The following is a 57,671-nucleotide window of genomic DNA, read 5'->3' on the forward strand; positions in this document are numbered from 1 at the left end:
CACCCATACTCATGGCCGGTGATTGGTTATGTTGAGGACCTTAACCATGTCGATGTTGGCGATCTCAAGCAATTCTTCCTGCGCTGGTATGGGCCGAATAATGCCACCTTGACCATTGGTGGCGACATTGATGTTCAGACAACCTTAGCGTGGGTGAAAAAATACTTTGGTGATATTCCTCAAGGCCCATCAATACCAGAGGCGAAACCGCAACCGGTCACGCTGGACGGCTCTCGCTTTGTGACATTGGAAGATAAGGTATCGCAACCGGTATTGGTGATGACCTTTCCTACCAGTGTGCCTGAGACGGACACCACGACGCGCCTGGGGGTACTGGCCAATGTATTGGGGCAAGGGCGTGACAGTGTCCTTTATCAATCCCTGGTACAAACGGGGCAGCTGTTAAGTGCAGGCGCATCGCACCAGTGTGGTGAGCTAGCTTGTACGTTTGAGGTCTACGGTGTCGGTCGCCAAGGTCAATCTCTGGCTGAGATCCGTACCTTGTTAGCGCAAACCATGACGCAGTTTGAGGCAAAAGGCGTCAGTGACGAGGATATCAACCAAATCCAATCCATGGTGGAAGCCGATAATATCTTTGCGCTACAAAGTGTCGACGGTAAGGTCTCACAGCTGGCCAGTGATTATACGCTCTACGGTGATGCAAACCGTATGAATCAGCGCCTTTCACGCCTGAATGCGGTGACCCCTGACAAGGTGATGGAAAGCTATCGGCAGTGGATAAAAGATCAGCCCGCAGTAAACACCAGTGTGGTCCCTATTGGACGGACGGACTTGGTCGCTGCGCCCGCGAATTTTATCTATCAACGTCCAGAATATGAACAGGCACAGACGCAAAACCAGCACGACACGTTAGCACGACGTGAACCCCCAGAAAATTTCGATCGCACCCAGATCCCGGCTCCTAATGGGAGTGTCACGGTTAATGTGCCACGCATTTATCGGGCCGACTTGGACAATGGGATGCATCTGGCAGGCACAGTGAGTCGCGAGACACCCACGGTCACCTTGCAGCTTCGTTTACCTGCCGGCACCTTGATGGAGCCTAACGATCAGCGAGGTATCGCTAACTTAACGGCAACCATGGTGACCGAGGGCGCAGCAGGTATGTCGGCCGCTGAGCTCACTCGAGCCCTAGACAAGCTGGGCAGTCAAGTCAATATCGACGCGGACAGTTACCATACACAAATCACGGTAACATCACTGAAAAAGCATCTGGGTGAGACCCTGAAACTCGTGAATAAAACCTTGCGCGCGCCGACCTTTGCAGAAGAAGATTTTGATCGTGTTAAAGCCCAGTTGTTGGAAGGTCTGGCATCTCGCGCCGATGATGCAGGCTGGCTAGCCAGCCAAGCGACAAACCAGCTGTTATATCAAGATGCCACCTTCCGTGCGCCAGAGGGCGGCGTCGCGGAAGATATTGCAGCGATGACACTTGACGATGTTAAACACTTCTATCGCCAGCACTACGTATTGCGAGGCAGCCAACTGATTGTGGTGGGCGACCTTTCTCGTGAACATGCGATCAATCTCGCCAACCGGATCACACCGTGGCAAGCGCAAACGCAGCCTACGGCTCAGGTGGCGCGTGCTGTCCCGAAAGACTACGACCAGGCACAAATTTGGCTGGTAGATAAACCGCAAGCCCCACAAACCAGTATTCGTATGGTGCGCCATGGTATGCCATACGATGCCACCGGCCCGATGTTTAAAACCCGCTTGGCCAACTTTAATTTAGGGGGCAATTTTAATGCGCGCCTGAATCAAAACTTGCGTCAAGATAAAGGTTATACCTATGGCGCGCACAGTGGTGTTTATGGAGGCCGACAGACAGGCACCATAGAAGTCAGTACCGATGTACGTGCTGATGCGACGCACGATGCGATTAAAGCGCTATGGCAAGAGATGGCGCATGCACAAGAAAATGGCTTTTCGGCACAAGAATTGGCCTATCTGCGTCAATCGAGTGGTCAGCGTGATGCGCTGAGTTATGAAACGCCATGGGAAAAAGCAGGCTTGATAGCACATATTGAAGCCTTTGATTTAGACGACAACTACCGAGAGGCACAAAAAGCCTTATTGCAATCAATCTCATTGCAACAGCTGAATGCCCAGGCGGCACGTTGGTTTGATCCTAACGACTATCAAATTATTGTGGTCGGGGATGCCTCTCGTCTTGGTGATAGCTTACGTCAACTTGGCTTGCCAGTCCGCACGTTAGCGCTCGATTACCGATAAGCCTATTTGGATAAACTTACTCCGCTGCGTGATGGCTTTTGAGTAATAGCTTGTTTATATTGACCGCCACGCAGCTTAAAAAAATAAGAGATACATTTTGACTGACTTTACCCAACGGTTAGCGCGTTTAGCGCAAAACCCAGATGCATTAAAGGGGATTGGCCGCGGATTGGAGCGCGAGGCATTACGCATTACGCCAGCAGGTCATTTAGCGCAAACGGCGCATCCAGAGACACTTGGATCCGCGCTGACACACCGTTGGATCACGACGGATTTTGCTGAATCACTGTTGGAGTTTATTACGCCGGTTAACACGTCGGTGAAAGGGATGCTGGATGAGTTGCAGGATATCCATCGCTTTACCTATCAGCAAATGAGCGACGAACAGTTGTGGCCTATGTCAATGCCGTGCGTGGTGGCATCCGAAGACGATATCACCTTAGCGCAATACGGCAGCTCAAATATTGGGCGGATGAAGACCTTGTATCGCCAAGGGCTCAAGCATCGCTATGGCAGTGTGATGCAAGTGATCTCAGGGGTGCATTTTAACATCTCTTTGCCTGAGACATTTTGGCAGCATCTGTACCACTCAGACACGGTAAGCCAAGCGTCAGTCACCCAAGGTTACTTTGATCTTATTCGTAATTATTATCGCCATGGTTGGATGATCCCTTATCTATTTGGTGCGTCACCTGCGTTATGTGGCTCGTTTATCAAGCATGCGCAAAGCCAGTTGCCCTTTGAGCATATGCCGTCAGGTACGTGTTACTTACCCTATGCGACGTCGCTGCGCTTGAGTGACTTAGGGTATACCAATAATGCACAAGCGGATCTGAAAATTGGTTTTAACACCCTAGAACAATACCTTGAAGGTTTAAGAAGCGCGATTCGTACTCCCTCACAGGCGTTTGCCAAGTTAGGTATTCGTGATGGCGAGACGTATCGTCAGCTCAACACCAATGTGCTGCAAATTGAAAACGAGCTCTATGCGCCTATACGCCCCAAACGGAATGCCGAAAGCGGTGAAAAGCCGACCGAAGCGCTTGAGCGAGGCGGTGTCGAGTACATTGAGGTGCGCTCTTTGGACGTCAACCCATACAGCCCGGTGGGGATTGAAGAGGATCAGATCCATTTTCTTGATCTCTTTGTCTCCTGGTGTGCGTTATCGCCTTCTGAGCCGATGACCGACCCTGAACTCAATTGCTGGCGTGACAATTGGAACAAGATTGTACTCGAAGGCCGCAAACCAGGATTAACCCTAACAACAGGATGTGAGGGCGAGACCCTGACGCAAGCAGAGTGGGGGTTACAAGTGATGGGGGAGCTTAAGCAGTTAGCGAAAGTCATGGATCGCGCGGTCGACGACCATCGCTATGAAACCGTATGTGATAAAATGATCGCCTGTTTTGATAACCCAGAATTCACGCTATCTGGTCGTGTTCTGGCAGACGTGATCGCGCAAGGCGGTATCGGCGGCCTAGGGCTAAGCCTTGCCCGTGACCATAAAGCGGCGCTAGCGGATGTGCCTTACAAGATCCACAGTGATGCCGACTTTTTACAAGAAGCCAAAGAGAGCGTCGCGCGTCAAAAAGCGGTCGAAGAAAGCGATACACAAAGCTTTGAAGCTTTTTTGAATGCTTATTTTAAAGACGTGCCCATGGCCGAAAGCTGGTAATTGGACGGACGACGATGAGCAGGAAGCGCTTTTTCCGTCATATTGGCGCATTCTTCACCGTGGTGATGGTATCAGGATGTGCCACGCCACCACCGGATAATCCCAATAACCTCTGTGAGATATTCGACCAACACCCAGATTGGTTTGAAGCAGCGGTTGAGATGGAAGCGGATTGGGGAACGCCCATCCAAGTGGCCATGGCGTTCGTCAAGCAAGAGAGCGCGTTTGTGCATGATGCCCTGCCACCCCGTGATTATGTGTTAGGCATCTTGCCGTGGGGGCGTGTTAGCAGTGCCTATGGCTATGCGCAGGCGCAAGACCCGGCTTGGTCTGATTATCAAAAAGCCACAGACAATGGCGGCTCCCGCACTGACTTTGCCGATGCGTTGCAGTTTATTGGTTGGTATACCGATGCAACCTACCGCCAACTCGGGGTGTCTAAATGGGATGTGTATCGCCAGTATTTGGCTTACCATGAAGGTAGAGGTGGATTTCAGCGCGGCTCGTTTGAGGGGAAACCCGGGTTAAAACGCGTGGCGCGTAAAGTCGAACAACAAGCAAAGGACTACGGTTGGCAGCTAAAAGGTTGCCGACAACGACTCGAGGATAATCTGAGCTGGTGGCCATTTTAAGGGGCACTGCGAGGAATAAAGGAGGTAAGATGCCACTACTAGATAGTTTTACGGTTGATCATACACGTATGCATGCGCCAGCAGTGCGGATCGCCAAAACGATGCAAACACCCAGCGGTGATACGATTACCGTTTTTGACCTTCGTTTTTGTCGCCCTAACGAAGAGCACTTGACGGAAAAAGGGATCCACACGCTCGAGCACCTGTTTGCCGGCTTTATGCGTAAGCACCTTAACAGCGATAAGGTCGAGATCATTGATATCTCTCCTATGGGGTGTCGTACTGGCTTCTACATGAGCCTGATTGGGGAGCCCCAAGAGCCTGAGGTGGCGAAAGCATGGGAACTGGCGATGGAAGATGTGTTGGTTGTGCCATCGCAAGACAAGATCCCTGAGCTCAACGAGTATCAATGCGGGACGTATGAGATGCACTCACTCAGCGAGGCAAAAGATATCGCTCGTGCCATCATAGATGCAGGGGTGACCGTGAATAAAAACGATGATCTTTCCTTGCCTGAGTCCATGCTACAAACGTTGCGCGTTGACTAGTGTGCCTCTGTCTTGAACGTTAACGGCAGTCCATATTGGGCTGCCGTTTTTCTTGGTATTCATGGCTTTCTCCCTTTTTTGTCTTGATTGCTAGATAAATGCCTGGGAAGTGTAGGCTTTGTTGCATCTTTTTTGCCTCATCAAGCACGCTTCTCGCTTTTCTCGCTGCGTCCGTGCACGGGTTTCGCTAAGCTGACACTGACTTGGAAACAAAAAGGCTGTGGGATAAAAGTGAGTTTACGCACCAGACACCTAAATGACGCGATCCGTTTTTTCCGTTGGTTGACTGGGCTCACCTTGCTGATGGTGATGTCCAGTGCCCACGGATCACTCAATGGCTTTTGGTCTTACGATGAGTACCTTGCCCTGCACCCTGAGCAAAAAAGCTTAACCACCGAATTGGACGCTCAGGTACAAGCAGAGCCGGTGCCTTTTTTAGGTGCCATGGAGCCAATAAAAATCTCTGTGGTGGTGCCAGGCGAGCAAATATCCGATTACTGGCAACGTAACGTACGTGCCTTCGAGCGGCGGCTGAATGCACTTAATATCCCATATGAGCTCCAACAAGTCACGACGCGCCCCAATACCGATATTCGTGAACAAAGCGCCTCGTTGTATGCGGCGCTGCGTGATGGGGCCGATTACCTCATTTTTACCTTGAACAGTGTGCGCCATCGTAAGTTTATTAACCATGTGTTATCCCAGAACAAAACCAAGCTTATTTTGCAAAACATCACCACGCCCGTAAAAGCGTGGCAAGATAATCAACCATTCTTATATGTGGGGTTTGATCACCAACGTGGTAGCCGTGCGTTGGCAACCTATTACCAAGAGCGATATCCTGAAGGCGTGAATTATTCGGTGCTTTATTTTTCGCAAGGTTATGTCAGTGATGCACGGGGAGATACCTTTATTGAGGCCATGAGCTCGCACGCTGATAGCAACTTGCTGTCTGCCTATTACACCAAGGGTGACCGAGAGTCGGGTTACCAGGCGGCCAAAGCGATGCTAAACAATAATCCAACGCTCGACTTTATTTATGCGTGTGCAACCGACGTCGCGTTTGGCGCTGTCCAGGCCCTCGATGAGCTAGGCCGTGACACGGTTGGACTCAATGGCTGGGGAGGTGGCTCAGCAGAGCTTGACGCGATTGCCGCCGGTCAACTTGATGTGACTGTGATGAGAATGAATGATGATACAGGTATCGCCATGGCCGAGGCGATCAAACGTGACATTGAGCATCAACCTGTGCCTGTGGTCTATTCTGGGCGGTTTGAAGTGGTCACTCGCTACGATGATCCCAAGCGAATAGAGGCACTTAAGAAAAAAGCATTTAGGTATTCGGACTAAAAAATGGCCATATCGGGTTCGCCGAAGCTGTCACTGTCTCAATTACTGACCCGTTTGATCGTGGTCTTTTTCCTCTTTGTGACGGCCGGGGTGTATATACAGAGTTATCAGCTTACTTTGGCGGGGATTAATCAAGAAATCACTCGCACGCTGACGCAGACTTCTCGCCTGTTGCAAAATGTGTTTGACAGTCGTCTCACATCACTACAAATCCACCAAAATACCAATGCGGCGAGTGTGACACTGCAGTCAATGGTGGCGAATGAGAACAGCGCGGCGTTGGATGACTATTTTATCGAACAAGAGCAACAAGACGTGGCCAACACCCCCGATTTCCGCTTTATCGCCAAAGACGATCGGGTGCTTTGGCATGATGGCAGCAGCTTGTTTCATGGGATTGATGGTGACGAGCTGGAGCAGTTACGTCTGCAACTCAGAGGCGTTAACCGCTGGACGTTAACCACCATCACCACAGAGGTAGAGCAGAGCTATTTGTTAATGCGGCGAACGCCAATCGTGTTTCAGTCTAGTGGCAAGCTGGGGGGCTACTTATATGTGGTGGTGATGCTTAATGGTAACTTCTCGTTTGTCAAAAGTTTGCAGCGCGCGAGCGGTACGCAAGCGGTGTGGTTGTCTGCAGATAATGTCACTCTCGCCTCGACGCTGAGCAGCAACGATGAGATTGGGCGCGATCTTACGCTGCCCTCGCCAGGAGAGAGCCAGGCGTTTCGCCACTATTTGGTGAGCCAAGCCAAGTTACGCATCGCCGGTGAGCCTTCAAAAATTGCTCTGTTGTCGGCACAGCAAAATGACAATGTGGTGGCACTGCAACGGCAAATGGGGATTAACCTGCTGCTGACCACGATGGTGATTATCGTGGCAGCGATCTGGGTTAACCGATTTGTGCAAACGCGCATCGCGGATTCATTGGAAAAATTGATGCGTTATACCCAAGGCGCGCGCTCGCGACAGCGCACCTTGCCTTTTGCGGGCTCGGATATTGAAGAGTTTAACCATATCGGTAAGACGCTGGAGTCCACATTTGATGCCTTGTATGAAAAAGAGCGCTCCCTACAAGACCTGTTTGACTATGCCTTGTCGCCCATCATCGTTTGGGACACCCACTTTGATATCACACGTATTAACCCCGCGGCCAAACTAAAGCTTAACTATGACGAGCAAATCCATGCCTCTAGTTGGCTCTACGACCAGTTTATGTATGCGATTACCCCTCATCTACAACGTGCATTAAACGGGACGATTTTAAAAGGGGTGAATATCGAGATTGATCGTCGGGTTTACCGTTGGAACTTAGCGCCGTTGATGGTCGACAACCAAGTGAAAGCGGTGATTGGGCAGGGGCAAGAAATCACTTCTTTGATTGAAGCGGAGCAACAAAGCCAACGCGCTAAAGAAGCGGCAGAAGCCTCTGCCCGTGCCAAGTCTGAGTTCTTGGCTAAGATGAGCCATGAAATTCGAACGCCGCTCAATGGTATCTTAGGTATAACCCAGATATTGAGTGATAAGGCGAAAGAAAAAGAGCAAAAAGAGCTGCTAGGGAGTCTCTATCAAAGTGGTGAGCACTTACTTACTGTGTTAAATGATGTGCTTGATCTTTCCAAAATTGAACAAGGAAAGATGACTATCGAGCACGGCGACTTTTATCTGCACGACATGATTCGCACGGTTGAGAATATCTATACCCCGATTTGTGAGAGCAAACAAATTGCATTGACCATTGATGCTCCCGTCGCCGATGACACCATGGTGTGCTCTGATCAATCACGTCTGACTCAGATCCTGTTCAACTTGATGAGCAATGCGGTGAAGTTTACCCATGTTGGCAAGGTGGGGATGACCATCAAATTAGTCGAGTCGGGTGAGCAAACACGCTTACATATAGAGGTTAGTGACACGGGGGTGGGGATGAACCAACAAGCGCTATCATCCTTGTTTGATCCCTTTGTACAAGCCGATTCCAGCGTCACGCGCACATACGGAGGCAGTGGCTTGGGCTTATCTATCGTGAAAAGCTTACTCGACTTGCTCGGGGGAGAGATTGATGTGACCAGTGAGCCGGATAAAGGTAGCCGCTTTATGGTCACTGTGCCTGTGGCTGTGACACACGCTAAACCGGCGCAAACCGTAGAGGCCGACCCCTTTGACCCCGCGTCTTTGGGCATAGAGCGGTTGTTGCTGGTCGAGGATAACAAAATCAATGCCATGGTGGCTCAAGCCTTTTGCAAAAAATACCAGATTGAAGTTGATTGGGTGAAAGATGGGGAGCAGGCCCTCGAGCGTCTCCAACAAGCGCATTATGATCTGGTATTAATGGACAATCATATGCCGAAGCTTGGCGGCATTGATGCGACAAAAGCGATTCGTAAAACGTTGGGCCTCGATGTCCCCATTTATGCGTGCACGGCCGATGCGTACGGTCACGTTCATGAGGCTTTTTATCAAGCAGGTGCCGACTATGTGATTGTGAAACCGATCAAAGAGGCCAGCTTTATTGAGGCATTACGGCATTATACCTGTACGGAAAACAGCTCTTCATGATGGCAGTGGTAACGGGCGATCAAGTGATGACCTAAAAAGGGCAAGCACAAAAAAGGTGGGGAGTGCCCCACCTTTTTTGTGCGTTCATCTCATGGCATGGCTTTTTCAGCGTGCTAGTGCCGTGATATGGCTGATGCGAAGTGACTCAACTAGCTGTTTACACTCGCTTGTGGTTGCTTAGCCGGCAACACCTTCACTTGCTTAATCATATTGTCTGCGACATCGACAATTTCAATATGGTGGCCATCAATCTCCACACTTAAGCGGTTGTTAGGGATATCTTCCAAATGTTCGAGGATGAGCCCATTGAGGGTGCGCGGCCCATCGGTTGGTAAAGCCCAATTAAGGCTCTTATTCAAGTCGCGAATATTGGCGCTGCCCTCGATCAGATACCCACCGTCGGTTAATGGTGTAATTTCTTCTGCCAAGCTCGGTGACAATGATGTTGTAAATTCACCCACGATCTCTTCGAGAATATCTTCCAAGGTCACCAACCCTATCATGTCGCCATATTCGTCAACGACCAAACCAATACGTTGCTTGTTGCGCTGGAACTTCAGCATTTGCACGTTCAGTGGTGTGCCTTCAGGAATAAAGTAAACCTCGTCGGCGGCACGAAGCAGCGTTTCTTTGTTAAATTCGTTTTTCTCAACCATTAAGCGGTACGCTTTACGCACGCGCAGCATGCCAACGACTTCGTCGATGGTGTCGCGATAGAGTACCATCCGTCCATGCGGAGCATGAGTGAATTGGCGCATGATCGACTTCCAGTCATCATTGATATTGATCCCGGTGATTTCATTACGGGGTACCATAATGTCATCCACGGTCACTTCTTCTAGCTCAAGAATCGACAGCAGCATATGCTGGTGACGGCGAGGGATCAGACTCCCTGCCTCATTAACAATCGTGCGCAGCTCCTCGGTGCTTAAGCTGTCTTTGCCATCCGCCTTGGCGCCTAATCCCAGTATCCGTAAAAAGCCATTGGTAATAAAGTTCACCAAGCTGACCAACGGATAGAACACTTTCATCAGAATGGTCAGTACAAAACTGCTGATAAAAGAGACCCGTTCCGGGTAGAGGGCGGCGAGGGTTTTAGGGGTAACCTCAGCGAAGACCAAAATCACCATCGTCAGTACCCCGGTGGCGATCGCAATACCGGCATCGCCATAAAGACGCAATCCCAATACGGTCGCGATTGACGAGGCAAGAATATTTACCAGGTTATTGCCGATCAGGATAAGCCCAATCAATCGGTCTGGCCGAGTGAGCAGTTTTTCGACCCGCTTAGCGCCGCTATGGCCTGATTTAGAAAGGTGGCGTAACCGGTAGCGGTTAAGGGCCATCATGCCTGTCTCAGACCCGGAAAAATAACCGGAAATGACGATAAGCAATACCAAAAGGGAAATTAAAATTCCCGTCGATATGTCGTCCAACGAACTGTTCCTTACGTTTGTTTTAAAATCAGAGCCTATGCTCGAGTGTATACTACCGCCACGCGCAGGGGCCGGTTGCCCTCTGTGATGCGCGCGCTGCCTTAACCCGCGATCAGAATCTCACGGACAAAACGGCTGCCAAAATAGGCTAAAGTGAGTAGAAAGGCGCCCACAATACTAAACCAGACCACCCGGCGTCCACGCCAGCCTGATTGATAATGCCCCCAAAGGAGAACGCCATACACGACCCAAGCGGCCATAGAAAGGAAGGCTTTGTGCGCTTTCCCTTGCGCGAACATATCATCGACAAAAATAAATCCTGTCATTAGAGTGAAGGTTAATAGTACCTGACCCACCAAAATGATGTTGAAAAGCTGTCGTTCCACCATCATTAAAGGAGGGACATTGTGATTAATGACCTGGCGTTTTTTATGTTTGAGTTGATAATCCAACCAGGCCAACTGCAGCGCATAGAGCGTAGCGATCATCAAGGTTGAATAGGCGAACAGCGCCAGAGAAATGTGCAATAGCACCTCTGGGTGCGATTCGAGATGGGTAATAAAGGCACCGGGCAGCAGGGTCGCGCTCGCCAAGTTTAGCCCAGCGAAGGCATAAACCACCGGGAGCAAGAACCACAGCCGCAATCGAAAAATTAGCCCTGTGGTCATCATCGCAATGATAAAACTCACCAAGGAGGCGACGTTGAGCATGCTAAGATTCTGTCCTGTGCCGGATAAAATCAGGTCTTTTAACAAATAAGCATGCAGCGCCAGCGCAGCCGCGGCGGTGAAAAAGACCGGCTTCGCACTAATTTGATTGTTGCTGGACAAGCCGGGGATGATCTGCAAAATGGCGGCCAGATAAAGCATTGATGCGAATAAGGCTGTCAGAATTTCCATCGTCACCGATCAGTCAGTTAATCAATAAGAATGAAGGTGTGAGTATACCTTGCCTCAATCTTCGTCGCTATCGATACATGCAAGCGATGGGGGGATTGCGGTATAATCTCAGTAATTTCGCGACAGCGATTGCACCCAGATGAAAAATCATGGGCCAATAGGACGAGTGGGCGAGTAACGCATGTTTGAAAACTTATCAGAACGTTTATCCCGGACGCTCAAAAATGTGAGCGGCCGTGGTCGGTTAACGGAAGACAATATCAAAGAGACCCTACGCGAAGTGCGTATGGCGCTGCTGGAAGCCGATGTCGCGCTCCCTGTGGTTCGTGATTTTGTCAAACGCGTCAAAGAACGCGCCGTTGGCATTGAAGTGTCTAAAAGCCTGACCCCAGGGCAGGAATTTATCAAGATTGTCCAAGCCGAGTTGGAAGCGGTGATGGGCGATGCCAATGAAAAATTGGATCTCGCGGCCCAACCGCCCGCAGTGATTTTGATGGCAGGCTTGCAAGGGGCGGGTAAAACCACCAGTGTGGGCAAGCTGGGTAAGATGCTTACCGAGCAAGAAAAAAAGAAAGTCTTGGTGGTGTCCGCGGACGTGTATCGCCCTGCGGCGATTAAACAGCTGGAAACCTTGGCGGGTGAAGTTGGGGTGGATTTCTTCCCCTCGAGTGCTGACCAAAATCCCGTTGATATTGCCAAAGCGGCGGTTGATCACGGCAAGCTGAAGTTCTACGACGTGGTGATTGTCGATACCGCGGGTCGCTTGCACGTTGACGACGCCATGATGGACGAGATCAAGGACGTTCATAGTGCGGTCAACCCAGTAGAGACCTTGTTCGTGGTTGACGCGATGACAGGTCAAGATGCAGCAAATACCGCCAAAGCCTTTAATGATGCGTTGGCGTTAACGGGTGTGGTATTGACCAAAGTCGATGGTGATGCCCGTGGCGGTGCGGCATTATCGGTGCGCCATATCACTGGCAAGCCGATCAAATTCCTGGGTGTGGGTGAAAAAACCGACGCACTGGAGCCTTTCCATCCTGACCGGGTGGCATCCCGTATCTTAGGGATGGGCGATGTCTTGTCGCTTATCGAAGATCTCGAGCGTAATGTTGATAAAGACAAAGCCGAGAAAATGGCCAAGAAGTTTAAGCAGAAAAAAGGCTTCGACTTGGCCGATTTTCGCGACCAGCTTGAGCAGATGAAGGGCATGGGTGGCATGATGGGCATGATGGATAAGTTGCCTGGGATGTCGAATGTGCCCGACAACGTGAAAGATAACGTTGATGATAAAATGTTCTTGCAGATGGAAGCGATCATCAACTCGATGACACCCCGTGAGCGCCAGCGTCCAGAAATCATCAAAGGGTCGCGTAAAAAGCGGATTGCTGCGGGTTCAGGTACCCAAGTACAGGACGTGAACCGTCTTCTTAAGCAGTTTACCCAAATGCAGAAAATGATGAAGAAGATGCAAAAAGGTGGCATGCGCAACATGATGCGCCAAATGAAAGGCATGATGCCACCGGGTGGTGGCCCAGGTGGGCCTGGCGGATTCATGGGCTAATCAGATAGCGGACTTGCCTGTCAGCCCAGTGCTGGCAGGCAGATCGACTCGCTGTGAGGCTTGGGACAACTGGTGGAAATTTGACTAAACCAGTTGCATTCACAGCAATAAAGAGTAAAATTCCCGAGCTTTATTTTGGCACGAGGCCCCGCATTGCTTACGCGAAACGGGGCCAATTTTATTAAGTAATGCAAATGAGGACGATATGGTAACCATTCGTTTGGCACGTCATGGCGCGAAAAAACGCCCATTTTATCAAATCGTTGTAGCTGACAGCCGCCAGGCGCGCGACGGTCGCTTCATCGAGAAAATCGGTTTCTTTAACCCTGTAGCTCAAGGCCAGGAAGAGAAACTACGCCTTGACCTGGATCGCGTAAACCACTGGGTTAGCGAAGGCGCAACGGTTTCTGACCGTGTGGCTAAGCTAGTTAAAGACGCCGCGAAAGCAGCGTAAGTCTCCAGTGTCAGGGTTAAAAGAAGAAATGAGTGAGCAAGATACTATCGTGGTTGGCAAGCTAGGCGCGTCATACGGTATTCGTGGCTGGCTCAAGATTTTTTCTTACACTGAAGAAGCTGAGAGCATTTTTGCCTACTCACCTTGGTATATCCAGGTGCGCGGGCAGTGGCAACGTTTCGAGTTAGAAGACTGGAAACGCCACAACAAGGGGTATGTTGCCAAGCTCAAAGGGCTGGATCAGCGCGAAGACGCGCAGATGCTGACCAATGCTGAGATTGCAGTAGGGACTGAGTCGCTGCCTGCTTTATCAGATGAAGAGTTTTATTGGCGTGAGCTGTTTGGCATGGACGTGGTGAATGCGAAAGGCTACCACCTCGGTACGGTGACTGACATGCTCGAAACCGGCTCTAACGACGTACTTGTCGTCAAAGCCAACCTCAAAGATGCTTTTGGCAAAAAGGAACGCTTAATTCCGTTCCTTGAAGAGCAGGTTATCAAGTCAATTGATCGCACTGCTCAACGGATCGAAGTTGACTGGGATCCTGGTTTTTAAACTCCAACGGTAAGCGAGCGGAAATATGTGGGTTGGCATTATTAGCCTGTTTCCTGAAATGTTCCGAGCGGTCACTGATTTTGGAGTCACGGGCCAAGCGGTAAAAAAAGGGCTGTTAAACGTCGAAACGTGGAATCCGCGTGATTTCACCCACGACAGACACCGTACGGTTGATGATCGACCCTACGGCGGTGGCCCCGGTATGTTGATGATGGTTGAGCCGTTGCGCGATGCTATTCACGCTGCCAAACATGCCGCAGGCGATAAAGCGAAAGTGGTTTACCTCTCTCCGCAAGGGCGCAAGCTCGACCAAGCGGGGGTTGAATCACTGGCTAGCAATGACAAACTTATTTTGATTTGCGGCCGGTATGAAGGGGTAGATGAGCGCATTATTCAAACCCATGTAGACGAAGAATGGTCGGTGGGAGATTTTGTGCTCAGTGGGGGCGAGCTGCCCGCAATGACGCTGGTGGACGCGGTTGCTCGGTTTGTACCGGGTGTACTCGGCGACATGGCGTCAGCAGAGGAAGACTCCTTTGCTAACGGGTTGTTAGACTGTCCACACTACACACGTCCAGAAGTGTTAGACGGGTTGGGGGTACCAGAGGTACTAAAATCCGGCAATCACAAGGACATTCGTCGCTGGCGATTAAAGCAATCGCTAGGTCGCACTTGGCTACGACGACCAGAGCTCCTGGAAAACCTAGCTCTGACTGACGAACAGGAATCACTACTTGCCGAGTTCATAAAAGAACACCGTGCAAGTGCCGAATCAAATTGAGTTTCAGTTTATTCTAGGGTTATAAACAATGAGTAACATCATCAAGCAGCTCGAAGAAGAGCAAATGAAAAAAGACCTGCCTGAGTTTCAAGCAGGTGACACTGTCCTGGTACAGCTTAAAGTAAAAGAAGGTAACCGTGAGCGTCTGCAGCCATATGAAGGTGTGGTTATCGCTAAGCGCAACCGTGGTCTACACACTGCATTTACCGTACGTAAAGTATCAAGCGGTGAAGGTGTAGAGCGTACTTTCCAAATCCATTCGCCAGTTATCGACAGCATTACTGTTAAACGTCGCGGTGCAGTACGTCGTGCCAAACTGTACTACCTGCGTGAGCGTTCTGGTAAGTCAGCTCGAATCAAAGAGCGTCTTAACAAGAAGTAATCGCCCTCGGCGTTTATTGCTCAAAAAGCCCGTCCACTTGGACGGGCTTTTTTATTGTCCTCAACTAACCGCTCAACCGCTCTTACAACCGTTTACTCGGCCATGCGACCACTCACCGACAAAGCAGATGAATGTGGCGGCTATGTAGGCAAAATGGCATCTGTACCCTACTAAAAGATTGACAGCTTAGCTGCTAACGACACGGAGAACAGCGATGTCCTGGTTTTTATTATGCGTGGTGACCTTGATTGTGGGCTATTTCACTTACGGCACCTTCATTACCAAAATCTTTGGGCCTAAGCCGCAGAAAGCGACACCGGCCATGAGCATGAACGATGGCGTGGATTATGTGCCGCTGTCGGACAAAAAAGTCTACCTGATTCAGCTTTTGAATATTGCTGGGTTAGGTCCCATCTTTGGCCCGATTCTCGGTGCCTTGTACGGTCCTGTAGCCATGTTGTGGATTGTGTTTGGCTGCATTTTTGCGGGGGCTGTCCATGACTATTTCTCAGGCATGCTGAGTGTCCGCGCAAATGGCGCTTCTGTGCCTTCTGTGGTCGGCGAGCATCTGGGTAACTTCGCTAAACACTTTATGAACTTCTTTGCGGTGTTGCTCTTGATGTTGGTCGGCGTGGTATTTGTGCTCGGTCCCGCCAAGTTGTTGGGTAGCCTGTCAGAAATGAGCGTGGCGATGTGGGTGGGGATTATCTTTGCCTATTATGTGCTGGCGACAGTGGTACCCATTGATAAAATCATCGGCCGTTTTTATCCCGTGTTTGGTGCCTTGCTTGTCTTTATGTCGGTCGGCTTGATTATCGGCTTGGCCGTGAGCGATCACAGCTTCTACAGCCAAGGGCTAGACTTTGCGACTAACTTCCACCCAACCGATCTACCACTGTGGCCATTGCTGTTTATTACTATCGCTTGTGGAGCAGTATCCGGCTTCCACGCCACCCAGTCGCCATTGATGGCGCGCTGCATGCAAAATGAAAAATCAGGGCGCTTTATCTTCTATGGCGCGATGATCGGTGAAGGTGTGATTGCACTTATCTGGTGTAGCCTGGGCTTGAGCTTCTATGAGTCGAGTGAGGCGCTTAATCAAACGCTGGCTAACGGTGGCCCGGCTGCGGTGGTGCATGAGGTTTCTACCTCGCTACTTGGCACCGTGGGAGGCATTATGGCGGTCTTAGGCGTGATAGTGCTGCCGATTACCTCGGGTGATACCGCTTTCCGCTCTGCGCGTCTGATTATTGCCGACTTTCTGAAAATTCAGCAAAAACCAATGGTGAAGCGCCTGATGATTGCAATCCCCATGTTTGTGGTGGGCTTTTTGATCACCAAAGCGGAGTTTGGCGTGATTTGGCGTTACTTCGGCTGGGCCAACCAAACCACCGCGATGATCATGCTATGGGCCGCGGCGGCTTACCTGATTAAACGTGATAAATTGCACTGGGTGTGCACGATTCCGGCGATGTTTATGACCGCAGTGACTGTTACCTACTTAGCTAACGCTGAAATCGGGTTTAGCCTACCGATGAATATCGCTACCATCATCGGCGTGGGGGCGACAATTGCTGCCACTATCGCTTTCTTTGTCGGCTACAAACCGAATCCACAGTTGATCGCGGATGAGAAATAATGGTCATGTCATCAGCGTGACTAGCGTGTATGCCCATGGATTGATTTTTATCTAAATGATTGGTCTTACGGCAATATCTGCGCAAATACGCTAAGATCTAAGCCTCAGCTTCTGCTGGGGCTTTTTTATGTAGGGGAAGGGTTTAGCATGATAAAAACGTTTTTTGCACTATGGGGTGTCGTACTGTTGGTCGGATGCGCCGCATCGACTACCCAAGGCTTGGTTGATGAGCAGAACTGGTATGGACTTGGCGAGCAAGATGGACAGCGCGGGTTGCCACAGCGCTCGTTAAGCGATTTGCGGACGTTAGCCTCTGAGGCTGGCGAGACCATCAATGCCAACTATCTCGATTACGAGCAAGGCTATATTCATGGTATTGACGCCTATTGCGATCCCAAGCATGCCTACCAACTGGGATTAGATGGCAACCCCTATATGGGCGTGTGTGAAAGTCGCCCTGGCTCTCAGCGTTTTAGAATGGAGTGGCAGCGCGGCTACAACGACTTTCAAAGCCAAGCAAATGGGCTTTTCTACTAACGCGCGGTGAGAGTTACTGGCACAAGCCCAGCTTGTCTTTCAGTGTTTTGAGATAGCGGCGGCTCACAGGTACCACATAGGCAGATTGAGTGATCACTTCGGCAAGGCCGTTGTCGAGTAACTGGATTTCGCGGATAGTGGCCGGATGCACTAAGTATTGGCGATGACAGCGTATTAAGGGGGTTTTGTCTTCCAAAACCTTGAGTGAAAGGTGCGTGGTAGACTCGCCTTTTGCTGTGAGTAGCGCGACCCCACTTAGCGCGGTACGTGCGACCTCCACCTCTTGGTGAGGGATCAACGTAATTCGATTGTGTCCGGCGCAAGGGAGCAAATCCAACGCGGGCGTGATCACTTGGTAGTCGTGTTTCTGGCTCAGCTCACGGGTGAGTTTTTCCAGTGATTTCTTTAATCGTCCAGTTTCGACGGGTTTGAGTAAATAGTCGAATGCATTTTCCTCAAACGCTTGTACGGCGAATTCATCATAGGCGGTCACGAACACCACCTTGGGCATGGTGGCGGGGTCGAGCATCGCGAGTAGCTCTAAACCGGTCACGCGAGGCATCTGAATATCTAAAAACACCACATCGGGGCGGGTTTGATTGATGGCTTTCAGCGCGTCGATGGCATTGTTGCACTGTCCAACCACCTCAACGCCACCGAGTGCCAGTAACTCATCTTCCAAGGCTTCACGTGCATGAAGCTCATCATCAACAATCAATGCCTTGATCATCCCTGTCTCTCCTTGTTGGGGGCTTGATAGGTTAAGGGAAGAGTGACGGTTGCCCGCGTCCACACATCGGGCTGACAGGTCATTTTCAGCGCGTATTGGCTACCAAACAACCCGCGCACGCGCTTATCGACAATACGCATTCCTAGTCCTGAGTGTTGTGCTGCCGGTTGATAAAGCCCGGCATTATCTTCCACTTGTAAATACAGGCATTCGCCTTCTTGCCAGCCACGGATCACAATTTTACCGCCTGCCATCAATTGACTGATCCCATGCTTCACGGCGTTTTCAACCAAAGGTTGTAAGGTAAAGCTTGGGATCACCGCGTGTAAGATAGCCGGGTCAATCTGTTTTTCAACACTCATACGATCGGCAAAGCGGGCATGTTCTAGCTCTAAGTACGCATCAAGATGACTCAGCTCTTGCTCAAGCGACACCGTTTCGCGGTTTTGCTTGAGGTTGCTGCGAAAGAAGGTTGATAAGTGCTGGATTAATTGGCGAGCACGTTCCGGCTCACGCCTGACCACCGCACTAATGGTATTTAAGGCATTGAACAAAAAGTGCGGGTTCACTTGGGCGCGCAACAAGTTTAACTCGGCTTGGGTGAGCAAGCTTTGTTGGCGCTGATAACGCCCGGTCAAAATCTGGTTGGAGAGGAGTCGCGCGATCCCCTCACCCATGGTGACATTGATCGCCGAGAAGAGTTTCCGTTTAGGCTCATAAAGCTTCACCGTGCCTAGCACATAACCATCACCGCCGCGCAATGGGATCACCAGCACGGAACCGAGTTTGCAGTAAGGTGATAACGAACAGCAGTAGGGCGTATCGGCGCCATCGATATAAATTAATTGATCATCGGCAATCGCGCGACGGGTGTAATCTGAGGCAATAGGCGTACCGGGCAGGTGGTGATCATCGCCAATCCCGGTAAAGGCGAGGATCTTTTCGCGATCGGTAATTGCGACGGCCCCGACCCCTGTCTCTTGCTGAATAATGGCAGCCACTTGTTCACTGCTTTGCTGATTAAAGCCGCTACTTAAAATACCGACCGATCGTTCAGCAATTTTTAGCGCCTTACTGGAAAACGCCGCTGAATAGCGTTCGAACAGGGTTTTTCGGTCGACAATAATACTCATAAACATCGCGGCACCGACTGAGTTAGCGATCACCATGGGGGCAGCAATCGCGCTGACTAACTCGTATGCACGGCTAAAGGGCTCAGCCACCGCGAGAATAATTGCCATTTGCACCAGCTCGGCGACAAACGTCACCCCTAACACTACGGTAGGGGAAAATAAACGGCTGGTTTGGTTGCGGGACACTAAGTAGCGGTGCATTAAACCACCAATTAACCCTTCGGCGGTCGTCGAGATAGCGCAGGCGAGATCGGTAAAACCGCCTAAACTGTAACGGTGCAGCCCGCCTGTCAGCCCAACCAAAAACCCCACGACCGGCCCGCCCAGTAATCCCCCCATCACCGCGCCAATTGCGCGAGTATTGGCAATCGCATCTTGGATACTTAAACCAAAGTAGGTGCCGAGAATACAAAAGCCTGAGAAGAGGAAATAACAAACGACTTTATGCGACAGCCGTCCTGAGATACTCAGTAGTGGCATAAACGCCGGCGTTTTACTCAGCAAATAGGCGATCACTAGATAAACGCTCATTTGCTGCAAGAGGGAAAGAACCAGGGCCATAACCACCCACACAAAAATGACGGATAGGTTATAGTAACGATTGACGGTTTAAGACTCTATCTTAAATTCGAGTGTAAACTTTAATTTACTAAGTAAATTAAATGATACACTCACTATTGCTTTTAGAATAGAGCCTGGTATTGTCGTGTAAAACCTAATGAACAAATCAAGGCAAGGCTATGCAGCAAGACTCGGTAACCAATATCCACATTCGTGACGAGCAGGTGCTTCTCACACCAGAGCAGCTCCGTGCCCAGTTCCCGATTGAAAAAAGTACTCGTGCGGCGATCAGCCAAGCGCGACAAACCGTGGCGGATATTATTCACAAACGCGATCACCGCTTGTTAGTGGTGTGTGGCCCTTGCTCCATTCATGATGTTGAGGCGGCCAAAGATTACGCGCGTCGTCTCAAAGCCTTGTCGGATGAGCTGAGTGATCATTTGTTTATTGTGATGCGGGTTTACTTTGAAAAACCACGCACCACCACTGGCTGGAAAGGCTTAATCAACGATCCGCATCTGGATGGCAGCTTTGATGTGGAGTCAGGCTTAAAGCAAGCGCGTGGTTTGCTCACGGATTTAGCGCAAATGGGGATCCCGCTGGCCACCGAAGCACTGGATCCGATCAGCCCTCAATACATAGGCGATCTGTTTAGCTGGGCGGCGATTGGTGCGCGCACCACCGAGTCGCAAACCCATCGTGAAATGGCCAGTGGACTGTCGATGCCAATCGGCTTTAAAAATGGCACGGATGGCAATCTGGCCACCGCCACCAATGCGATGAAAGCCGCTGCGTCTGGGCACCGGTTTATGGGGATCAACCAAGCCGGCCAAGTAGCGTTATTGAATACCCAAGGTAACCCAAACGGCCATGTGATCCTGCGTGGCGGCAAGCAAACCAACTACGACTCAGTGTCTGTCGCTGAATGTGAACAGCAAATGGAAGCGGCGGGACTAAATCCGTCTCTCATGGTGGATTGTAGCCACGCTAACTCACGTAAAGATTATCGTCGCCAACCGCTGGTGGCGGAAGATGTGATCCATCAAATTAAACAAGGTAACCGCTCTGTGATTGGCTTGATGATCGAAAGTCACCTCAATGCTGGCAATCAATCAGCGGATCTGCCGAAAGATGAGATGGCGTACGGTGTGTCGATCACCGATGCGTGCATTGATTGGGCGTCTACCGAACAATTGCTGCGTCATGCTCACCAAGAGCTGGCAACCTCTCTTCAACAACGTATTCAACAGGGCTAAATCATGGTGGCAGAACTGAGCCGATTGCGCGATCAAATCGATGATGTCGACAAGCAAATGGTGAGCTTGCTCGCGCGCCGTTTAGAACTGGTCGCAGAAGTGGGAGAGGTAAAAAGCCAACATGGCTTGCCCATTTATGCGCCGGACCGTGAAGCAGCGATGCTCGCTTCGCGTCGTCAAGAAGCACAGTCGCAAGGCGTGCCACCAGACTTAATTGAAGATGTGCTGCGTCGTACTATGCGTGAATCGTACAGCAGCGAAAACGACTCTGGCTTTAAGTGTCTAAACCCGGATTTACGCCAGGTCGTAGTCATTGGCGGTAAAGGGCAGCTAGGGGGGTTGTTCGCGCGCTTGTTTGCGCTTTCTGGCTATCAGGTCACTGTGCTGGATAAAGACGATTGGGTGCATGCGGATACCTTGCTGGCTGACGCGGGTATGGTGGTGGTGTCGGTACCCATTGACGTTACGGAAGCGGTCATTAATCAATTGACCCAACTGCCAGATGACTGCTTATTAGTGGATCTCACCTCCATCAAATCAGGTCCGCTACAAGCGATGTTAGCCGCGCATTCAGGCCCAGTGGTCGGTCTACACCCGATGTTTGGCCCCGATGTGGCCAGTCTTGCCAAGCAGGTGATTGTTTATTGCGACGGCCGACATCCTGAGGCATACCAATGGTTGCTCGAGCAATTTCGGATTTGGGGCGCTGGGCTACATCGGATAAGCGCCATCGAGCATGATGAAGGCATGACGCTGATCCAAGCGCTGCGCCACTTTACGTCGTTTGTTTACGGCGTGCATCTGGCAGAAGAAAACCCCCACTTAGATCAGCTTACCGCGCTAAGCTCACCGATTTATCGCTTAGAGCTTGCCATGGTGGGGCGCTTGTTCGCCCAAGATGCGGGTCTGTATGCGGATATTATTATGTCCTCGCCGCAAAACCTGGCGATGATCAAACGCTTTTATCAGCGTTTTGGGGAAGCGATTGATTTGCTCGAGCAACATGATAAGTCCACGTTTGTCGATGCCTTCGCGCAAGTGGAAAACTGGTTTGGCGACTATGCCCCACGCTTTTTACAAGAAAGCCAAGGCCTGTTGCGACAAGCCAACGACGCCACCCATCGCACTGCGACCTAGTCAAGGCTCACCTTTTCAAGGGGCAGGAGGGTAGAGAGCCACACAGATAAAGTGAGATAGCGTGTATATCGATATGAGGGACTAAGAACTGGATCGCATGGATAAAGTGATAGGGTATTTATAATCAGGCTCGCACGTAGAAAAGTGAGTCTTTGTAGTAGGCTAAGCGGATTCAAAAGTATTATTTCGTCGCTATGAGATGTACGGTTATTGCGTGTTTGAGGCTACAGCAAGCGGTCGAAAGCGTATTAGAACTATCGTTGCAGAGTCTGTGATTTAGGGATATAGTTATTGAGCGGTTGGAAACAATCTATGGTGTGCTGCCTTGTTGTAGTGCGCTGAGCTCGTAGCTCTTTCCGCCGCCTTCTTTCCCCCATTTCCTTTCGTAGCGACTCTCTATTATCTTAGGGGTTCGTATATGTTTTTGTTGTACGCAGATGAATCCGGCACGCCTGGTGGCGCAGACCAAGAGCATTTTGTTCTCGCTGGCTTTAGTGTGTTCGAGCGCTCTGCACATTGGCTTTCTCTTGAGTTAGATAAAATCGCGGCAATCTTCAATCCACAAGACCCCCACGCTGTTGAACTCCACGGCGCCCCCATGCTTGCGGGGCGAGGCTTTTGGCGGAAGTTTGATAAAGAGTTGCGCCTAGAAGCCATCAAACAGGCTCTTAGCTTAATTGATGGGCGTAAATTTAGAATATTTGCATCAGTTGTAAGAAAAGGTGCCATCTCTCCAAATGATCCGGTTCATTATACCTTTCAACAAATTGTAACCCGCTTCGATCATTTCTTAGCCAGACAACATGTTCACTTCAATAATACCCAAAGAGGTCTGATTCTTTTTGACAAGAGCAGCAAAGAAGCACCGATTCAAGCACTCGCTAAAGCGTTTAAACTCGATGGTCATGACTGGGGGCGGCTGAGGAATATGGCAGAAGTCCCTGCCTTTATCGATTCTGAAGCAACAAGATTGATTCAACTCGCGGACCTGATTGCTTACGCGTTGTTTCGTTATTACGAAAAAAAGGACGGTCAGTTTTTCGACCTTATTGAGCGAAAATTTGACTATTTTGGGGGTGTTCAGCATGGACTTCACACGGTGGTTTAAGCGATATGATAATGATTAAAGCGCCAAAAGCCCACATCGTGGGCTTTTGGCGTTAATGGCTACTCGCGATTATTCGTTGCTGTCCGGCAGCGATACTTCGGTGGGGGAAATAGTCTCTGACGGGTAGCAGCCGAGCACTTTTAGATAACGGGTCAAAGTGGTGAGCTCGTCCAGCGCACTTTGCATCAGGTTGCTGGCCATATTGGCTTCAACATCGACGTAAAACATCTCTTCCCATGGGTTGCCGAGTACTGGCCGAGATTCGAGTTTGGTCATATTGATGCCACGCTCGCGCAATACCATTAAACACTCCACCAAGGAACCCGCTTGCTGCGACGTCGACATGATAAAGGTGGTCTTGGCAGGGGTCAGTGACGACACTTTAACCGGCTTGCGGGCCACGACAATAAAACGGGTGTGATTTTGCTGTTGGTTGGCTATCTCGCTCTTAATCGCGGTTAAACCGTAAAACTCACCACTCGCCGCATGACCAATCGCGGCGACGTTGGGCTGGTTTAAATCCGCCACTTGTTGCATGGCTTCAGCGGTGCTGGAGCAATAAATCTTCTTCACTTTACCCAAGGTGTCAATGTATTCGCTGCATTGCTGGTGCGGCTGCGGGTGGGCATACAAGGTATCAATTTGGCTTGGGTCTTGGTCACCGACGGTAAGCAGGCAGTGGTCGATAGGCAGCGTGAGCTCACCGACAATCGATAAACGCGTGTGCTGCAGCTGATCGTACACTTCATTGATTGAGCCAGAACTGGTGTTCTCTACGGGTAAGATGCCGTAATCGGCATGGCCGGTTTCTACCGTTTCTACCACCTTTTTAAAGCTGTCGCAGGCCATTTCCACCAGTTCGGTTTGCTTGCGGCTAAAGTATTGGCGCGCGGCGAGATAGGAATATGAGCCTTGGTTGCCCAGGAAAGAAACCCGTGCCACTGGACGCTGATTGTCTGGGTTGGCTAGGTTTTGCAGATAGCGCTGCTGGATAAGTACCGAGTCTTCGATAATGGTGTGAAACAGACTCAATACATAGTGGGCGTCTAGCTGGTGATCTTGCGCTTTGGTCACCAGTTTTTCTAATAAGGCTTGTTCGCGGGCTTGATCGCGAATCGGTTTTTGCACGGCGACTTTGTTTTTGGCGACATCTAGGCTTAAGCGACGGCGCTCTGCCAATAGTGTCAGCAGCTCTTGATCAAGCTGGCTTATTCGCGTGCGTATCTCATCCAGTGGGCGTGGTGTGTCTGGCATACATTATCCTTGTTCTAATACAAAAAAACCTCCCGGTTGGGAGGTTAGTGCGCCAGGCTGATTTGGCTTAGCACGCTTCCTCCCGCGTTGGCGAGATAAAAAAGAAGCGAAAAAAACGAACGAGAATCAGCATTGGGCGTTGTGTTGTTATGTTTGCGTATGGATTAACCATATGGGGCGCAGGCAGGCGTGTCAAGGATCAAAAAGCCCCGCGAGGGCAGGGCTAACATGTTTAGCGAGTTAGGTGTTGCGCTGAGGGTTAGATTTCCTCATCGGCTGGATTTTCTTCCATCGCAACCGTCGCGGCTGATTTATCGTTACGGCGCGCTTCGCCTTTGTGTTGGACCTTATTCAGTTGCTTCTCGAGTTTTTGGCCCACCTCGTTAATCGCTTTGTACATGTCGTCGCTTTCAGCAGAGGCAACCAGTGTTGAACCTGGTAGCCCAGCTTTCGCTTCCACTTTGAACTGGTGGTTTGGCTCCTTACTGATCACAGCATGAGGATTGATGAGTGCCACCTGCCACTTGGCCAGCTTTTCAAAGCGGCTTTCGATGCGCTCACGGATGGCGGGAGTGATTTCGATGTTTTTGCCTGCAATTTCCACTCTCATACTCTTTCCTCTTTGTTCCCCTGTATTAGGTTCATCTTCAGATTACCGCTTTCCATTATTGATAACGTGACTTAGCTCATGTTTAAAGGGGGGAAGGATATCGATAGAAGGATCTGTGAGCACCTGCGAATCCTGACACCGAAAAGGTCGGAAAAGCCTTGAACTCAATGCCAAAAATGCTACGTTGGGAGAGGTCACGAACGCTGATTTACCCGCCAGTCAGGGCCGCCTCGCGCCTGTTTATTTTCCTAGTTTTCGCTTGTGGTTAAAATGTGCCACAAACCTGCTTGTGCTTTTTGGCGTATTGCGGTGACGCGATAGTGATTCAAGCAAAGTAGACATAAAAAAGGCGACCAAGTTGGCCGCCTCTGAAAAGAACTAAAAGCGGGCTTGATTAGTTATTCGCGTGTAGCTCGTGGTTGAGCTCGACCGCCGTTTTGTTGGTTAAGCATTCAACCGCTCCCGTTTTTGAGTTGCGGCGTAGCAATAGGTCCGACTTACCGGCCAAATCACGTGCTTTGATGCTTTCGACCACATTGCCGTCAGCGTCGAGCATGGTAACTTTGGTGCCTGCGGTGACATACAGTCCTGACTCGATGGTGCAACGATCGCCTAATGGGAAGCCAAGGCCAGCATTGGCACCCAACAGTGAGTTCTCACCAATTGAGATCACAATCTGGCCGCCGCCACTCAGCGTCCCCATAATGGATGCACCGCCGCCAATATCGCTACCTTGACCGACCATCACACCCGCAGAGATACGGCCTTCAATCATGCTCTTGCCTTCGGTGCCGGCATTGAAGTTGATAAAGCCTTCGTGCATCACCGTGGTGCCTTCACCCACATGGGCGCCCAAGCGAACACGGGCGGTATCAGCAATACGCACACCGGCAGGCACCACGTAATCGGTCATTTTCGGGAATTTATCCACGCACTCAACGGTCAATGTTTCGCCTTTCAGACGCGCTTCCATCTGACGCTCAGGCAGTTCCGGCAAGTCGATTGGGCCTTGGTTGGTCCAAGCAATGTTGTGCAGCAGGCCAAAGAGTCCGTCTAGCACCACACCGTGTGGTTTGACTAAGCGGTGCGAGATCAGCTGAAGCTTGAGGAAGCCTTCAGCCACCGATGCGGGTTTGCTGTCGTTTTCTAGAATAACCAGCACCAGTGGCTGTGTGGTTTGTTGAGCCTTGCTCGCAAAGTTAGCTGCCTTTTGGGCGCCAGCGGCGGCGAAGGCTTCACTGATTGCAGCGCAGGTTTCTGATGCAACCTCTAGTACCTGATTACCGGCGCTATAATCGGTTAGCGCGCTTAGGGCACTTACCAGATCATCACTAGGATTAAGCAGGGGCGCTGGGAAATAGGCTTCAATGATTTTACCGTCCTGGTTTTGAGTGGCGGTACCGAGTGCCAGAGCAAAGCTTGCCATTGGGGGGAGTCTCCTTGTGTCGTTGGGCTTAAAACATCAAACACTTCATCTTAAAGACAAGCGGCGGTGGTTGGAAGCGCTTAACGGCTGGCGGAGGCAAAAACCGTTACAGGTCAGCGCACCGATTCATGTTGATGCATAGTCATCAGGAGACAGGCATAAAAAAAGCAAGCCAAATGGGCTTGCTCTTTCGCGGATGTTAAAAGGATCTGCAATTCACAACATTAGGCCGCGTCGGCGTCTTTGTCGTCGCGACTCTCGTCCGCTTTGTTCTCGCTTTTTGCCGGCTTTTTCTTTGCCGCCTTGCGTTTTGCGCCCAGTGCTTCAAGCACCGAGTCTTTGTGTTGAGCAAGGTATAGCGACAAGGCTTCACGCTTTTCTTCGTCGTCTACCAGTTCGCTTTCTCCAATCAGATCGAACATGGCATCCGCCATATCCAACATTTTGTCGTAGGCGTCGGCTTCAGCTTTGGAGGTAAATGTCATCTTTTCTTCTCCCTCGCGTTCGACCACGTACTTGACGATAACGGCCATAATTACCCTCTCTTCGTTGATTTACTGTCTTTTTATACAGTAGGATAAGGGCCATTGTCCACTGACCCGGCCATGATTGTGACATGAGAGAAAAATTTAGCACCATTTATCAACGTGCCGCTGAGCGCAAAGGCGGTCAACGCGAGGTAGAGCGCATGTTGGTGGCGCCGCTTGCGCCTCATGCCTTGTGTGAGATACCGGATGATCGCTGGTTAGCGGCGTTTAGTCAGAAGGTGTTTCAATCGGGCATTAGTTGGCAGGTCGTCCGTAAAAAGTGGCCGGGGTTCGAAGAGGTATTCTGGGGCTTTGATATTGAGAAAATGCTGCTGATGCCGCCGGAAATGTGGGAAGAAAAAGCCACCAACCCAGCGATTATTCGTCACCTTACCAAGGTGATGACGATTCCGCACAACGCGGAAATGATCCACCGCGTGCAGCAATCGCACGGCAGTTTTAGCCAGTTTGTCGCCGATTGGCCCAGCGAGGATATTGTCGGTTTATGGCAGTATTTAAAAAAACACGGTAAGCGTTTAGGCGGTAATACCGGTGCTTATACCTTGCGCCGAATGGGCAAGGACACCTTCTTGTTCACCCGTGATATCGAGCACTACCTGCGCGCGACTAAAATCGTTGATAGCGGTAGAGAGACCAAGCGGGCGATGCAAGCAGCGCAACAGGCATTTAATGAGTGGCAGCAAGAGTCGGGGCGTTCACTGAACCATATCAGCCAGCTGATCGCATTCAGTGTGGGTGACAATCGCGTGTAATCGCTCAGCGATTTGCCGGATTATCACGCGCTTAACAAGTCGTGTGCGAGGTCGCGGTGTGTCGGTAGCGGTTTGCGCTTAGTACGGCAATCGGCCACAATCGATGCCAGTTATCTTTCCCATGTGAGCGCCTTGTGTTTACTGTTTATCACTCTAATCAGCTCGATCTGTTAAAATCGCTGTTGGTCTCCCTGATCCAGCAGCGTCCGCTGTCTGACCCCTTTCAAAAAGAACTTATTCTGGTGCAAAGCCCCGGCATGGCGCAGTGGTTAAAAATGGCACTCGCCAACGAGCAGCAGATTGTCGCTAACGTCGAATTCCCACTTCCCGCTACCTTTATCTGGCAGTTGTTTGTGCGGGTGTTGGATGGCGTGCCTGAGCGCAGTGATTTCAATAAAGAGGCGATGACATGGAAGCTAATGGACATCTTACCCAGCTGTCTGGATGCGCCAGAGTTCGCTGATTTAGCCGCGTATTTGGAAGATAGCCAGGATCAGCAACGCGCTTACCAGCTGGCCGAAAAAGTGGCCGATATTTTCGACCAGTATTTGGTCTATCGCCCCGAGTGGATGCTGGCATGGGAGCAAGAGCAACCGGTACCCGAGCTTGACGATGTGCAGCCTTGGCAGCAAAAACTGTGGCGTCGCTTATACGATCACACATTGGCGCTGGGCCAATCGCCTTACCATCGCGCTAACTTGTATCAAGAGTTTATCGATACCTTAACCAGCCATCAGCACAAGCCTGCGGGGCTGGCTGATATTGAACGGGTGTTTGTATTTGGCATCTCCGCGCTCCCACCACGCTATCTAGATGCGTTGCAAGCACTGGGCGAGCATGTGGAGGTGCATTTTATGTTCACCAACCCATGCCGTTACTATTGGGGCGATATTCGCGACAAGCGCTATCTGGCTAAACGTGCCGCATTGGCGCGGGATAAGATCAGCCGAATTGAAGACATCCCCGCCGAGAGCCAATTGGCACTGGGACTTGATGAGCCCGAGCACGGTGAAGTAGGGAACAGCTTGCTGGCGTCGATGGGAAAACTGGGGCGCGACAACTTACTGCTGCTCTCGGAAATGGCCTGTAATGAGATTGATAGCGGCTTCGTTGAGGTCAACCGCGATAATCTGCTGCATCATCTCCAAGCCGATATTTTGAATTTGAATGAGCCGGGCGATCCCAAGCAGACTGAAACCAGTGCGGCGAAAACAGAAATCGAGCCAGATGATGCTTCCATCGCAATCCATGCCTGTCACAGCCCGATGCGCGAAGTCGAAGTGCTGCACGATCAGCTACTCGCGATGTTTGAGGCCAACCCATCACTGAGCCCCCGCGATGTGATTGTGATGGTGGCGGATATCAATGCCTACAGCCCCGCCATTCAAGCGGTGTTTGGTAATGCGCCGAGTGAGCGTTTTATTCCCTTTTCCATCTCAGATCGCAGCGCCGATCAAGAAAGCCCGGTGTTAACCGCCTTTTTGCGTCTGCTCACCCTGCCTGATAGTCGATGCAGTGCGGCGGAACTATTGGAAATTCTTGAGGTGCCGGCGGTGTCACGCCGTTTTGCCATCGACAGCCAACAGTTTGATCAGATTAAGCAGTGGGTGGAAGAAACCGGCATTCGCTGGGGGCTTGATACCCATACCGCGAGTCAATTTGCCTTGCCCGAGCAGTATCAGAATACGTGGCTATTTGGCCTGAAACGTATGCTACTTGGCTACGCGATGCCGAGTGAGGCCGGCTTGTTTGCAGACACCGTCCCTTATGATGAAGTCCAAGGGCTTAATGCGGAGCTGGCGGGGCGTTTAGGGCTGTTTATCGACACCTTAATTTACTACCAGCAGCAGTTAGCGATTGAGTGCGATGGCAAGGCGTGGGTGGCGCGACTGACCCAAATGCTGGATGACTGCTTCGCCATTGAAGGGGATGAAGAGTTAGCGGTCAAATTAATCCGTACCCAGTTAGACAGTTGGCTGACACAGCTTAGCGATGCTGCCTTTACCCACACGCTAACGTTGCCCGTGGTGCGCGATTACTTTAATGGTCGCCTCAACAACGAGCGAGTCAGCCAGCGCTTTTTGGCCGGTCAGGTCAACTTTTGTACCTTGATGCCGATGCGCTCAATTCCCTTTGATGTGGTGTGTTTGCTTGGGATGAATGATGGCGTGTACCCGCGCACTGTGCCTAGCGTCGGTTTTGATTTAATGGTGGGCCGCACGCGGGCAGGGGATCGCTCGCGCCGCGACGATGATCGTTACCTGTTTTTAGAAGCGCTGCAGTCAGCACAGCAGCGTTTGTATATCAGTTATGTCGGTCGCTCAGTGCAAGACAACAGCTTAAAAGTCCCGTCGGTGCTGGTTACCGAGCTGCTTGAATATTGTACCCAAGGCTACTGTTTGGCCGGTGACCGCGACTTACCCGAAGTCCAGTCACGTCAGCGGCTGGAAGAGAGGCTTATTCAGACTCATCCACTCACTCCCTTTAGCCCAGAGGCGTTTGCTCATGATGGTAGCTACGCGCAAGAGTGGCTACCGGCTGCCAAAGGGCAAGGGACACAACTGCCGGCATTTATGGATGATGCATTAAGCCCTGATCCGGATAGCCATATCGATCCTGTGATTGAATTGGCAGAGTTGCAGCGCTTTTGGCGGTTGCCCGTGCGCTACTTTTTCCAACGCCGCTTGAAAGTCTTCTTTGAGCAGTTAGAAGCGCCGTTAGAAGAATTTGAACCCTTTCGCTTAGATACCTTGCACCGCTTTCAGCTGCGCGATCAGCTATTAGCCCACTTTATTGAAACCGATGACAGCCCCCAAAGTGTGCAGGACTTTATGGCCCGACAGCGAGGACAGGGCAAGTTGCCCTTAGCGTACTTTGGCGAATTGACCTTGGATACGCAAGTTACGGTGATCCGTGACATGTACCAACGCTTGACGCCGTTGCTCGCCGCGCCGCGCCCCGATCTTGAACTCAATCTGACCCTTCCTACTGCCTTGGGTGAGGTACAACTGCAAGGTTGGCTCAATCGGCGTTATCAAGACTGCTTGGTTCGCTTTCATTGTGGCGATCTGACTGTACGTCATCAGCTTGCGGTATGGATTGATCATTTATGCCAATGCGCAATGGGCGAAGCCGTGCCGAGTACGCTGGTGGGAGTGAAAGAAACCATTGAGTTTTCCCCACTCAGCAAAGATGACGCGCGAGCACACCTACAAGCCTTGGTTGAAGACTATCAACAGGGCCTGAATCAGCCACTTACCTATCTGCCAAGCTCAGTCGGGGCGGGGATAAAAGCCCGAGATAGTAAAAAAGGCTTTGATAACAGTGAAACCGGCCAAGACAAAGCGCTGAAATCGATACGCGATGCCTTTGTGGGAGGCTTTAATCCTGGCGAAGGACAAAACCCTTACGTTTACCGTGTTTGGCCGCAATGGCGTGAAAGCCTCGGCCAAGCGCTGTTAGCAACAGGCGATCGCCACTTAATGCCGATGTTAGCGCAGCGACAAAAACACTAGCATGCAGTGAAGTCCGCATCATAGGCGCGATGTGGCCTCTGTCTCTTCCTCTCCACGCTTCCCCCTGTTAGCCAAGTTGATGCTTGGCTTTTTATTGTGCATCGATTGTCTTTAAAAGCATGATTTTTGATGTTCTTGTTGTATTTTTATTCATTATAGTTGAGTAAATATCTAAATGTGCGCGCTAAATATCATTAAAGAGTGAGCAGGAGGTGCGTCAATACGTCGGCGTTTAGTGCGACAATTGTTATCAATTTGTTGGTCAAAGATTGCGCGACTTGCGCCTCGTTAGGGGTCAATCTATTTGGGGTCTAAATATTTTTTAAACGATCATTTGAATAGTGGGTTTCAGAAAAAGTTATCATAATATCAGTATCTTGTGGTTTTTTAAATTGTTAGTGGACGTATTAAATGTGTGGTTTTGTAGGGTTTTTACGATGTTTTTTATTTGAACGTGTAATTAACTTAACGCACAATGTCATCGAAAATTCACATAACAAACCATGAAAAAAAGGAAGTGCCTTCATGCATAAATTCTCAAAAAGCGCAGTGGCAACCTTAGTCTCTGGCCTTTTGTTGGGTGCCTCAGCGCACGCCGACGTCAGCATTACTCAAGGTAAGACTGCAATCCCAGATGGCGAGGCAACGCATGCCCAAGACATCACGGTAAAAAATGAGCATGTCGCGTTCGCATTGGCGGTTGAGTCTGCGCCACCATGGGGCGTGCCACGTGGTACCTTGGTGGACCTCGCGGCGGTGAAAAATGGCAAAATTGATCTAGACCGAGTCGCTTTTGCAGATTTCATCCCTAATAGCTGGTCGGCTTGGCCGAACGATCGTAAGTCGATTGACATTGTGGAAGACAGCGATGAAAAAGCGGTGATCAAAGTGAGCCGTAACTTCGACAAGGTCGACATTACCACTTGGTACACCTTGGAAGCGGGCTCTGATTCGATTGGACTCAAAACCGTGATGAGCAACCAAGGCGAAGACGACCTTGAGCTAGAATCAGGCCACACGATTTGGCCGGATACGGGCTATCAGTTCGCGGTACCAGGTCTTGAAGGCAATGAAGAAGCGATGGCCGATAATGCCCTAGCCGATCGCATGGTGGCGTATGACCGTGATTGGGCGTTCGCACTGCATGCGCCTTATTTTGATCGCATCAAATATAACGGCCGCGATATGTATTTGGGTCACACGCTTAAAGCGGGCGAGACCCGTACCTTTGACTCTAAGCTCCAGGTTGTTCCCAACGGCGATATGGCACCGATTGTCAAAGCGGAAGCTGAGCGTCATGGCGAAGCGACGGGCACCATTAGCGGCCAATTGCGCGCTGACAACGGTAACGTGCCAGCCGATGCGATTGTGATGATTGAAAAAGACGGTCACCCTTACGCGTGGACCCTTGCCAAAGAGGGTCAATACAACATGGCATTGCCAGAAGGTAAGTACCAAGTGTATGGCACGGCAACAGGACATGCGAATAGCCAACCGCAATCTATTACCGTGAGTGCTGACAGTGAACAAACATTGGACTTCACATCGCTGAAAAGCCCAGCGACGCTTGCACTTAACGTGGAAGAAGCGGCCTCTGGTGTCGCCAAAGACGCGCGTGTGACTATCATTGAAGGCCAAGCGCCACCGGTTGAATTTTTGGGTAAGCGTACCTTCTTCACTGATTTGCTGCCTGCCGGCCATGCCGAGCTAAAACTGGCACCGGGTGAATACAAGTTAGGCATTAACGCCGGTGCGGGCTTTACTGCAGAATCACAAACTTTGGATGTAACGCTCGAGTCGGGCAAAACCAACCAACAAGTGGTGAAAGTGCCTCAGGTGACTTTCCCTAACCGTAACCATTGGTATGGCGCTGACTTGCACCACCACGGCAATGTGCTGGAAGGGGTAACACCTCCAGAAATCGTGGTGCGTGCTCAGTTGGCAACTGACTTGGATCTGACCTTTATCAGTGATCATGACTCCACCATTAATCACAAAGTGTTTGCTGACCTATCAGCAAAACGTGGCGTACCTTTCATTCCATCGATTGAGATCTCGCCATCGTGGGGACACATGAACCCATTCCCCATCGACAATGGCGCCGCGCTGACGGTCGATCCGGGTACTGATGACGTGCACACCTTGATTGATGCTGCGCATGAGATGGGCGCAGAAGTGGTGCCGATGAACCACCCATATAACGATTATGGCTACTTCACCAATATCGCTAAGGATGCGGTGCCGGGTGGTAAGACCGATCGTTTCGACCTGATGGAGCTCAACGCACGTGTCGATAACGAGCCGACCCTTGAAAAAGCGCACAAGCTTTGGGATCAAGGCGAAGCCATGTACCTCACAGCCGGTACCGATACTCATGATGCGTGGAACCAGCTTACCGGTCGTATTCGTATGATGGCCAATGTTGATGGTGAGCTAACGCCTCTTGCCTTTGCCAAAGCGTTGAAAGCAGGTCACGGCTATGCCACTCAGGGGCCCATTCTGTACCCACAAAACATCATGTTTGGTGAAACCGCCAAGGCTGGTGATAAATGGGATATCAATGTAGTCGCCGCTGATGGTCTCAAAGAAGTGCGCTTAATCGGTCAAGGTGGTGAGGTGCTAAACAGCATCACCATTAACCCCGAAGAGAGTACACAGCGCCTTGAGCTATCACTGCCTATTCCTGCGGATGCAGAAGGTTGGATCAACCTAGAAGTGGAAGACAAAGACGGCAGCACGGCATGGACCAACCCAGTTTGGCTTCAGTCGTAAGCGTTACGTCTCAATCAATGAACCAAGGCCAGCCATGCTGGCCTTTTTAATGTTCGCTTTTTAGGGAGTCATCGCTCACCGCCAAGGATCGCCAAGTCGCCTTGGTGATCCTTTCACTGTTAGGGCTTTATCAGTGTGAAAATAGCGAGAGACCTTGCTTTACACGCTGGCTGAGTGACAGTGCTTTATCGGTCAGTTCACGGGTATCATCGCTGGCTTGGGCATTTTGATGAGACACTTCGGTGATAGCTGCTAGGTTCTTGGCCACTTCCTCGGCGGCAGCTGCTTGCTGAGTGGTTGAAGTCGCCACTTGGCCATTCAAAGCGGCGAGCTCTTGAACCTGAGTTTGCAACGCGGCCATATCACGACGCGCCGCTTGTGCGTCATTGACACATGTTTGTGTTTGTTGTTGACCATCCGCCATGCTGCTGACTGCATTGTCGGCCCGAGCTTGCAGCGTGCCGACAATATCACTGATGCGTGTGGTCGACTCTTGCGTGGATTGCGCTAATTGGCGAACCTCATCGGCAACCACTGCAAATCCACGTCCCGCTTCACCCGCTCGTGCTGCCTCAATCGCTGCGTTAAGGGCAAGTAGGTTGGTTTGCTCGGAAATGGTGTTAATGACGGTAGTCACATCACTGATTTGTTGGGTGGAGTCGGCGAGTTCACGTAAGATCTCAGACGTATCGTCGACGCGTTGCTGCACGGTTTCCATCGCGCTGGTAGCGCGTTGCAAACTGCCATCGACATCGTTGATGAGCTGTGTGGCGCTATCGGTTTGAGAAGCATTCGACTCGGTAAGGTATTGCACGTCACGTACGGCGGTAGAAAGCTCTTCGACGGCACTTGCCACAGAGTCGAGAGTGCGATTTTGTTCTTCAACCGCACGAGCGGTGCTGGCAGCCAGGCTTGCGACTTCTTCACTACCTTGATGCTGCTCGCTTACATTGGTACCTACCTGCGAGATCAGCCGCTGCAGCGCATCCAAAGCTTGGTTGGTATGCTGACTCATGCCGCTAATCTCATCGCGACCATACACGGTCGCGCGTTGAGTAAGATCGCCCTCAGCGAGTGAGGATATGACATGGCGCAGCGCCATGAGCGGTGTCAGCATCGCTCGGGAAAGGGCACTGGCAAGTACAATCATCACCGCGCTAATCAGGGCTGTCACTCCTGCTGCGTTGAGCGCTTGCTGCCACGCCTGTGCGCGTAGGTCATCCAAGTAGAACCCTGAACCTACCATCAAATCCCAAGGACCAAAACGCTTCACCACACTGAGCTTTTCTACCGCTTGATGACTACCGGGCTTTTGAAATGTATACCGCGCGATCCCCCCATTAGCTTGATTAGCGGCCTGGGTCAGGGCGGGTAAAATCGATTGGCCATCGGCATCAACAATTTGCCGCGTGTTTTTGCCTACTGCACTTTCGGCACCAGCAATCATCACATTATTGCGATCGACGATAAAAAAGTAGCCGGCTTGGCCATATTTGAGTGCGCTGACAGCATGAAGAACGGATTCGGGGGGCGTGTCTTGGTTGGGGTATTGTCGGTGCATAGCATCAAGATAGTGCCATGCCATATCGACCTTTTTGTGCATCTGGGCGATGCGCTCTTGCTTGATGGCCTCAAAATGGGAAAAAGAAAGGTAAGCGGCCAAACTGACGAGACTTAATACGGCTAAGCCAACTAAAAGTAAGAGCTTATTACGCACCGAGAGTCGGTGGATGAGTGGCATGGTGATACTCCCTGTATGAGTTTTATATGAGTGATAGTTATAAGCAGTCCATTATTAATAGAATTAAAACTAAATATCAAGTAATGATAATGAGTATTAATATCATTTGAGGGGTGTGAGCATGAATAACAGTCAATGAGTCGGGCAGGAAAATCTTAGCGAGCTCAGCACGGTTGTCTCGGCCTGAATATGTTTTCCCCCAAGGGGTTGCTACAATAGCGAGCAGACTAGGCGATGAAATAATGATATGGAACCGCAGATCCTCAATCCGCTCACCTTGCCACTTGATGGCGTCCGATTAATCGAAGCCTCCGCTGGCACCGGCAAGACGTTTACCATTGCTGGCTTGTACCTGCGATTGTTACTTGGGCATGGCCGCGCAGCGCCGTGTCGGGTCGAGCAAATACTGGTGGTGACTTTTACCGAAGCGGCAACCCAAGAGCTGAAAGACCGTATTCGGCGTCGCATTCATGAGGCGCGTTTTGCCTTTATGCGCGGTGAGAGTGGCGATCCTATCATTGGCCCTTTGCTGGCAGAGGTAAGCGATCATAAAACCGCGGCGCAGCGACTGTTAGAGGCCGAGCGTCAGATGGACGAAGCGGCTATCTATACCATTCACGGTTTTTGTCAGCGGATGCTGACCCAAAATGCGTTTGAATCGGGTAGCCTGTTCAGTCATGAATTTGTCACCGATGAGCGACAGATCAAAGCGCGCGCGGCGGCCGATTTTTGGCGTCGTCGTTTTTATCCGCTGCCTAAATCGTTAGCCGGTGTGGTGAGTAGCTACTGGCCCGCACCGGAGGCCTTATTAAAAGAGATTGCGCCCTATTTATCCGGACCGGCTGTCACGGTTAAGGCGCCTGATCTCGGCGAAGATCTCATGGCGGCACACCAAGCGGCGATTGCCAAGATTGATGCGGTGAAGCGCGCATGGCGCGAGGCGGGGGAACAGATCACCGACCAGCTCAGCGCCGCCAAGCTCGATGGCCGCAGTTATCGCAAAGACCATCTGGCGAACTGGCTGAATGCGATGGAACAGTGGGCCAATGCCGAGACGCTTGATTACCAATTGCCCGACAAATTGGAAAAATTCGCCCAACAGACATTAGCGGCTAAGAGTAAAGCTGAGCCACCGAGTCTGGCGCTATTTGATCAAATTCAGGCATTGGTTGATCAGCCGCCGACGTTAAAACCGGGATTGACCGCACTGGCGATTAAAGAAGTGCGGCAGCTGCTCCGCCAAGAAAAACGTCGCCAAGGGTGGCTCTCATTTGACGATCTCCTTTCTCAACTTGCCAGCGCACTTGACCAAGATAGCCAAGGCCAGTTGGCGGCGCGTATTCGCAGCTTATATCCGGTGGCAATGATTGATGAATTCCAAGACACCGACCCGCTGCAATATCAGATTTTTAGCACTGTCTATCAGCCGCCAGTGGCGGACGATGCCCCTGTATTCGCAGACGCCGAGACAGACACAGGGGAAGAGGATGAGCGCACCGGTTTAATGATGATTGGCGACCCTAAGCAGGCGATTTATGCCTTTCGTGGCGCCGATATCTTCACCTATATTCATGCCCGTGCGCAGGTGAGTGATCACTATAACCTTGCCACTAACTGGCGCTCGACAGATGGTATGGTGCGCGGGGTCAATGCCTTGTTCTCACGCGCTAAGGCGCCGTTCGTTTATCAAGACAGCATTCCCTTTTTAGCGGTGGCCTCTTCGCCTAGCGCCAAACAAAAAGCGCTGGTGGTGGAGGGAAACGAGCAGCCCGCGCTCACCTTTTGGCATCACAGCCCGGATGAATTGTGTGGCAAGCAAGATTTTGAACAGACCTTAGCGGTGAGTACCGCACAGCATATAACGCAAGTGCTCAATCAATCGGTGGCGGGCAATAGTTATCTACAAACGCCTTCCGGCCAAGCCGACATTCAGCCGCACAATATCGCTGTGTTGGTGCGCACCGGACGCGAGGCACAGCTGGTCAAGCAAGCGCTGGCCGAAAAAGGCGTGGCGTCTGTGTATCTTTCTAACCGTGATAACGTGTTCGCCAGCCCCGTCGCCAGTGATATTGAACGCATTTTAGTGGCGGTCATGCAGCCTGAAAACGAGCGTAAGTTGCGGGCGGCGCTAGCCAGCCCTTTATTTGGCCTGACTGCCGAGCAGCTGGCGTTACTCAATCAAGACGAAGCCTTGTGGGAGCAAGAGGTGGTGGCCTTTAGCCATTACCGTGACACTTGGCAGCGCCGTGGCGTGATGCCGATGCTTCGCCAAGTCGCCAGTGCCCGCCAAGTGGCAGAAAACTGGTTGGCGATGCCGCAAGGCGAGCGCTGTGTGACCGACTTTTTGCATATCGCGGAGTTGCTGCAAAGTGCCAGCCAGCAATTGGACAACCCACACGCGCTGATCCGCTGGCTACAAGAGCGAATGGCCGAGCCGGCTCAACAATCGGAAGAGCAGCAGGTGCGGTTGGAGTCGGAGCGTGATTTGGTGCAAATCGTCACCATCCATAAATCGAAAGGCTTGGAATACGATCTGGTTTACTTGCCGTTTGCTTGTCAGTATCGCGAAAGCAGCCAACCGTTTTATCACGATGAACAGTATCAGCCAGTGCTGGCGCTGGATAATGTCGATGAAGGCAAAGAGCGGGCTGAAAAAGAGCGGCTGGCTGAAGATATCCGCTTGCTGTACGTGGCGGTGACCCGTGCCGTGTATGGGTGTTTTATCGGCTGTGCACCTCTTAAACAAGGTAACAGTCGTCAAAAAGACTCGGCCTTGCACCTAACGGCCCTCGGTTATTTGCTCCAGCATGGAGAAGCCGGTGATGCTAGCCTGCTGGCCGAGAGTTTGGCTGGATTAGCAAGCGCGAGCGATGCGGTGGCTGTGGTCGCCCCACCTGAGCCGGATGATAGCCGTTATGCCCCTCAAACAGGCTCCCACGAGGCGCTAAGCGCGCGTCAGTTTGGCGGCAAGATTGACCGTCAGTGGCGCTTAACCAGTTACTCAGGGCTGCTAAAACAAAGCCATCACATCAGTGCCTTGCCAACATTGGCCAGTTATGACTTGGACGCGGACGATGATCTCGCTGACGAGGAGACGGCGGATGTGGCGGTGGATCCTTGGTCGGTTTTTGCGTTTCCCAAAGGCGCGCGAGCCGGTACCTTTTTACACACCCTATTTGAAGAAGTGGACTTTACCGCCGATTTGATGAGTGAAGAAATCGCTGAGCTTATTACCCATCATCTTAGCTTGGAAAACTATGACCCACAGTGGTGCCCGATATTGCAGCAGTGGATGACACAAGTATTGAAACACCCGCTCAATGAGCACGGGTTGATGCTCAACCAAATTGATAATGCCAGTCGATTAACGGAGATGGAGTTCGTGATGCCTTTGGCCGCACTGGACTGCCAGCGACTGAACCGACTCGCCGCACGGTATGATGCATTGTCTGCCCGCGCTGGCCAGCTCACCTTTGACACGGCGCGCGGGATGCTAAAAGGCTTTATCGATTTAACCTTCCGCGCCGATGGCAAGTATTACGTGCTGGATTGGAAGTCGAACCATTTGGGGGATAGCGTGGCCGATTACCATCCTGAGGCGCTCAAAGAGGCGATGATCGCGCACCGATACGACTTTCAGTACCAAATCTATACCTTGGCGCTGCACCGCTTTTTGCGCCAGCGGATCCCAGATTATGACTACGACACCCATGTGGGGGGCGTGTTTTATTTCTTTTTACGGGGCGCCAGCGATAGCGGCGAGACCGGCGTATTCGCGCACCGTCCCGATAAGGCACTGATTGACGCCTTGGACAAACTCTTTGCTGGAGAGTCGGTATGAAGCAAGCATTAATGGCACTTTACCAGCGTGGGGAATTGCGGGCGATTGATGTGCAATTTGCTTGTTTGATGGGTGAAGAAGAAACTCAGTTAGACAAGGCCGCTATCACAGTATGGGCGGCACTGTTGAGTCGCGAAGTGGGCAAAGGCCATGTCTGCCTTGACTTGCACCAGTGGCAGCCACCCAGCGATGTCGCGTGGCAGCCCTTGCTGGAACATATTGATAGCCAAGCGCCAAGCGAGCAATTGGCGCAGGCCGCAGTCGTGTCCGATGGGATGCAGTCAACGCCCTTGGTGCTTGCCGGGCATCGATTGTATTTGCATCGCTACTGGCATGCCGAGCAGCAAGTGGCGGGGCATATTCGCCAGCGTCTCACGGCGCTATCGGTACCGGATGAGGCTAGACAAACCCTAGATAGCTTATTTGCCGCCTCACAGGCGGAGATTGATTGGCAAAAAGTGGCGGCAGCCACCGCGTTGACCCAGCCGTTTGCGGTGATTTCGGGAGGGCCGGGCACGGGTAAAACCACCACTGTTGCCCGTTTGTTGGCGGCGCTGGTGGCGTCGCACCACGCTGAACGCGCAACGTCTGCAGCGCTCACCATCAAACTGGTCGCTCCGACCGGTAAAGCCGCTAACCGATTGACTGAATCACTAGGGCGGGCGATTGCCGCTTTGCCTGTTGATCATGACGTAAAAGCGGCGCTGCCGACCCAAGCCAGTACCATTCACCGATTATTAGGGGCGATTCCGCAGCGGGTGGCGTTTCGCCATCATAAAAATAACCCCGTGCATGCGGATGTGTTGATTGTCGATGAAGCCTCGATGGTGGACTTGCCCTTGATGGCACAGCTGTTCGATGCCTTGGCGCCCTCAACACGCATTATTTTGCTGGGGGATAAAGATCAGCTTGCCTCTGTGGAAGCGGGGGCGGTGCTAGGGGATATTTGTCAGTACGCCGAGGCGGGCTATCCAGCGGCGCAGGCGGCGCGTTTAAGCCAGTTAACAGGCTTTGACGTACCCGAAAACCCACATGCGCCAGCGATCGCCAGTGCCCTTTGTCTGCTGCGAAAAAGTTATCGCTTTGATGCCCAATCCGGCATTGGCCAGCTCGCCTTTGCGGTGAACCGAGGAGAAATGGCTGAGGTGGGGGCGGTGTTAAAACGCGGCTATAGCGATATTGCCCACCATGTGTTGAGTGATGACAGCTATCAGGCCCTGATGCAACAAGCGGTGACAGGATATCGCGATTACTTAATCACACTCGATAATGCAACGCTCGAAACCCCGTCATCAATGGCGGACGTGCTGAGTGCCTTTAGCCAATTTCGTTTGTTATGCGCATTGACTGAAGGTCCATTTGGCGTCGCAGGGCTCAACCAAGCCATTGAGCAGCACTTGGCGTCGGCAGGGCTGATCGCCAAAGAGCGTGACACCTGGTATCACGGCCGACCAATCATGATTTTGCAAAACGATCATGCTCTGGGGTTGTATAACGGTGATATTGGGATTGCGGTACAACACGCGGGGATCACCCGGGTGGCATTTGAAACCCACGATGGCGAGGTGCGCTATTTGCTTGCCAGCCGTCTGCCCGCCCATCAAACTGCGTTTGCGATGACGGTGCATAAATCACAGGGTTCGGAGTTTGCGCACACAGTGCTGGTGTGTCCGCCCACTATTTCACCGGTGATCACCCGCGAGCTGATTTACACCGGCATCACGCGGGCGAAGCGCCAGCTTGATCTTTACGCGTCTTGGCCGGTGCTGCGCCACGGTGTGGGCGCACGCACCGCCCGGTATAGTGGTTTGCCGGATGCTTTGATAGCGCCTTGATTGTAGCGAGATACGCTAAAGCGCTAAAGTCAGCACCTTAGAGCGCCGCTGATAGTTGTACAGCTCTTGGCGAGTGTTAGGGAGTGCTGACACATCAGAGAGCAAAAAGCCTTGTTCCAAAAACCAATGCAGACTGTGGGTGGTGAGCACAAAAATGGTTTCGAGCCCTTTGGCTTTGGCGCGTTGTTTGAGGTGATTGAGGAGCATGACGCCGCGGTCGCCATCACGGTAGTCTGGATGAATGGCGACGCACGCCATCTCGCCGGTGCGCGCTTCACTAAATGGGTAGAGGGCAGCGCAGCCTATCACTAATCCATCGCGTTCGATGATGGTAAAGCGGGGGATTTCTTGCTCCAATTGTTCTCGCGAGCGGCGCACTAGGATCCCTTGTTGCTCCAAAGGTCGGATCAAATCCAAGATCCCACCGATATCGTCAATCTGGGCTTGGCGCACTTTTTCGGCACGCTCCATCACGATCTGGGTGCCGATCCCTTCAATCGAGAACAGCTCTTGGATCAAGGCGCCGTCTTTTTTATAGCTGATCAAATGGCTACGCGTAACCCCCGCCCGGCACGCGGCAATCGCGCCTCGTAAAAAGCGACTGGTGCCAGAGCCGGTATCGCCAGCGGCTTCTCTGGCTTCTAAAAGCGGTTGGGCTTGGGTGGGCAGTAACTCAGAAATCACCTCATTGTCTTGGTTTAAGACCCCTTGCTCGGAGCAAAAGCCAATCAACTTATCTGCGCGTAATCGAATCGCGACTTGAGTCGCCACTTCTTCGGAGGTGAGGTTAAAGCATTCCCCCGTCACTGAGCTGGCTACCGGCCCCATTAGCACAATCGCGTTTTGATCGAGCTGGCGCTGAATGCCGTCAATGTCGATGCGGCGAATTTTGCCACTATGGCAGTAATCAATGCCCTCGTCGACGCCCAACGGTTGAGCAATAACAAAATTGCCACTGATCACATTAATTTGAGCGCCCGCCATGGGTGTATTGTTGAGCCCCATGGATAAACGCGCCGTAATGTCGAGCTGCACTTGGCCGGCGGCTTGTTTGACCACTTCAAGCGCGTGGCTGTCGGTGATGCGTATTCCTTTGTGATACGGTGTTTCCAGTCCGTACTGGTTTAAGGTGCGATTGATTTGCGGGCGGGCGCCGAAGACCAATACCAGCTTCATGCCTAGGCTATTGAGTAGAGCGATATCATTGACGATATTTTGAAAGTTCTCATCCGCCATGGCCTCGCCGCCAAGCATGATCACCGCGGTTTTATCTCGGTGAGCATTGACATACGGCGCCGATTGGCGAAATCCTTTAACCAGGGCGGTACTTCTTATTTTCACGCGCTCATCCGTTTAATTATTCACTAATATCGCCTTTTTATTCTTTTTGTTCGGTGCGTGTCAACCCCCAAGCAAGTAGATAATTGCAGAGGAGAGGCAAGGATGTACTCTGCATCGTGATGTTTTTTGCACTACGTTTATCATTATTCGCGCAATGTTTGGGAACTATCTCTCAAGATTCGCAAGTGGTTTATCAATGTGGGTCAGTTAGTTCGTTAAAATCACAATAAAACCAATAAGTGAGGTTGTAGCGTGCGGTTAACCAAACAATTTATCATGCTGGTGATTGTTCTCGTACTGGGCTGGGTGAGTTTTACCGTGGCCACCCGCCCAGAGCTGTTTGCACCACATATGACAGACAAACAGCTTTATGGCGAATGGGTAGAACAAGATGTGGCCCCTTATGCAGCCGACCGATTTGAAATACGTCCTGATGGTGTCTACACCAATGGGAGTCGCGCCACCACTGAGTACCAGTTTGATGGTGATCAGCTTAAATACACGATAGGAACGGAAACCTACCTGTATCGGGTTGAAGACGCAAAGACGCTCGAGCGTATTGAACCTGCTCACTACACATCTTTTTTTGCTAAAGATAAACGCTCATAAGAGGAAGTGTTATCCCCAATGCGACCTGGATCAGTAGTGCTGTGATTCCAACGTGGTGAGCAGCTCGTTGACCGAGCACTGTTTCGTCGCCACCTTTCGCAAGAGATCGGCGGTTTGCGCATCACCACCTAGACAACGCTGAATACTGGCATTAATCACCTGGCGTGTGCAGCCTTCGCTGGCCATCATCCGGATCCATTGGTACTCCACTGCATCACTATCAAGTAGCGTTGAACGCCCAACTTTTAAATCCATCGCTGCTTTACTCCTTTATGTTGCACTTTCTATGCAGTTTTGTTGCAAGGACAGTACATAATAATTATATGACACTTTGATGAATGTCGCCTTGGTAAAGGGAGTAAGCTGAATAGGGTCACAATAAATCTGTATTGGTTTGCAGACAGTTACAAACTTAACGTTGAGAACTGATTGCGAAGCGGGGCGGTTTTTGCGAGCCTTAGCGCTATTAACTCACTGATTGGAATATGGTGTGAAAAAAGCGTTAGTCGTGATGGCGTGTGTGGCGGCACTCGCAGGGTGTATGCGTCCCACTGACCGGGGCCAACAATATGTGGATGGGCGATTTGAATCGATACTCACCCCGGTACCACAAGTGGTCTCTGAAAGCCCGCGAGACTTTAGTTTATTCAATGAGCAATTGGCGGAGGTGACTGCCAACTCACCCTCGTTAGTGGCGGAGCATCAAGCGGTTTATCAGCGTTTGCAAGCCTGGTTGGACGCGGGAGGCGAGATTGAGGCACTTGCGGATTATGGCTTAGGGGTGAACCAAATGGCAGGGGGAGATGATTTTGGTAACGTGATGTTTACCGGTTATTTCTCTCCTGTGATAGAGATGCGTCACCAACCGGATGCCCTGTTCCGCTATCCTGTCTACGCCAAGCCCCCTTGTGGTGAGGACTGTCCAGACCGTGCTGCTATCTATGCTGGGGCGTTGGATGGGAAGGGCTTAGAGCTGGGCTACAGCGCCTCCCTTATCGATAGTTTTATTATGGAAGTACAAGGCAGCGGCTTTGTGCATTTTGGCGATAACGACCAACTGGAGTATTTTGCCTACGGTGGCAAGAATGGTCACCCTTATGTCAGCATTGGAAAAGTACTGATCGAGAGGGGGGAAGTGTCGCGCGAAGAAATGTCGCTGAAAGCGATCCAAGAGTGGGTGGCTGCCCACAGTAAAGATGAAGTGCGTGAATTACTCGAGCAAAATCCCTCTTATGTTTTCTTTACCCCTAAGGCAGCTGATCCTGTCAGTGGTACGGCAGGTATTCCATTGAAAGCCGGGGCGTCAGTGGCGGCGGATAGACGTTATTTACCCATGGGCTCTGTGTTACTGGCTGAAGTGCCTCAGTTGGATGAGCAAGGCAAATGGACGGGCGAGCATGTATTAAAGCTTCTGATGGCATTGGATACTGGTGGCGCGGTGAAAGAGAATCATCTGGACTTGTATCATGGTATGGGCCGTAAAGCAGGCGAGCAAGCCGGGCATTACAAGCACTTTGGTCGGGTTTGGAAACTGGACGCCTTAGCGCCACAAATGGTGAGCCAGCCATAATAACGGGTTAGGTGAGGCCCTTAGAAAATAAAAAAGCGAGCGTCTAACGCTCGCTTTTTGGTAAGCGGGGTTTGATTATTCAATCAACCCGGCTTCACGGTAGTAACGCGCTGCACCTGGGTGAAGTGGTGCAGACAGGCCGTCTTGTACCATTTCTTCTTTCTTCAGGTTAGCGAACGCTGGGTGGAGACGGCGGAAGTCATCAAAGTTTTCAAATACCGCTTTAACCACGTTGTAGATAACGTCTTCTGGGACTTGTGTGGAAGAAACGAACGTCGCACCCACACCAAAGGTGGTGACGTCGTTGTCGTTACCGCGGTACATACCGCCAGGGATAGTGGCTTGGCGGTAATAGTCACGATCTTCAATCAGCTGTTTAGCTGCATCGTTCGCGACTTCAACCAATACGCTGTCACATGCGGTAGTCGCTTCCTGGATAGCACCACTTGGGTGACCCACGGTGTACACCATGGCATCAATTTTGTTATCACACAGCGCTTTGGATTGCTCGGCCGCTTTTAGCTCAGAAATTTGGCCGAACTTGTCCATATCCCAGCCCATTTGATCCATCAATACTTCGATAGTGCCACGTTGGCCCGAGCCAGGGTTACCAATGTTAACGCGCTTGCCTTCCAGATCATCAAAGGTTTTTACGCCTGCATCGGCACGTGCTACCACGGTAAACGGTTCTGGATGAATAGAGAAAACGGCGCGAAGCTCTTTAAATTCGCCCTGATCTTTAAATTTGCTGGTGCCTTTGTAAGCATGGTACTGCCAGTCAGATTGGGCGATACCCATATCGAGCTCGCCAGCACGAATGGTGTTGATGTTGTAGATTGAACCGCCTGTACTCTCTACCGAGCAGCGGATGCCGTGGTCATCTTTGCTTTTATTGACGAGACGGCAAATTGCGCCACCTGTTGGGTAATAAACACCAGTCACACCGCCAGTACCAATGGTCACAAACTGGTTCGCTTGCGCGCTTGCCGCGGTTCCTAGTGCGGCAGAAAAGCCGAGCGCAATCAGGGTAGGTTTCATCGCTTTCATGCTTAAGATTCCTTTTTAAGTTAGAGGTTGCTATCCGGGCGCACCCTCGAAGTTGTATAACACTCAATGACAATATGACAAAAAAGTGTCACCGCGCTATTTTTTCAATCTTTTAACAATATTTGCAAGCAATTGTATTGGGTTAAAACGATTGGGTCATGGTTTGCCTTAGTGCTTGTACAGGTTTAGTACAATATCCCAGCTTTTCCAGTGTGTTGCGTAAATCTGTGATCTGAGCTGCGTTATCTATGGCCTGGCGTTGATCAACGCGTTGGGTGTTGTTTTCAAAGCCGATTCGTATGTCTCCTCCCAGGAGCGCGGCGGTCGTTAGACAGCGGATCTCATGGTGGCCAAATGCACAGGCTGACCATCGCAGGTTGTCATGGTCGGGGAGCGCTTGCCACATGGCGATGATGTCTTCTGGGTGGCCAAATGGGGGGCTTTGATCCCGGCCTGCGACGAACAGTAAATGGTGCCCCTTTGGCGGGATAATGCCGGAGTGACGTAGCTGACGATAGCGCGCCACATCTTGGGGGTGATAGAGAATAAACTGCGTGTAAACAGCATGGTGATGTAGCCACGCAAAAAATGTTCTGGCCTCGGTGGTTTCGGAGGGATCAGGTACCAGCTCTCTGAGCGCAATGGAGACGGCCTCAGGCTTTACGGCTTTCACTAACGCGATTTGCTCTGAGGGGCGATAGCGACCCACGGCTTCGGTCGTGAGTTGGATGACCATGCGATCACCGACCGCATCTTGGACTTGCTGATAAAGCCGACGATTGAGAATGGGATCCAAACTATGCGCGCCAGACTCATCTCGTGCATGAATGTGCGCCATGGCGGCACCGGCGTCAGCGCATGCTTGCAGGCAGTCAATCAGTGATGGCGTATCAATGGGGACGGCATGATGCTGGGAAGGCTGCAGCCGCGCGCCGTTGGGGGCAACCATGATGGTGCGTGTATCGGTCATCTTTTCTCCTTAAGCCTGGGTTGAGAGCAAGACAGACTGCTTAGTGTGGCAAACAGGTGTCTAAGGTTATCCTTAGTTTTTCGGCTATCTCATCAATGTGTGGCTGTTTAATGATGTAGGGAGGCGCCAATAAAATATGGTGCCCTTGTTTGCCATCAATGGTGCCGCCCATGGGATAGCACATCAGGCCGTTTTCCAGCGCAGTTTGTTTGATTTGTTTCGCTAGCGGCAATGTAGACGAAAAAGGCTGCTTTGACGCTTTATCTGCCACCAACTCAAGCGCGAGAAAGAGTCCTCGGCCACGAATGTCGCCGACAAAAGGATGGGAATGAAAATGATGAGTGAGGGTGGCTTTTAACGCCTCTCCCTGCTGGCCGGCGGCGTCTATTAGACTATCTTGCTGGATTGCTTTTAATGTGGCGAGCCCTGCAGCACAGGCAGTAGGGTGTGCCATAAAGGTGTGGCCATGTTGGAAAAAGCCCGAGCCGTTAGCGATCGCGTTGTAGATAGGGTCAGCCACAAGCGTCGCGCCAATAGGCTGATAACCGGCGGCTAGCCCTTTGGCGATAGCCACTATATCTGGAACGATATGTTCATGCTCAAAGGCGAAAAAGCGCCCAGTGCGTCCCGTACCGCACATTACTTCATCAAGGATCAGCAAAATATTGTATTGGTCGCAGATCTCACGAATACGCGTAAAGTAGCCTGCTTCGGCCGTCAATGCGCCAGCTGTCGCGCCAACGACAGGCTCAGCCACAAACCCGATGACATTCTCCGGACCTTTTTCTAACAGCATGGCTTCAAGCTCGTTGGCCACCCGCTGACCATATTCGTAAGCGGTCTCATCGGGACGCTGATCGCGATAGGCGTAACAGGGAGCAATCAGACTGGTATCCATTAATAAAGGTGCAAAGGGCGCGCGACGCCATGCGTTACCTCCCACGGACAGCGCGCCAAGTGTGTTGCCGTGGTAGCTTTGGCGTCGGGCAATAAAGTGTTGGCGCTGCGGCTGGCCAACTTCCACCCAATATTGACGTGCCAGTTTTAATGCCGCTTCCATCGCCTCTGATCCGCCACTGACCAAGTAGGCATGATTGATCGTCGCCGGTGCTAAGTCAGTGAGTATGTCGGCCAGTGCTTCACTGGTCTCGGAGGTAAAAAAGCCAGTATGCGCATAGGGAATAGCCTCGAGTTGGGCGCGAATCGCATCCAATACCGCAGGATGATGATGACCAAGGCAAGATACCGCGGCACCGCCACATGCATCTAGGTAGCGCTTTCCCTGCGTGTCAGTCAGATACATGCCGTGACCGCTCGCGATAGTAGGAAGATCGTGATGACAGTGGCGATGAAATACGTGGCTCATACGATTGCCTCATAGTGACGTTTGCACATGAGTATGAACCGATTGTATTTTGCGCGACAAAGGATATATTTTCACCAGGCATGAAAAAAAGGAATGGGAATGGAAGCGCGTTTGCCATCGATGCGAGCGTTACAAGCGTTTGTAGTGGTCGCCCAGCAAGGCAGCTTTTCGGAAGCGGCTAAGGTATTGCATGTCAGTCAAAGTACTATCAGTAAACAAATCCAACAGCTAGAGCAGTGGATTGGACAACCCTTGTTTGCGCGGACTGCGTATGGGGTGGTGCTCAATGCCATTGGAGAGACTTATCTTCAATCAGTCTCCTCAGGGATCCATGAAATTGCCAACGCGACGGCTTACGCACGTCAACAGAGTGTCCAGCAAGAGTCGGTCAGCTTGCTGGTGCCGCCATCTTTTGCCAGTCTGTGGTTAATCCCGCAACTACAAGACTTTAAAGCTCGTTATCCGTCGGTATCGGTGACGGTCAGCGCGAGTGATTCTATCCCGCAGGGGAAAGAAAAAGAGGTTGATATCCTTATCCGTTGCCAGCCACATCAACAAGCAGGCTCCCAGTCAACCTGTCTGGCTAATGAACACCTATCTTTATTAGCCGCTGCCGCTATTGTCCCTCAGCCTATTGAGCGTGCGGCGCTACTTGCTACGGTGCCGGTGCTTTCTCACCTGACCAGGCCGACACTGTGGGAACATTTTTGGCTGCAATTTGGCTTAACGGATAGCAACCCGCAGTATGGCGCGGGGTTTGAGCACTTTTTTATGGCATTGGAGGGGGTGCAGCAAGGCATGGGGATGGCATTAATTCCTACCTTTATGGCGACAACCAGTCTACGACAAGGAAAAGTCGTGAACCCTTTGGGGCTAGGTATTGATAGCGGCTATGGTTATTACCTCTACAGTGCAAGCTACAAGCAGCGCGCCGCAGGCGTTAGCCAAGTTGTGCATTGGCTTTGTGACCGCTTTGCGCGGGATCCCGCTAGACAATTATCGAGCAAGTCGGTATAACGCCCCTCGGTTTGATGAACAAAGAGACGGGTATGACACGCCAGTTATCAGATGCCTATTGGCAACGTTTTGGAGGCACCGCAAGGCTCTACGGCCAGCGTGCGCTCGAAGTATTTAGTCAAAGCCACATCTGTGTGATTGGCATTGGTGGTGTTGGCTCGTGGGCGGCAGAATCGTTAGCGCGAACCGGTGTGGGGGCAATGACATTAATTGATATGGATGATGTGTGTGTCACCAACACCAATCGACAAATCCATGCTTTGAAAGAGACTATCGGCCAAAGCAAAAGCGAGGTGATGGCCGAGCGTGTCGCGGCGATCAATCCAGAATGCCAAGTGACTGTGATTGATGACTTTATCTCGCCGGATAATATTGCTGAGTACATCGACAAGCGCTTTGATTATGTGCTTGATGCTATCGATAGCATCAAGCCCAAAACGGCTCTATTGGCTCACTGCAAGCGGCACAAAATCAAAGTCATTACCGTGGGTGGTGCGGGTGGACAGATCGACCCCACTCAGATCCAAGTGGCGGATTTGACTAAAACGATTCAAGACCCGCTCGCGGCGAAGCTGCGTAACAACCTTCGTCGTTTTCATGGCTTCACGAAAACCCAGGGACGTAAGTTTGGCATTGATTGCGTGTATTCTACCGAGCAGCTCAAATACCCTCAGCCTGATGGCAGTGTGTGTGAAAGCAAAGTGTCAGCCGAGGGACCCAAACGCATGGACTGTGCCAGTGGTTTTGGGGCGGCAACCATGGTGACCGCGAGTTTTGGTTTTGTCGCTGTCTCGCGCATTTTACAAAAGCTAATCGCTGCTGATCAGCGTCGCGAGCAGGCTGGCTGAGTCTGCTTTACTCTGGGGGAAGGGCGCGTAAGCCAAATTCGCCCATACGAAACGCACTCCATGCTCTTTGGTAATCGCCACTGCTTTTGAGTTGATGAATACCACGGTTTAAGCGTTCTACCCAGCGTGTGCTCTCAGGATGCTGGCGACTCAGTAGAACATGGAGGGGGGTGACACGCAGAGGGGTAGGGTGAAAAGTAATGTGCTGACGCGTGTCATCAGGCATCACAGTGCGTAGGATATCCATCACTACATATTGGTTACCAATAATCACATCGGTTTCGCCAGTGAGTAAGCTGCGCAGCTTCTCGACTTCGTTAGGATAGCGGCGTATCACCACGTCGCCACCTTGCTGATTAAAGTTTGCCAGCATGGCATCTTCTATATAGCTCTCGCTGATCCCGACGCGTAAGCCGTTTAGGCTGGCTAACGACTGCCAATCAAAGTGTCGGTTTTTGAGATGAAAAAACACCACGGTTTCGGTATAAATGGGAGCAGAGTAAACAAAGTCATTTTCACGTTTTGGGGTGTAGCCCCAGCCAACGGTCCCATGAACCGCGCCTTCTTGCGCCTTCATTTTTGCTTGCTGCCAAAGTGTAAACGCGATCTCTATCTCTAGCCCTTGTCGCTTCCCTGCCTCTTTAACGATATAGGCAATCACCCCTTGATGCGCTAAGCGATCTGAGAGGAAAGGGGGGTAATCGCCTGCCAACAATTTTAGCTGAACCTGTGCGGCGGCGATGGAAGGTAAATAAAGGAGCAGGGTCACGAGCAGTATTCGCCGCATAACACCTCCAAGATATAAAACGTCGTTACGGCCAAGGCCTAATGATTGTAGTGGGCTTGGCGAAAATGACTCCAGATCATTTGATACCGCCCATCCGCTTTGAGTCGCCGTAATGCTTTGTTAAAGCGCTCTGCCTGATCATAGCTTTGCTTTGTTTGTCGGCTAAATAAAACGTACAGCGGGGTAATTCTTATTGGTCGCGGATGATGGGCAACGTTTTGTTTTTGGCTGGGGGCCACCTCTTGTGCGATCACCCTTTTGAGTACGTCTATGTTGCCTAACGCCAAGTCGATTTGCTGAGCGAGTAGCGCATCGATTTTTGATTTTTCATCAAGGAATTCTTGGATTTTAACGTCAACGCCTGACTTTTGCAGTTCAGTCAGTGTCTTAACGTCAATAAAGCCTTTGGTCACCCCGATGGCAAAGCCATCTAGATCTTGTGGGGACTGCCAATCAAACTCGCGTTCGGTAAGGTAGAAAAAGCCAACGCTTTCGGTATAAATTGGGTCCGAGTAGATGAAGTTATTTGCACGTTCTTGTGTGTAGGCCCAGCCTATGGTGCCGTCCCATTCGCCGGTTTGAGCGAGATTCATCGACTGATGCCATGGGAAATAACCTAGTGATACCGCGATGTCTGCCTCTTGCGCCGCCTGCATCACGATTTCAGTGATCGGGCCTCCATCAGGCACAGTCTGAGTAATAAAGGGGGCATATTCACCCGATGTCAGGCGCAGTGTTTGAGCCTGTACGCTCATCGAAATGAAAAGAAGAGTGGTTAATAGACAGTACCATGCCCATCTCATATTGACGCTACACCGTTTTGCTTCCATGGCTTTGAGTGTAGTTCAATCATATAAAAAAAGGTGCACCTCAGCGTTTACCACCGAGTGTGCACCACTATTCTCAATATTGAGACGCAGGCTGTGACGTTTGATCAGGCCTGTTCTTCTTCAGGGGTTGGTGTTGCCTGAGCTTGCTGAGCCTCCGCTTCAATAGGCAGAACGTGGCGAACATATTCGCCGGGCGCCGTATCAAGCACAGGATAGGTCTCAGAGCCTATTGAGTATGGCTCCACTTGTTCTTCTGGACTGTAGCTACGTAACCATTTTTCCCAGTGGGTCCACCAAGAGCCAGTGTGATGTGACGCATTATCGAGCCACTCATCGGCACTATCAGGCAAGCTATCGTTGGTCCAAAAACCGTATTTTTTCTTCACGGGGTGGTTCACGATACCGGCAATATGCCCTGACTCGCCCAGTACAAAGGTTTTATTCCCGCCAACATTCAGTGCACCACGATAGGTGCCTTGCCAAAGCGCGATGTGATCTTCTTTGGTTGAAATGAAATAGCTGGGCACTTTGATCTTATTGAGATCAATCCAGACACCTCCAACTTTCACCCCCTTGTCCTGCACCAGTTTGTTTTCAAGGTACAAATCGCGCAGGATAAAGTTATGTGTCTTCGCGGCGACATTGGTGCTGTCACTGTTCCAATACAGCAAATCAAAGTCGACAGGACTGTTACCTTTGAGGTAATTCTCAATATAGTAGTTCCAGTACAAGCTGTTTTCACGAAGTAGGCTGAAGGTGACGCTGAGTGAACGGCCATCCATATAACCACGCGCCGTGTTTTGCGCTTCAATGGCTCGAATCAAGCTGTCATTGATGTAGGCACCAATTTCCCCCGGCTGCGAGAAGTCGAGTAAGGTGGTGAAGAAACTCGCCGATTTAATCCGTGCTTTCATGCGCTTCGCAGCATAGTAGGCGATAGTACAAGCCAGAACGGTACCACCGATACAGTAACCCACACCGTTAATCTGTGATTGGCCGGTAATGTCTTCGATGGCACTGACCGCCTTGACGGTGCCTTGGGTCACGTAGTCTTCGAAACCTATTTCGGCTTGTTCGGCAGAGGGGTTACGCCAGGACATCAAGAATACCGTATGCCCTTGTTCAACCAACCAACGAACCAGTGAGTTTTTCTCGCGTAAGTCGAGAATATAGTATTTGTTGATGAACGGAGGCACGACCAAGATGGGGGTGGTATGCACTTTTTCCGTCATCGGACGATACTGAATGAGTTCGAATAACTCATTTTTATACACCACGTCGCCAGGTGTGTTGGCGACATCATCACCCACGCGAAACGCGTTATTATTGGTCATGCGCACTTTAAGAATATCCGCACTAGACTCCATATCCTGCTTAAGCTGTTCCATGCCGCGCAGTAGATTTTCGCCCTGAGACTCCAATGTCATTTTGAGCAGTTCAGGGTTAGTCGCAATATAATTACTCGGTGCCATGGCGTTAATCGCTTGGCGTGAGAAAAATGAGAGACGTTCACGGGTTTTATCATCAAGGCCTTCAATGGCATCGATGGTTTCCATATAGGTACGCCCAAACAGCAGGTAGGACTGTTTGATAAAGTTGTAAAGGACATCTTCCTGCCAAGCCTTATCCTTAAAACGTTTATCGTCGCTGCCTTCGCTCACTACCTCTCCCGTGTTATCACGCGCGAGCATGGCGTTCTGCCAGATTTGCATCTGTTGTTCCCACCACTGCATTTGCACTTGTAGAAGTGCAGCGGGTTGTTGAGCCGCGCCTTCCAGCAACTGAGCAGTGTCTTGCAGGCTGACTTCCTGCATGGCTTGATTGAACGGTGTATTTACGGCTGCCTTGCCCTGCTCAAGATCCTGCCACCATTGCTGGTTTTGTTCTTGCAGCCTGGCAAGGTAGTCCGAAAAGAAGTGATGAAACATAGTCTTGCCCTCTTGATCGGATAAGCACTACAAAGGCCTGCCGTCAATGACAGCAGGCACTCGTGCAAAAACCCTGCCTTTATGCTGGGGTGCCGGCTTTCATATTCTCAGCCGTGAGTTTGTCGATATCTTCTTTAAACTCTTTGGCGATGTTTTGCAGCTTGGCGCTGTCATCCATCATTTGCTGAGACAGCTTGGTCAAAGCGGCCAGCTGTTGGCTGCTGAATGACGTCATACTTGAGACATCTTTCACTTCGCTGGCTGCTTTCATTTGCTCTAGACCGAGCTCGCTATAGGTGCGCATAGCATTCATTTGTAGCTCAGTCAGCGTCTCAACATTTTTGGCTACCAACTTGTTGAAATTAACATAGGGAGCCAGGGCTTTTTCAGATTGCTCAGAAAACGCTTTAAACATATCTGTGTACATGGTGTATCTCCTGATAGTGTTGTGTATGGGTTTCTAACCCAAGGTCGCAAGTGTCCGTTTATGCTTGTGTACGCTTAACAATTAAAGCTGTACCCATGCCGCCGCCAATACACAAAGAAGCCACCCCGTGGGTTTCGCCTCTTCGCGCGAGCTCGTGTAGCAAGGTCACCACAATCCGGTTACCTGATGCCCCGAGCGGATGACCGAGTGCAATGGCACCGCCGTTGACATTGGCACGCGCCAATATCGCATCAGGTGTTGTTTTGTGGTGCTCCGCCAATTGGTGTATGACCCCCAGTGCTTGTGCTGCAAATGCTTCATTAAGCTCAAATAAATCAATGGTGTCGAGAGTCAGGTTGGCTTTCTCCAATGCCGTATTGACAGCCCCCACTGGGCCTAAGCCCATGATGCTCGGATCGACACCGTGCTGAGCGTAGGCGGCAACTTCTGCGAGTGGTGTCAGCCCGTGTTCTTTGACTGCGGACTCAGACGCGAGGATCACCGCACTCGCGCCATCATTGATACCCGAGGCGTTACCGGCCGTTACTGAGCCTTCTTTATCAAATGCTGGGCGCAGCTTGCTGAGGCCCTCTAGCGTGGCGTCTGCTTTTGGGTACTCATCGGTATCAAAAGTAATGGTTTGCTTGCGCTGCTTAATCTCAATCGGGATGATTTCATCTTTAAACCGACCCGCTTCAATGGCTGAAACGGCTTTTTGTTGGCTGCTAAGCGCAAAGCTATCTTGTTGCTCACGGGTAATCCCGACTTCTTTGGCAACGTTTTCGGCGGTGACTCCCATGTGATATTGGTTGTACACATCGGTAAGTCCGTCATTAATGAGCAAGTCTTTCATGGCGAAGTTGCCCATTTTTTGCCCAGTGCGGAGGTTGCCCGCTGCCGCAAATGGGATTTGTGACATGTTTTCAACCCCAGCCGCGACGACAACCTGTGCATCGCCGGCTCGGATATGGGTGACAGCATCCATGATACTTTTCATGCCGCTACCACAGACCATATTGATTGAATACGCAGGGACATGGGTCGGGATATCCGCGTAAATCGCAGCTTGACGACCGATCCCCATCCCTTGTCCTGCGCTGACCACGTTACCCACGATGACTTCATCAATCGCGGTTGGGGCAAGTGATGTTTCACTTAGCGCGCCTTTAATGGCATAAGCGGCGAGTTGCCCCGTTGGGACGTCTTTGAGCGTGCCTGAGAAGGCACCGATGGCGGTGCGTTTTGCCGCCACAATAAAAATACGTTCCATCAATCTATCCTTGATTTATTGCATGTAGAGGCCGCCGTTTACCGACAGCGTCTCACCCGTAATGTAAGCGCCTGCGTCGCTGGCAAGGTAAGCCACCGATGCCGCAATTTCTTCTGGCTTGGCCAAGCGCTTCATCGGGATCTGGTTGGTGATTGACTCCAACACATCGTCGCGCATGGCGGTAACCATTGGTGTCGCGGTATAGCCTGGCGCCACGACGTTGACAGTGACACCGGCCCGCGCCCCTTCTGCCGCGAGTGACTTACTGAAGCCCATCATGCCGGCTTTGGCGGCGGCATAGTTGGCTTGGCCAAATTGGCCTTTTTGGCCATTGACGGATGAGATATTAATGATGCGTCCTCCTCCTTTTTCGCACATGGCGGCGAACAAGGGCTGAGTGACGTTAAAGAGGCTGTTGAGGTTGGTATTAATGACATCATGCCATTGTGAGGCATTCATTTTCTTGAACACACTGTCGCGGGTAATACCAGCATTGTTTACCAGTACATCCACCGTGCCTTCTTCCTCGAGTAGCTTAGCAATCCGTGAGGCGCATTGTTCGGTATCGGTGACATCAAGCTCAAACAAACGAACTTGGTCGTGGTTAAATTTCTTTTCGTCAAACCACTCTTGGGCGCACTCCGCTCCCCCTGTAAAGTGGGTCGCGATGACGCGGTATCCATCTTCCACCAATTTCTCGGTAATTGCTGATCCTATCCCGCCTTTCGCGCCGGTTACTAATGCCAGTTTTTTCATTTATGACTCCATTCACTACAACAAGCAAACTAAACGAGATGCCTGAAGCCGCATCTGGAACCACTTCAAACCAGAATTACAGTCATCTTTTTCTCACAGCAGCAATAGTTGTGCCAAAAATCAACTAATCATTCTGCCGATATTGTTAGGCAGCCTAACGGATTGGTGTGACCCTTTTATGACTGCCTGCTTCTAAGCTAACGAATCTAGACAAATACGCAAAGTATAAAAACCCCATGTTCTGCATTCGAGATCTTGGTCATACTAATAAGGAAACACTGCAACCAATTGTTAAAATAATGTTTGTCTTGTGTTTGTTTTTGTTGGTTTTAAATCGAATTGCCCACTGCTTGACTAAGTCCATGAAATGGATTGCATTAGTGGTCAGGTTGGTGGCTTTATGTTGAGAGTTGCCTTTTTAAATGGACAGGGTGGTCAGAAAATGATCACTGTTTGTGCGTTGAGTGGAGAGCGGTGGCGACACGCCACCACGTGGATAAAGAACTAACGAGTGACCTGATGAATGTATTCAATGATAGCGTGCAAGCCATTGGTGCGTGACTCACTTAAATGGTGCGCCAGTCCCGCTTGCTGGAAAATGCGGTCTATATCGAGGGTATGAATGGCATTACCGTGTTGACCGTGAACACAGGCAAGCACGATCGCTAATAAGCCTTTAACAATTCTGGCGTTGGAGTCGGCGGCAAAGTAATGGGTGTCCCCCTCTGCCTGATGGAGAAACCAAACCGCGCTCTCACAGCCGTGTACTTGGCTTGCTGTTTGTTTTTGTGCATCAGTAAAGGTTGGTAGCCGTTTTCCCCACAAAATCAATTGTCGGTATTTATCTTCCCAGCTGGTGTGTTGCGCGAGCATCTCGGTGACCGTCGCTTGGTTAAGCTCGGTGCCAAAAGGGTGATGGGGTAACGCCATTGTCTATCCTGCCTTATGATTAAATGTCGAGTAGATACAGGGTCTTATCTAATGCTGCAATAAACTGTGCGATATCCTGGTGTGTATTGTAGGCCGCTAGAGAGACCCTGATGGTGCCATCGACCCCAAGCGCCTTAATAAAAGGATGGGCACAATGATGGCCAGAGCGAACAGCAATACCTTGCTGGGCCAACAATTCAGCTACATCGGCATGATGCTCGTCACGCACGACAAAAGAGACCATAGAACTGGTCGCCTGTGGCGCGATCAAATGAATGCGCGGCCTCGTGCGTAAAGCTTCTATAAGTTGTTGGTAACAGCTTGCTATGTGTGCCTCCACTGCTTGGCTGTCTTGTTGTTGGAGCCAATGAATGGCAGCAGCAAGGCCAATTGCGCCGGCGGTGTTAGGCGTGCCTGCTTCAAAACGAGCGGGAACGGGGGCGAGAGTATGATGGTCAAACGACACGTCTGTGATCATCTTCCCCCCC

At 51.1% G+C, this 57,671-nt stretch carries 47 protein-coding genes (2 of these 47 only partly in view); 25 read left to right on the forward strand and 22 right to left on the reverse strand.

The window, feature by feature from the left end; genetic code table 11:
- The 6 genes from WN56_RS05810 to WN56_RS05835 all read left to right on the forward strand — a co-directional run.
- Positions 1-2,256, forward strand: partial view of a pitrilysin family protein gene (locus tag WN56_RS05810; protein WP_046074114.1) — the 3' portion only. 594 nt of this gene lie to the left of the window's left edge; only the last 2,256 of its 2,850 coding nucleotides appear in the window; its start codon lies off the left edge, out of view; its stop codon occupies positions 2,254-2,256.
- Between the two features lie 97 nt (positions 2,257-2,353).
- Entirely contained in the window at positions 2,354-3,931 is a 1,578-nt protein-coding gene (gshA, locus tag WN56_RS05815; protein WP_046074115.1) for a glutamate--cysteine ligase, read from the forward strand.
- A gap of 14 nt (positions 3,932-3,945) precedes the next feature.
- Positions 3,946-4,563 carry a hypothetical protein gene (locus WN56_RS05820; RefSeq protein ID WP_046074116.1) on the forward strand — a complete coding sequence of 206 codons (618 nt, stop codon included), beginning with the start codon at positions 3,946-3,948 and terminating at the stop codon, positions 4,561-4,563.
- Positions 4,564-4,592: 29 nt separating this feature from the next.
- A complete protein-coding gene (gene luxS, locus WN56_RS05825; protein WP_046074117.1) occupies positions 4,593-5,111 on the forward strand; it encodes an S-ribosylhomocysteine lyase in 519 nt (172 codons plus the stop codon).
- Positions 5,112-5,414: 303 nt separating this feature from the next.
- Positions 5,415-6,461: a substrate-binding domain-containing protein gene (locus WN56_RS05830; protein ID WP_046074218.1), complete on the forward strand. Its 1,047-nt coding sequence runs from the start codon at positions 5,415-5,417 to the stop codon at positions 6,459-6,461.
- 3 nt (positions 6,462-6,464) lie between these two features.
- Entirely contained in the window at positions 6,465-9,020 is a 2,556-nt protein-coding gene (locus WN56_RS05835; RefSeq protein WP_046074118.1) for a LuxQ periplasmic sensor domain-containing protein, read from the forward strand.
- Between the two features lie 149 nt (positions 9,021-9,169).
- Here the strand turns inward: WN56_RS05835 and WN56_RS05840 are convergent, their stop codons facing one another.
- The gene (locus tag WN56_RS05840) at positions 9,170-10,456 is read right to left on the reverse strand and encodes an HlyC/CorC family transporter (RefSeq protein ID WP_046074119.1); all 1,287 of its coding nucleotides are present in this window, start codon (positions 10,454-10,456) and stop codon (positions 9,170-9,172) included.
- 101 nt (positions 10,457-10,557) lie between these two features.
- The gene (locus WN56_RS05845) at positions 10,558-11,355 is read right to left on the reverse strand and encodes an inner membrane protein YpjD (RefSeq protein WP_046074120.1); all 798 of its coding nucleotides are present in this window, start codon (positions 11,353-11,355) and stop codon (positions 10,558-10,560) included.
- Positions 11,356-11,536: 181 nt separating this feature from the next.
- On the opposite strand from WN56_RS05845, the gene ffh reads away from it, so the two are divergent.
- The 7 genes from ffh (at position 11,537) to WN56_RS05880 (ending at position 17,268) form a co-directional block, all read left to right on the forward strand.
- Positions 11,537-12,919: a signal recognition particle protein gene (gene ffh / locus WN56_RS05850; protein ID WP_046074121.1), complete on the forward strand. Its 1,383-nt coding sequence runs from the start codon at positions 11,537-11,539 to the stop codon at positions 12,917-12,919.
- 205 nt (positions 12,920-13,124) lie between these two features.
- Positions 13,125-13,373, forward strand: coding sequence for a 30S ribosomal protein S16 (gene rpsP / locus WN56_RS05855; protein WP_046074122.1), 249 nt, complete (start codon positions 13,125-13,127; stop codon positions 13,371-13,373).
- Between the two features lie 28 nt (positions 13,374-13,401).
- Positions 13,402-13,929: a ribosome maturation factor RimM gene (rimM, locus tag WN56_RS05860; protein WP_046074123.1), complete on the forward strand. Its 528-nt coding sequence runs from the start codon at positions 13,402-13,404 to the stop codon at positions 13,927-13,929.
- Positions 13,930-13,954: 25 nt separating this feature from the next.
- Entirely contained in the window at positions 13,955-14,710 is a 756-nt protein-coding gene (gene trmD, locus WN56_RS05865) for a tRNA (guanosine(37)-N1)-methyltransferase TrmD (protein ID WP_046074124.1), read from the forward strand.
- Between the two features lie 28 nt (positions 14,711-14,738).
- Complete coding sequence (gene rplS / locus WN56_RS05870; protein WP_046074125.1) at positions 14,739-15,092, forward strand: 50S ribosomal protein L19; 354 nt, start codon at positions 14,739-14,741, stop codon at positions 15,090-15,092.
- Positions 15,093-15,306: 214 nt separating this feature from the next.
- Positions 15,307-16,731 carry a carbon starvation protein A gene (locus WN56_RS05875; RefSeq protein WP_046074126.1) on the forward strand — a complete coding sequence of 475 codons (1,425 nt, stop codon included), beginning with the start codon at positions 15,307-15,309 and terminating at the stop codon, positions 16,729-16,731.
- A gap of 150 nt (positions 16,732-16,881) precedes the next feature.
- Positions 16,882-17,268 (forward strand): DUF2799 domain-containing protein, encoded by a 387-nt coding sequence (locus tag WN56_RS05880; RefSeq protein ID WP_077650551.1) that lies wholly within the window; start codon positions 16,882-16,884, stop codon positions 17,266-17,268.
- Between the two features lie 13 nt (positions 17,269-17,281).
- Here WN56_RS05880 and btsR read toward each other — a convergent pair whose 3' ends face one another.
- Together btsR and WN56_RS05890 are read right to left on the reverse strand one after the other, a co-directional pair.
- On the reverse strand, positions 17,282-17,998 hold the full coding sequence (gene btsR, locus WN56_RS05885) for a two-component system response regulator BtsR (protein ID WP_046074128.1): 717 nt from the start codon (positions 17,996-17,998) through the stop codon (positions 17,282-17,284).
- Positions 17,995-19,692 (reverse strand): sensor histidine kinase, encoded by a 1,698-nt coding sequence (locus tag WN56_RS05890; protein ID WP_046074129.1) that lies wholly within the window; start codon positions 19,690-19,692, stop codon positions 17,995-17,997. Before WN56_RS05890 ends, btsR begins: the two co-directional genes overlap by 4 nt.
- Positions 19,693-19,871: 179 nt before the next feature.
- Here WN56_RS05890 and WN56_RS05895 point away from each other — a divergent pair, with 179 nt between their 5' ends.
- The 3 genes from WN56_RS05895 (at position 19,872) to WN56_RS05905 (ending at position 23,193) form a co-directional block, all read left to right on the forward strand.
- On the forward strand, positions 19,872-20,948 hold the full coding sequence (locus WN56_RS05895; protein ID WP_046074130.1) for a 3-deoxy-7-phosphoheptulonate synthase: 1,077 nt from the start codon (positions 19,872-19,874) through the stop codon (positions 20,946-20,948).
- 3 nt (positions 20,949-20,951) lie between these two features.
- A complete protein-coding gene (gene tyrA, locus WN56_RS05900) occupies positions 20,952-22,085 on the forward strand; it encodes a bifunctional chorismate mutase/prephenate dehydrogenase (protein WP_046074131.1) in 1,134 nt (377 codons plus the stop codon).
- A gap of 418 nt (positions 22,086-22,503) precedes the next feature.
- On the forward strand, positions 22,504-23,193 hold the full coding sequence (locus tag WN56_RS05905) for a DUF3800 domain-containing protein (RefSeq protein ID WP_082084423.1): 690 nt from the start codon (positions 22,504-22,506) through the stop codon (positions 23,191-23,193).
- A 69-nt stretch (positions 23,194-23,262) separates the two neighbouring features.
- Here WN56_RS05905 and pheA read toward each other — a convergent pair whose 3' ends face one another.
- From pheA to WN56_RS05925, 4 genes are all read right to left on the reverse strand, one after another.
- On the reverse strand, positions 23,263-24,447 hold the full coding sequence (gene pheA, locus WN56_RS05910) for a prephenate dehydratase (protein ID WP_046074132.1): 1,185 nt from the start codon (positions 24,445-24,447) through the stop codon (positions 23,263-23,265).
- 259 nt (positions 24,448-24,706) lie between these two features.
- Entirely contained in the window at positions 24,707-25,057 is a 351-nt protein-coding gene (gene hpf, locus WN56_RS05915) for a ribosome hibernation-promoting factor, HPF/YfiA family (RefSeq protein ID WP_046074133.1), read from the reverse strand.
- Positions 25,058-25,451: 394 nt separating this feature from the next.
- A complete protein-coding gene (dapD, locus tag WN56_RS05920; RefSeq protein ID WP_046074134.1) occupies positions 25,452-26,483 on the reverse strand; it encodes a 2,3,4,5-tetrahydropyridine-2,6-dicarboxylate N-succinyltransferase in 1,032 nt (343 codons plus the stop codon).
- A 224-nt stretch (positions 26,484-26,707) separates the two neighbouring features.
- A complete protein-coding gene (locus WN56_RS05925; protein ID WP_046074135.1) occupies positions 26,708-27,016 on the reverse strand; it encodes a YebG family protein in 309 nt (102 codons plus the stop codon).
- An 83-nt stretch (positions 27,017-27,099) separates the two neighbouring features.
- On the opposite strand from WN56_RS05925, the gene WN56_RS05930 reads away from it, so the two are divergent.
- The 3 genes from WN56_RS05930 to WN56_RS05940 all read left to right on the forward strand — a co-directional run bounded on the left by WN56_RS05930 (position 27,100) and on the right by WN56_RS05940 (position 34,070).
- On the forward strand, positions 27,100-27,783 hold the full coding sequence (locus WN56_RS05930) for a DNA-3-methyladenine glycosylase I (protein WP_046074136.1): 684 nt from the start codon (positions 27,100-27,102) through the stop codon (positions 27,781-27,783).
- A 134-nt stretch (positions 27,784-27,917) separates the two neighbouring features.
- Positions 27,918-31,298, forward strand: coding sequence for an exodeoxyribonuclease V subunit gamma (recC, locus tag WN56_RS05935; RefSeq protein ID WP_046074137.1), 3,381 nt, complete (start codon positions 27,918-27,920; stop codon positions 31,296-31,298).
- A gap of 525 nt (positions 31,299-31,823) precedes the next feature.
- Positions 31,824-34,070 carry a CehA/McbA family metallohydrolase gene (locus WN56_RS05940; RefSeq protein ID WP_046074138.1) on the forward strand — a complete coding sequence of 749 codons (2,247 nt, stop codon included), beginning with the start codon at positions 31,824-31,826 and terminating at the stop codon, positions 34,068-34,070.
- A gap of 130 nt (positions 34,071-34,200) precedes the next feature.
- Here WN56_RS05940 and WN56_RS05945 read toward each other — a convergent pair whose 3' ends face one another.
- Positions 34,201-35,811, reverse strand: a complete 1,611-nt coding sequence (locus WN56_RS05945) for a methyl-accepting chemotaxis protein (RefSeq protein WP_046074139.1) — start codon at positions 35,809-35,811, stop codon at positions 34,201-34,203.
- Positions 35,812-36,058: 247 nt separating this feature from the next.
- On the opposite strand from WN56_RS05945, the gene recB reads away from it, so the two are divergent.
- Together recB and recD are read left to right on the forward strand one after the other, a co-directional pair.
- Positions 36,059-39,652 carry an exodeoxyribonuclease V subunit beta gene (recB, locus tag WN56_RS05950; protein WP_046074140.1) on the forward strand — a complete coding sequence of 1,198 codons (3,594 nt, stop codon included), beginning with the start codon at positions 36,059-36,061 and terminating at the stop codon, positions 39,650-39,652.
- Positions 39,649-41,487: an exodeoxyribonuclease V subunit alpha gene (gene recD, locus WN56_RS05955; protein WP_046074141.1), complete on the forward strand. Its 1,839-nt coding sequence runs from the start codon at positions 39,649-39,651 to the stop codon at positions 41,485-41,487. The genes recB and recD overlap by 4 nt, the downstream gene beginning before the upstream one ends.
- A 15-nt stretch (positions 41,488-41,502) precedes the next feature.
- Here the strand turns inward: recD and argA are convergent, their stop codons facing one another.
- Positions 41,503-42,828, reverse strand: a complete 1,326-nt coding sequence (argA, locus tag WN56_RS05960) for an amino-acid N-acetyltransferase (protein ID WP_046074142.1) — start codon at positions 42,826-42,828, stop codon at positions 41,503-41,505.
- A 252-nt stretch (positions 42,829-43,080) separates the two neighbouring features.
- Between argA and WN56_RS05965 the strand changes: the two genes are divergently transcribed.
- Positions 43,081-43,437, forward strand: coding sequence for a DUF2850 domain-containing protein (locus tag WN56_RS05965; RefSeq protein WP_046074143.1), 357 nt, complete (start codon positions 43,081-43,083; stop codon positions 43,435-43,437).
- A gap of 30 nt (positions 43,438-43,467) precedes the next feature.
- On the opposite strand, the gene WN56_RS05970 is transcribed toward WN56_RS05965, so the two are convergent.
- Entirely contained in the window at positions 43,468-43,692 is a 225-nt protein-coding gene (locus WN56_RS05970; protein ID WP_046074144.1) for a hypothetical protein, read from the reverse strand.
- A 235-nt stretch (positions 43,693-43,927) separates the two neighbouring features.
- Here WN56_RS05970 and mltA point away from each other — a divergent pair, with 235 nt between their 5' ends.
- Positions 43,928-45,007, forward strand: coding sequence for a murein transglycosylase A (mltA, locus tag WN56_RS05975; RefSeq protein WP_082084424.1), 1,080 nt, complete (start codon positions 43,928-43,930; stop codon positions 45,005-45,007).
- 75 nt (positions 45,008-45,082) lie between these two features.
- Here mltA and WN56_RS05980 read toward each other — a convergent pair whose 3' ends face one another.
- The 3 genes from WN56_RS05980 to WN56_RS05990 all read right to left on the reverse strand — a co-directional run bounded on the left by WN56_RS05980 (position 45,083) and on the right by WN56_RS05990 (position 48,390).
- Positions 45,083-46,054: a TAXI family TRAP transporter solute-binding subunit gene (locus tag WN56_RS05980; protein WP_046074145.1), complete on the reverse strand. Its 972-nt coding sequence runs from the start codon at positions 46,052-46,054 to the stop codon at positions 45,083-45,085.
- 142 nt (positions 46,055-46,196) lie between these two features.
- The gene (locus tag WN56_RS05985) at positions 46,197-47,024 is read right to left on the reverse strand and encodes a 3-keto-5-aminohexanoate cleavage protein (RefSeq protein WP_046074146.1); all 828 of its coding nucleotides are present in this window, start codon (positions 47,022-47,024) and stop codon (positions 46,197-46,199) included.
- A 40-nt stretch (positions 47,025-47,064) separates the two neighbouring features.
- Complete coding sequence (locus WN56_RS05990; protein WP_046074147.1) at positions 47,065-48,390, reverse strand: aspartate aminotransferase family protein; 1,326 nt, start codon at positions 48,388-48,390, stop codon at positions 47,065-47,067.
- Positions 48,391-48,489: 99 nt separating this feature from the next.
- Here WN56_RS05990 and WN56_RS05995 point away from each other — a divergent pair, with 99 nt between their 5' ends.
- Together WN56_RS05995 and tcdA are read left to right on the forward strand one after the other, a co-directional pair.
- Entirely contained in the window at positions 48,490-49,407 is a 918-nt protein-coding gene (locus tag WN56_RS05995) for a LysR substrate-binding domain-containing protein (RefSeq protein ID WP_046074148.1), read from the forward strand.
- Between the two features lie 32 nt (positions 49,408-49,439).
- Positions 49,440-50,255, forward strand: coding sequence for a tRNA cyclic N6-threonylcarbamoyladenosine(37) synthase TcdA (gene tcdA / locus WN56_RS06000; RefSeq protein WP_046074149.1), 816 nt, complete (start codon positions 49,440-49,442; stop codon positions 50,253-50,255).
- 7 nt (positions 50,256-50,262) lie between these two features.
- Here tcdA and WN56_RS06005 read toward each other — a convergent pair whose 3' ends face one another.
- From WN56_RS06005 to WN56_RS06040, 8 genes are all read right to left on the reverse strand, one after another.
- Positions 50,263-51,042, reverse strand: coding sequence for an ABC transporter substrate-binding protein (locus tag WN56_RS06005; protein ID WP_046074150.1), 780 nt, complete (start codon positions 51,040-51,042; stop codon positions 50,263-50,265).
- Between the two features lie 38 nt (positions 51,043-51,080).
- The gene (locus WN56_RS06010) at positions 51,081-51,797 is read right to left on the reverse strand and encodes an ABC transporter substrate-binding protein (RefSeq protein WP_046074151.1); all 717 of its coding nucleotides are present in this window, start codon (positions 51,795-51,797) and stop codon (positions 51,081-51,083) included.
- 179 nt (positions 51,798-51,976) lie between these two features.
- Positions 51,977-53,800 carry a class I poly(R)-hydroxyalkanoic acid synthase gene (gene phaC, locus WN56_RS06015; RefSeq protein ID WP_046074152.1) on the reverse strand — a complete coding sequence of 608 codons (1,824 nt, stop codon included), beginning with the start codon at positions 53,798-53,800 and terminating at the stop codon, positions 51,977-51,979.
- 79 nt (positions 53,801-53,879) lie between these two features.
- Positions 53,880-54,227, reverse strand: a complete 348-nt coding sequence (locus tag WN56_RS06020; protein WP_046074153.1) for a phasin family protein — start codon at positions 54,225-54,227, stop codon at positions 53,880-53,882.
- Positions 54,228-54,285: 58 nt separating this feature from the next.
- Positions 54,286-55,497, reverse strand: coding sequence for an acetyl-CoA C-acetyltransferase (locus WN56_RS06025; RefSeq protein WP_046074154.1), 1,212 nt, complete (start codon positions 55,495-55,497; stop codon positions 54,286-54,288).
- 15 nt (positions 55,498-55,512) lie between these two features.
- Complete coding sequence (locus WN56_RS06030; RefSeq protein ID WP_046074155.1) at positions 55,513-56,253, reverse strand: SDR family oxidoreductase; 741 nt, start codon at positions 56,251-56,253, stop codon at positions 55,513-55,515.
- Positions 56,254-56,757: 504 nt separating this feature from the next.
- Complete coding sequence (gene csdE, locus WN56_RS06035; protein WP_046074156.1) at positions 56,758-57,183, reverse strand: cysteine desulfurase sulfur acceptor subunit CsdE; 426 nt, start codon at positions 57,181-57,183, stop codon at positions 56,758-56,760.
- 19 nt (positions 57,184-57,202) lie between these two features.
- Positions 57,203-57,671 carry the final stretch of an aminotransferase class V-fold PLP-dependent enzyme gene (locus WN56_RS06040; RefSeq protein WP_046074157.1) on the reverse strand. 743 nt of this gene lie beyond the right edge of the window, so 469 of the gene's 1,212 nt are visible here — the last part of the coding sequence; its start codon lies off the right edge, out of view; the stop codon is at positions 57,203-57,205.

This window comes from Salinivibrio sp. KP-1 (assembly GCF_000968645.1).
Classification (GTDB): domain Bacteria; phylum Pseudomonadota; class Gammaproteobacteria; order Enterobacterales; family Vibrionaceae; genus Salinivibrio; species Salinivibrio siamensis.

What these genes read in the sequence shown, in the direction of transcription:
- WN56_RS05905 (WP_082084423.1), top strand. Translation starts at nt 22,504, where the DNA reads ATGTTTTTGTTGTACGCAGATGAATCCGGCACGCCTGGTGGCGCAGAC.
- WN56_RS05930 (WP_046074136.1), top strand. Translation starts at nt 27,100, where the DNA reads ATGAGAGAAAAATTTAGCACCATTTATCAACGTGCCGCTGAGCGCAAA.
- pheA (WP_046074132.1), bottom strand. Translation starts at nt 24,447, where the DNA reads ATGCCAGACACACCACGCCCACTGGATGAGATACGCACGCGAATAAGC.
- dapD (WP_046074134.1), bottom strand. Translation starts at nt 26,483, where the DNA reads ATGGCAAGCTTTGCTCTGGCACTCGGTACCGCCACTCAAAACCAGGAC.
- csdE (WP_046074156.1), bottom strand. Translation starts at nt 57,183, where the DNA reads ATGGCGTTACCCCATCACCCTTTTGGCACCGAGCTTAACCAAGCGACG.
- WN56_RS05890 (WP_046074129.1), bottom strand. Translation starts at nt 19,692, where the DNA reads ATGGCCCTGGTTCTTTCCCTCTTGCAGCAAATGAGCGTTTATCTAGTG.
- tcdA (WP_046074149.1), top strand. Translation starts at nt 49,440, where the DNA reads ATGACACGCCAGTTATCAGATGCCTATTGGCAACGTTTTGGAGGCACC.
- rpsP (WP_046074122.1), top strand. Translation starts at nt 13,125, where the DNA reads ATGGTAACCATTCGTTTGGCACGTCATGGCGCGAAAAAACGCCCATTT.
- WN56_RS06030 (WP_046074155.1), bottom strand. Translation starts at nt 56,253, where the DNA reads ATGAAAAAACTGGCATTAGTAACCGGCGCGAAAGGCGGGATAGGATCA.
- WN56_RS05970 (WP_046074144.1), bottom strand. Translation starts at nt 43,692, where the DNA reads ATGGATTTAAAAGTTGGGCGTTCAACGCTACTTGATAGTGATGCAGTG.
- tyrA (WP_046074131.1), top strand. Translation starts at nt 20,952, where the DNA reads ATGGTGGCAGAACTGAGCCGATTGCGCGATCAAATCGATGATGTCGAC.
- rplS (WP_046074125.1), top strand. Translation starts at nt 14,739, where the DNA reads ATGAGTAACATCATCAAGCAGCTCGAAGAAGAGCAAATGAAAAAAGAC.
- ffh (WP_046074121.1), top strand. Translation starts at nt 11,537, where the DNA reads ATGTTTGAAAACTTATCAGAACGTTTATCCCGGACGCTCAAAAATGTG.
- WN56_RS05830 (WP_046074218.1), top strand. Translation starts at nt 5,415, where the DNA reads ATGGTGATGTCCAGTGCCCACGGATCACTCAATGGCTTTTGGTCTTAC.
- WN56_RS05820 (WP_046074116.1), top strand. Translation starts at nt 3,946, where the DNA reads ATGAGCAGGAAGCGCTTTTTCCGTCATATTGGCGCATTCTTCACCGTG.
- WN56_RS05925 (WP_046074135.1), bottom strand. Translation starts at nt 27,016, where the DNA reads ATGGCCGTTATCGTCAAGTACGTGGTCGAACGCGAGGGAGAAGAAAAG.
- WN56_RS05990 (WP_046074147.1), bottom strand. Translation starts at nt 48,390, where the DNA reads ATGAGCCACGTATTTCATCGCCACTGTCATCACGATCTTCCTACTATC.
- WN56_RS05945 (WP_046074139.1), bottom strand. Translation starts at nt 35,811, where the DNA reads ATGCCACTCATCCACCGACTCTCGGTGCGTAATAAGCTCTTACTTTTA.
- luxS (WP_046074117.1), top strand. Translation starts at nt 4,593, where the DNA reads ATGCCACTACTAGATAGTTTTACGGTTGATCATACACGTATGCATGCG.
- WN56_RS06025 (WP_046074154.1), bottom strand. Translation starts at nt 55,497, where the DNA reads ATGGAACGTATTTTTATTGTGGCGGCAAAACGCACCGCCATCGGTGCC.
- WN56_RS05985 (WP_046074146.1), bottom strand. Translation starts at nt 47,024, where the DNA reads ATGACCGATACACGCACCATCATGGTTGCCCCCAACGGCGCGCGGCTG.
- btsR (WP_046074128.1), bottom strand. Translation starts at nt 17,998, where the DNA reads ATGATCAAGGCATTGATTGTTGATGATGAGCTTCATGCACGTGAAGCC.
- rimM (WP_046074123.1), top strand. Translation starts at nt 13,402, where the DNA reads ATGAGTGAGCAAGATACTATCGTGGTTGGCAAGCTAGGCGCGTCATAC.
- recB (WP_046074140.1), top strand. Translation starts at nt 36,059, where the DNA reads ATGGAACCGCAGATCCTCAATCCGCTCACCTTGCCACTTGATGGCGTC.
- trmD (WP_046074124.1), top strand. Translation starts at nt 13,955, where the DNA reads ATGTGGGTTGGCATTATTAGCCTGTTTCCTGAAATGTTCCGAGCGGTC.
- WN56_RS05835 (WP_046074118.1), top strand. Translation starts at nt 6,465, where the DNA reads ATGGCCATATCGGGTTCGCCGAAGCTGTCACTGTCTCAATTACTGACC.
- WN56_RS05940 (WP_046074138.1), top strand. Translation starts at nt 31,824, where the DNA reads ATGCATAAATTCTCAAAAAGCGCAGTGGCAACCTTAGTCTCTGGCCTT.
- WN56_RS05995 (WP_046074148.1), top strand. Translation starts at nt 48,490, where the DNA reads ATGGAAGCGCGTTTGCCATCGATGCGAGCGTTACAAGCGTTTGTAGTG.
- phaC (WP_046074152.1), bottom strand. Translation starts at nt 53,800, where the DNA reads ATGTTTCATCACTTCTTTTCGGACTACCTTGCCAGGCTGCAAGAACAA.
- WN56_RS05875 (WP_046074126.1), top strand. Translation starts at nt 15,307, where the DNA reads ATGTCCTGGTTTTTATTATGCGTGGTGACCTTGATTGTGGGCTATTTC.
- WN56_RS06005 (WP_046074150.1), bottom strand. Translation starts at nt 51,042, where the DNA reads ATGCGGCGAATACTGCTCGTGACCCTGCTCCTTTATTTACCTTCCATC.
- hpf (WP_046074133.1), bottom strand. Translation starts at nt 25,057, where the DNA reads ATGAGAGTGGAAATTGCAGGCAAAAACATCGAAATCACTCCCGCCATC.
- WN56_RS05980 (WP_046074145.1), bottom strand. Translation starts at nt 46,054, where the DNA reads ATGAAAGCGATGAAACCTACCCTGATTGCGCTCGGCTTTTCTGCCGCA.
- WN56_RS06010 (WP_046074151.1), bottom strand. Translation starts at nt 51,797, where the DNA reads ATGAGCGTACAGGCTCAAACACTGCGCCTGACATCGGGTGAATATGCC.
- WN56_RS05895 (WP_046074130.1), top strand. Translation starts at nt 19,872, where the DNA reads ATGCAGCAAGACTCGGTAACCAATATCCACATTCGTGACGAGCAGGTG.
- recD (WP_046074141.1), top strand. Translation starts at nt 39,649, where the DNA reads ATGAAGCAAGCATTAATGGCACTTTACCAGCGTGGGGAATTGCGGGCG.
- WN56_RS05845 (WP_046074120.1), bottom strand. Translation starts at nt 11,355, where the DNA reads ATGGAAATTCTGACAGCCTTATTCGCATCAATGCTTTATCTGGCCGCC.
- WN56_RS06020 (WP_046074153.1), bottom strand. Translation starts at nt 54,227, where the DNA reads ATGTACACAGATATGTTTAAAGCGTTTTCTGAGCAATCTGAAAAAGCC.